Here is a 53572-nt window from a genome sequence, read left to right on the forward strand (position 1 = left end):
CCGGTAACCTGAATGACCTTAATCATTCTCGCACCGGAATTGTCGGCGACCTTCAGGTAAGATTCAGACTGAATCATTTCTGGTCACCTCCGGAACCTTCAACGGTCTCGGGAGTTTCGGGAATTTCTCCCGTGTAGATATCCTTCTTGAGAACCTTAACGAGTTTGAACTTCTTCATCTTGCTAAGGGGTCTGCACTCTTCAATTTCAACTGTATCGCCCATTCCAGCAAGACCTTCTGGATCATCTGCGTGATACTTCTTAGTAGTTTTCATCGTCTTCCCATAGAAGGGATGTATATGCGTTCTTGTTACACTTACTACAATCGTTTTATCCATCTTGTCACTTACTACCGTTCCTACTAGTGTCTTTCTTGGCATGGCGGACTACCTCCTTATCCCCAGCTCACGACCGCGAAGGATAGTCTTTATCCTGGCTATGTCGCGCTTTACTACAGTTATCTGGGAATGGTTCTTCAACCTGTTCATTTCCAGCTGGAACCTGAGGTCCATCAGCTTTCTTTTTGAATCTTCGAGCATCTGAGTGAGTTCTTCATCTGTGAACTTTTGAAGTTCGACTGCTTTCATCAGAGCTCACCTCCTATCTGATACCTCGGTACTATCTTTGTTCTGATAGGTAACTTCGAAGCAGCTTTTTCGAGAGCCTCTTTCGCAAGCTGGTCAGGCACTCCTCCTATTTCGAACATGATCTTCCCTGGCTTGACGACAGCTACCCAGCCTTCGACATCTCCCTTTCCCTTCCCCATTCTCACGCCAATACCTTTTGATGTAATAGGTTTGTCAGGAAAGATTCGAATCCAGAGATTACCATTCCTCTTAAGTGTTCTCGTAATCGCAATTCGGCAGGACTCGATCTGCTGAGCAGTTATCCAGTGTGGTTCGAGAGCCTTTATTCCCCATTCACCAAAGTGAACGATAGTCCCGCCTTTTGCCTTGCCGTTCATCTTACCTCTTTGTTGCTTCCTGTATTTTACCCTTTTGGGCATTAACATTATGAACTACCTCCCCTCTTGCAATTACACCTGTACGTCGCCTTTGTAGATCCATACCTTCACTCCGATTATTCCCATCTTAGTAAAGGCTGTGGTGTAACCGTAGTCCAGATCAGCTCTGAGGGTCTGGAGAGGAAGTCTTCCTTCCAGGTACCACTCTGTCCTGGCAATATCAGCTCCGTTCAGTCTTCCGGAAACCATTATCTTGATACCTTTAGCTCCCTTTCTCATTGCAGTGAATATCGCTCTCTTCATGGCTCTCTTATAAGAAGCTCTCTTCTCAATTCTTGACGCAATATCCTCAGCAACAAGAATCGCATCGGTCTCGGGTGTTTTCACTTCTTCGATATTCAGCTGGAACTGCCTGGTTATAAGCTTCTCCAGCCGCTGCCTTAGCAGCTTCACTTCACTGCCTTTCTTTCCAATCATCACACCAGGTCTGGCGCACTTGATGGTAATAACCACCTTACCTGGCTCCGGCCTTTCGATGTAAATGTCGGAAACTCCGGCAGCCATGTAATTCTTCTTAAGAAAGTCCCTTATCTTAAGATCTTCGAGTAGATATTCTTTGTAGTTCCTCTCGTTAATCCATCGGGCTTTCCAATCTTTACTTACACCAAGCCTGAATCCATAAGGATGTACCTTCTGACCCACTTATGTCACCTCACTCCTGAGGATTGCTAGTTTCTTCGCGGTTTGCTACAACAACGGTTATGTGGCTAAATCTTTTCTGCTGAATATCTGCTCTTCCTCTACCTCGCGGCCACAATCGCTTCATTCTCGGACCGTCATCAACTACAGCTTTTTCAACATAGAGACTATCAATATTCAGTCCGAAATTGTTCTCTGCATTTGCTACTGCAGAGCGCAGAACTTTGTAAACCAAACGGGAGGCCTTTTTTGGTGAGAACTCTAGAATCTGAAAAGCCTCGCCCACTTCCTTATTTCTTATTGCGTTGACAACTGATCTCGCCTTTCTAGGGGAGATTCTGACAAACTTCGCAACTGCCTTTGCCTGAGTGACAGGAGTTGCTGCTGCTGCTTCTTTGCGCTTCCTATGGAAAACGGAACGCTTATCTCTCTGCGTAGCCTGCGCCATCTCAGCACCCTCCCTCATCTTACTTCACCCTTCTTGCTTTTCTTATCGGCATGCCCACCGAACCTCCTGGTGGGAGAGAACTCACCCAGTCTGTGACCAATCATATTCTCTGAAATGTAAACAGGTATATGCTTCATCCCGTTGTAGACAGCTATTGTGTGTCCGATCATTTCAGGAAGAATCATGGACGCCCTGCTCCAAGTCTTTATGGGTTTCTTTTCTCCCTTTTCATTCAGCTCTCTAATCTTTTTCAAGAGACTCGGGTGTACGTATGGGCCTTTCTTCTTAGATCTCGACATCTTCAACTACACCCCCTGATCAATTCTGGTTCCTGCGCTTCACTATGAGGTTATCTGAAGGCTTCTTGTTCTTCCTCGTTTTGTAACCTCTGGCTGGCTGTCCCCAGGGGCTCTGGGGAAGGTGTCCCTTAGAACGCCCTTCTCCTCCACCCATCGGGTGATCGACCGGGTTCATCGTCATGCCTCTGACCGACGGTCTAACTCCAAGCCATCTCTTTCTACCTGCTTTCCCATGGACCTCATTCGAGTGTTCTTCATTTCCGACCATGCCGATAGTTGCCATGCATTTCACAACTACTCTTCTCAACTCACCAGACGGCATCCTAAGAAGAGCGTATCTTCCCTCTTTTGCCATTAGCTGTGCGTAGGTACCCGCAGCTCTCGCAATCTGGCCGCCCTTGCCTGGTACAAACTCAACGTTATGCACGATTGTGCCGACCGGTATTCGCTCCAGTGGCATTGAATTTCCAACTGAAATCTCAGCCTGGTCGCCGTTCTGAATACCATCTCCGACCTTCAAACCCTTCGGTGCCAGCATGTATCTCTTCTCACCGTCGATGTATTGGAGAAGAGCAATCCTCGCCGTTCTGTTCGGGTCATACTCTATCGATACGACTTTCGCAGGAATACCTATCTTGTCTCTCTTGAAATCGATAACCCTGTAACGTTTTTTGGTTCCGCCACCCTGATGTCTAACAGTTATCCTTCCATGATGGTTTCTACCCGCGTTCTTGTTGATTGGCTCCAGAAGAGACTTTTCCGGTTCAGTCTTTGTAACTTCCTTGAAGTCTGGAAGAAGCATAGACCTTCTGCTTTTGGTGACGGGATTAAACTTTCTCAATGCCATGTCATATCACCTCGCCTTAGTGTTGGCCTTCGAGTTCTTTAATCCTGTATCCAGTCACAAGCGTAACGATTGCTTTCTTCCAGGACCTCGACTTGCCAACAAAGACACCGCGCTTCTTTGGTTTTCCCTTAATGTTCATGATATTTACCTGTTTAACCTTCACATTGAAAAGCTTCTCAACGGCGTCTTTGACTGTCTGCTTATTGGCATCTCTATGTACCTCAAAAATGTACTTGTTCAATTCACCAGAAGCAACTGTCTTTTCGGTGATCAACGGTCTGAGGAGAACGTCTCCGTAATACTTCATTTCAGTCATTACCCGAGCACCTCCTCGATCTTACGAACAAGATCAGTAGTGATCACAAGCTTTTCATGATTTACTATGTCGTAGACGTTAAGCCCGTCGATATTCGCCTTACTGGTGACGGCTGTATTTCCGGGATTGTCTGCGATTATTACCTTCACGCCATAGATGTTTTTCCCGGAGAGTCTAACGTTCTGATACTCATCCTTCTGCCACGGCAGAACGAAGAGCGTCTTCTGCGACTTATCGAGTCCAAGGTTACTCAAGACCTCCCTGAGCTGCTTCGTCTTTGGTTTGTCGAATTTGAGATCATCCAACACAATTAAATTGCCTTCATTGAGTCTGATACTTAGAACTGATCGTAGCGCAACCTTCTTCATTTTCTTGGTCATATTGAACGACCAGTCTTTTGGCTTCGGTCCATGAATCACTCCACCGTGCCTCCAGAGTGGACTTCTGGTTGAACCGACTCTTGCTCTTCCTGTGTGTTTCTGGGCCCAGGGTTTTCTTCCCCCGCCCCTAACCTCTGATCTTGTCTTCGCCGAAGCCAGTCCGGCACGTCTGCCTGAAAGCTGCATATTAACGTATCTGTACATCAGATCCTTGTTAGGTTCAACGTTAAAAACGCTTTCACTCAGTTCTACTGTGCCAACTTTCTGGCCGGCCACATTCACAACGTCGGCTTGAGCCATTGTTGCGTCCTCCTTCCAACACATTTTCGGGGCTATCTGTTTGCGCTCTTGATTATTAAGAGGCCGCCCCTCGCTCCTGGAACTGCGCCATAAATGGCTAAGAGTCCATTCTCTGCATCGACTTTTACTACGGTTAGATTCTTTACTGTCTTCTTTTCGTTACCGTACTGACCGGGCATCTTCTTGCCCTTCCAGATCTTCGCCGGATCAGTGTGGTTACCTACTGAACCTAGCTCTCTGTGGAATTTCGAACCATGAGAAGCCTCTCCGCCTCTGAAGTTCCATCTCTTCATCGCGCCGGAAAAACCTCTCCCCTTCGAAAATCCAGTCACATCTACCTTCTCGCCTTCAGAAAAGACGCCAACTTCTATGATATCACCAACATTGAAGTCATTGACGTTACCAAACTTGAACTCTTTGAGAACTCTATGTGGTTTGACCTTTGCTGCTTCAAACTTTTTCACCAGCGGCTTTGTCAGTATTTTCTTTGCTCTTTCCGGTGTAAGCTCCTCGAATCCAACTTGAACGGCGTCGTATTCGCCACCTTCACTCGTCTTTTTCTGTACTACTGTACATGGACCGGCTTTCACTACGGTAACTCCGAAGGCTTTTCCATCTTTGTATATAGTTGTCATACCGAGTTTTCTACCCAATATACCTTTCATCTATCACACCTCCGAAGTCTCTTTACAGTTTAATCTCCACGTCTACACCCGCGGGGAGGTCGACTTTCATAAGAGAATCTATCGTCTTTGGTGTAGGATCTAGTATCTCAATCAACCTCTTATGAACTAGCTTCTCAAACTGCTCTCTTGCATCCTTAAACTTGTGTGGCGAAGTTAGAACAGTGTAGAGCGTCCTCTCCGTTGGCAATGGCACCGGACCCGATACCTTGGCATTGGTGAGCTTTACAGCTTCGACAATTTTCTTGGCCGACAAGTCAAGCAGTTTATGATCGTAAGCCTTCAAGCGAATCCTGATTTTTTGCTTGGCCATGCCTAAATGTTCCCTCCTTCTGTTAACAGGGAAGGGAGATTACTCCCCCTTCTCCTGAAAAGACCGTTAATCACTCAATTATTGAGCTGACGACTCCGGCGCCAACTGTCCTGCCACCCTCACGGATTGCAAATCTCAAACCCTTTTCAATCGCAACGGGGTAGATAAGCTGGATAGTCATTTCAACGTTATCGCCAGGAATAACCATTTCGACACCCTCGGGAAGATCCGCGATTTCTCCAGTAACGTCTGCTGTCTTAATGAAGAACTGAGGCCTGTAACCCTTTGTGAACGGAGAATGGCGTCCGCCTTCTTCCTTCTTCAGAACATAGACGTTTGCCGTGAATTTCTTGTGAGGTGTTATTGATCCTGGTTTTGCAAGTACCTGCCCTCTCTTGACTTCTTCCTTTGCCACACCTCTCAGAAGTGCCCCGATATTGTCGCCGGCCTGCCCTTCGTCAAGGAGTTTTCTGAACATTTCCACACCGGTACATACTGTCTTCTTCGTCTCATAAGAGAGTCCAATTATCTCAACTTCATCGCCGACATGAACAGCTCCGCGCTCAATTCTTCCAGTAACTACCGTTCCTCTTCCTGTAATGGTAAAGATATCCTCCACCGGCATAAGGAAGGGCTTGTCAGTTTCTCTGACAGGGTCCGGGAAGTAATCGTCGCAGGCATTCATCAGCTCGTATATGCTCTCTGTCCATTCATTTGGACTTTCTGCTTCAAGTGCCTTCAGCGCAGAGCCCTTGATCACGGGAAGCTCGTCGCCAGGGAACTCGTAGGAAGATAGAAGCTCTCTTACTTCTTCCTCAACCAATTCGACCAATTCTTCGTCGTCGACCGCGTCAACCTTGTTTATGTACACCACCATTGCGGGAACGTTGACCTGTCTCGCAAGGAGAACGTGTTCTCTTGTCTGAGGCATGACACCGTCAGTAGCAGCGACAACAAGAATAGCCCCATCCATCTGAGCGGCTCCGGTGATCATGTTCTTGATATAGTCAGCGTGACCTGGACAGTCGATGTGGGCGTAATGCCTTTTGTCAGTCTGGTACTCGATATGAGCAACGTTGATTGTGATTCCTCTTGCTTTTTCCTCCGGCGCCTTGTCAATTGAGTCAAACGGGGAGAAGTCAGCAAGACCCTTAAATGCCAGACTCTTTGTAATTGCCGCAGTAAGAGTAGTCTTACCGTGGTCAATGTGTCCAATCGTACCGATGTTAAGATGTGGTTTTGAACGTTCAAATTTTTCCTTAGCCATGGTTTCCCTCCTCCAAAAACTTATTTGGGATCTCTATCTTCCAAGAATCTTATCTGCAATTTTCACTGGAACTTCCGAATAGTGGGAGAACTGAATAATGTGGATTGCTCTTCCCTGCGAGAGGGATCTGCAAACCGTCGCATAACCGAAAAGCTCGGAAAGAGGAACGTGAGCCTTAATAATCTTGAGACCAGCCCTGGTCTCGAAACCCTCAATCTTGGCTCGCCTGGAATTCAGATCAGCAATCAAGTCTCCCATATATTCTTCAGGCGTATTAATCTCTACAGCCATTATCGGTTCAAGCAAAGAAGGACTCGCTTTGCGTACAGCTTCTTTGAAGGCCATCGATCCAGCAATACTAAAAGCAATCTCCGAAGAATCCACTTCGTGGTAAGAACCGTCCAGCAAACAAACTTTCACGTTGACCATAGGGTAACCAGCAAGAAATCCCGAATTCATCGCTTCTCTGACTCCACGCTCAACAGGCTTTATGAACTCCCTCGGAATTGTTCCGCCGACCGTACTGTCTTCAAAAACGAAGTTGGAATTCTTGTCAGTGATGGGCTCAACACTTAAGATCACATGCCCGTATTGACCCTTGCCACCGGTCTGTCTTATATACTTCGCTTCACCAATGGCTTTCGCTCTTATTGTCTCTCGATAAGCGACCTGTGGGTTTCCAACCCTTAGGCCAACGTTAAACTCTCTCTTGATTCTCTCAACAATTACCTCAAGATGAAGTTCCCCCATTCCCGACAAGATCGTCTCTCCCGTCTCCGTGTCAACATAACTCCTAAGGGAAGGATCCTCCTCTACGAGAGCAAAAAGCGCTTTACTCAGCTTAGAAGCATCATCTTTAGTCTGTGGTTCTATCGCAATCGAGATTACAGGTTCCGGAAACTCGATCTTCTCCAGGATAATCTTTTCATTAGCATGACCCACTGTTTCTCCGGTCATGGTATTCTTTAAACCAACGACTGCAACTATATCCCCGGCACGTATATAGTCAACCTCTTCTCTCTTATCTGCATGCATGAATAGTAGTCTGGAAATCCTCTCCTTGACGTTCTTGTTTGCGTTAATTACGTATGATCCCTTCTCTAGAGAACCTGAATACACCCTTAAAAAGGTCAATTTTCCAACAAATGGATCAACCATTATCTTGAAAGCCAATGCAACAAAGGGTCCGCTCTCGTCCGGGTGAACCTCAATTTCATTTCCACTGTCAATTAACTCTCCTATTACGGGGGGTAGATCCTTCGGCGATGGCAGGTAATCGACAACAGCATCGAGCAGCAGCTGAATCCCCTTGTTCTTAAAGGCAGATCCACAGAGAACCGGAGTCAATAGTCCCGCAAGAGTAGCTTTCCTTATTGCCGCTTTCATTCTATCTGACGGAAGATCCTTACCCTCTATATATAACTCCATGAGTTCTTCGTCAAACTCAGCGACGTGAGTAACCAGATCTTCGCGAGCCTCTTCCACCTCGTTCAGCATACTCTCTGGTATTACTGAGACTTCGTATTCCGTCCCGTCTTGGTTAGTCCATCGAAACGCTTTCATCTCGACAAGGTCAATAACGCCTTCGAAGTTTGACTCAGAACCAATTGGGAGCTGAATTGCCACGGGGTTGGCCTTCAATTTAGCAATCATGGAATCAACTGCTGCCTTAAAATCAGCTCCGATTTTATCCATCTTGTTCATGAAGGCAATTCTAGGAACATGATATTTGTCTGCCTGTCTCCAAACTGTCTCGGACTGCGGCTCAACTCCAGCCTGAGCGTCAAACACGGCAACGGCGCCGTCAAGAACCCTCAACGATCTTTCAACCTCAACCGTAAAGTCAACGTGCCCGGGTGTATCAATAATATTAATCCGATAATCCTTCCAAAATGCTGTAGTTGCTGCAGAAGTGATAGTGATGCCTCTTTCCTTCTCCTGGTCCATCCAATCCATTGTTGCGGTACCTTCGTCAACACTACCGAGTTTGTAATTTTTCCCAGTATAGAAGAGAATACGCTCGGTGGTAGTTGTCTTACCCGCGTCTATATGGGCCATTATTCCTATGTTTCGGGTCTTTTCTAGGGTCGTGACTCTCTCTTTCACTATCCTTCCTCCTGCCGAACTGCCTCTACCATCTGAAATGAGCGTAAGCCTTTCCAGCCTCCGCCATTCTGTGCACGTCTTCTCTCTTCTTAACGGCGTTTCCCTGTCCATTGTATGCGTCAACAAGTTCCAAAGCGAGCTTCTCTTTGAGTGGTTTGCCCGACTTCGACCTAGCGGATGTTACTATCCATCTTATCGCAAGCGCAACTGCACGTCTTTCAGGAACTTCGAAAGGTATCTGATATGTAGACCCCCCAACTCTTCTTGGCCTTACTTCCAAAAGAGGTTTCACGTTGTTGAGAGCTTTCTTAAATGCCTCCATCGGGGGCTGCTTAGTTCTCTCGGAGAGAGCTTCGAGTGCTCCATATACCGCTGCTTCTGCCTTGCTCTTCTTTCCACCAATCATTATCTTGTTGATTAATCTTGTTACTACTGCGTCATTGTAGATTGGATCAAGTACTACTTCTCTCTTCTCAGACTGACGTCTTCTCATCTAGAACTGCCTCCTTATTTCTTCGGCCTCTTGGCGCCATATCGACTTCTCGACTGCTTCCTGTTCGCTACACCTTCAGCGTCTAAAGTACCTCTCACTATCTTGTATCTTACGCCAGGAAGGTCCTTCACTCTTCCACCTCTTACAAGAACTACGGAATGCTCCTGCAGGTTGTGACCTTCACCAGGAATGTAGGCCGTTACTTCTGTCCCATTTGAGAGACGTACTCTCGCGATTTTCCTCAGAGCTGAGTTCGGCTTCTTAGGTGTCATTGTAGAGACCCTTACACAGACTCCTCGCTTCTGAGGATTGTTTTCAAGAGCCGGAGAAGCAGACTTCTGCTTCAACTGTTTCCTTCCGTGTCTTATCAATTGATTTATAGTGGGCATCTGGTTGCGATTCGCCTCCTTATAAGCATTTTGCCGAAAGCAATTGTACAATGCGCTGGTGGTACTGTCAATTGAAGCTAGCTGAACGGGATGTTTCAGGTAGAAAATGTTACCTAAGAGTTACTTCAAGTTTGAAGATTCTCCGACTAACTGAAAAAACGAAAGTTGCTGATTTGATTGCCCATTCTTTATTGATTCATCGAGCTCTTGAAGAAAGACGATTAGATTCTTCAGAAACAACTTAGAATGCAAAAGGCTGAGATTTACTCTCTTCTCTCTCATGTTTGAAAAACTGTACCCCAGAAGTTTTGCAACTCTTGCACTAGCTATACCAGTCGAACTAGAGATATCTTTTATCTCCGTCCAAGTCACACCTGTTCGTCCTTTTCTCTTCTCCAGTATCGTGCCCAAATCAATAGCAAGCTTAGCCAGTACCGAGGAGAAGTAAGTAAATGGAACCGATGATTCCTTGGCGAAGCTAAGAAAACTCTCATCATTACTCAGGAAGCAAACCGCAAGGAATTCAACCTCTGTAGCGATATCGAAATCGATAAACTTCTCAACAGTTTTCTCATCTATTTCGGGAGAGAGTACGGATAATTTTTCGAGTTCACGGAGGATTCTGAATTCTTTCTTTCCCACTCTGCTTAAAATGGCCTCAGCCGCAGCCCTAGAGATCGTTTTTCCGGTAAGTTTGGCAATTTTCATAGTGTGCAACTGCCACTTGTCGTCTTCCCACGGCTTAGGAAGAACGAAGATGTGCTTTTCTGACTCAACATCTATGTCCAAACGTCCCTCGATGAAAACATCGATCTCCTCGCCTAAGGAAGAAATCAACGCCTCAACGGCCTTCCTCTCCTCTTTCTTCCAAACATCGAATTTGGAGAGCTTCACAGGTTTCGGTCCGAACATCCCCACGGTTGAAACCGCCGTCCTGAACTTAACGTTCTTGTCAGGCATATCTTCGCTTATGTGGAAAAAACCCGTTGCTCTCTCTCGAATGAAGAAGTCTTTCAGAACCTCACTGTCCCCCGTTATCTCGTATATCATAGCTTAATTCTCCTAACCAAACTTCAAATCTATCTTCAACAGGCTGGCCTATCTCCGGGTACTGGCTTATGACACAACCCGAGCCGTGAATTACTATCTTGTCGACCCCATAGATCTCCGCAATTTCTCTTACATCTAGTAGTGAGTATCCTCCTAGATCGGGCATCTTCCAGCTGTAAACACCTTCGTAGATCTCTTTTTCAACACCTATCCCGTATAGATTTCTCACAATTGAAGCAAACATCGGAGCCGCTACGAATCCTCCGTAGTAAGCGCCTGCCTTTGGTGTATCTATCATTATATATAAAGTGTATGTCGGATTTTCAACAGGAAAGAAACCGTAGAAAAGCGAATAATAAGTCTCTTCGTTATACCCTCCCGGTCCAGCCTTTTGAGCAGTTCCGGTCTTCCCGGCTATTCTGATTCCATCAACTCTGGCCATTGTGCCGGTTCCCTCGATCACTACGCTCTCAAGTATTGGAAGCATGGTTGAAACTAGTTCTGGGGAAAACAGAGTCCCATCAACTTTCTTAGGAATGTTTGTCAGCCCCTCGCCGCTCCTTATGGCTCTGACAAACGTTGGAGTAATGAATTGCCCCCCTGAAGGAAAGACATTGAGAGCTTTTACCATCTGGAATATGTTAACCCCGAGACCCTGACCTATTGGGAACTGGTAGGGAGAAATCAGCGACCAATCCTTTGCCCTGGGTAGAATTCCGGGAGTCTCGCCAGGAAGATCTACTCCTGAGAGCCTACCAAACCCAATATTTCTTAACTGATTGTACATTTCCTCCTTACCAAGAGTATTAAGTATCTTCCCACCCACCTGAACCGTAGCAACGTTGCATGAATTGATGATTGCCTCCCTGAAAGTCTGAACACCGTGTCGTTCGCCCTCTACATCTCTGATAACTATGTCGAGTCCAGGAACAGGCTGGATCCTTCCAGTGCATTGAAAAGTCATGGTTTCTGTAATGGATCCGCTTTGCAACGCCAATGAGTAGATCAACGGTTTTATTGTTGAACCTGGTTCAAAGATTCCCATCAATCCAACGTCCCAGTCGTAGGCACCTGCATAAGCCAGTATCTTTCCCGTCTTGCTCTCTATGAGGAGCGCAACTCCACCGTCTGCCATGTTCTTCTCGACGGTTGTCATTAGTTCTTCGTATACCATTTTCTGAATGTCTATGTCAATCGAGAGATATATGTCATCGCCATTTGTTGGTTCTTCTCTCCAAGCACTTGTGAGCGTCCTCCTTATCAAACCGTCCTCTTTGCCTGAAAGATGCTCGTTGTAGCTTAGCTCTATACCATTAAGCGGAACCCCGCCCTTGTCAAGCTTACCGATTATCCTATCTAAACCATATTCTCCAAAACTCAATCTCTCCCTCTGCATTTCCAGGGAGATATACCGTCTTGTTATTGGTGTAATTCTTCGTTGCATCTCATCGTTAGTCGGCGCAGTGCCAAGAAGGAGAAAACTCTTTGTGCTCTGAAGATTTTCCTGAAGTTTCTCATAAGAAATGCCGAAAGAAAGCTCAACATTCTTGAGAACACGATCCACTTGATCGGACGAAGTCGCAAGTCGTAGATACCCAAGATCAAGCCATGCTTCATAGATCAGTGAATCACTAGCTAGAAGTCTGCCTCTTGAATCGTAGATAGAGCCTCTCAGAGCAGGAATCTTGTTTACTCCGAGCACCACCGGCAAATCCGGTTCAGTAAACAGGGAGATATACCCCGCTCTTACCGCGAAGACTCCCACACAAAGTATAAGAAGAACATACAACAGTGTAACTCTGCTAGCCAGTCTCTTGATTTAAGATCCACCTCGACAAAGTTCTACTTTTCTGCTCTCACCCCAACAACCGTCTGTAAATATGAAATTTCCCTAGAGACATCTCCTAGTCGAGACTTCATGACTGTGATGCTCTGCTCTCTATTCGTCGCCACCTCTGTAATTTTATCAACTTCATTGCCAAAATAGAACGGGAGAGCAATTGAAACTGCCAGTGAAAGAAAAATCACAAGAACTTGCAGAAAACCAAACAAACCCCATACTTCACTGTTCGCTAAGGCTTTGCCGCCTTCACGCGCCAGCGATTTCCGCTTCGCTGTTATGGATTGCACGAGATGTTCCTCCCTTCAAATCCGCTCCGCTGCCCTCAACCTTGCACTTCTTGCTCTTAGATTGAGTTCTACTTCTTCTTGTGACGGCTGTATGGGTTTCTTCGTAAGGATCTTCAACTCTGAGTCCGATTTCTCCCTGAATACCCTTTTTGCTATGCCGTCTTCCAAAGAATGAAATGAAATAAAAACGATCCTACCGCCTTGCTTAAGAAAACCGGGAATGCTTCTCAGGACACCTTCGATGTTCTCTAATTCCTTGTTAACTACAATTCTTATCGCTTGAAACGTCTTTGTCGCGAAATGTCTTTTCCTCTTGTACCTTTCGGCCGGTGGCATTGCTGCTTTCACTGCATCGTGCAACTCTCTAGTAGTAGATAAAGGTCTTCTGTTAACTATGCATTTCGCTATTCTTCTGGCGAATCTCTTCTCGTCACCATACTCAAAGATGATCCTCGACAGTTCACTTTCGCTGTAGCTGTTCACAACATCTGCTGCTGTAATCTTAGTTGAGAGATCCATACGCATATCGAGCGGTTCGTCCAGTTCGTACGAAAACCCTCTTCCTTTAGACTTCAGCTGAAAAGTGGAAGTACCAACATCCAACAAAACTCCGTCTACCCTTTCAACGCCTGCCTGCCTTAATACTGCTTCGAAATCAACGTAAGAAGAATTGAATAGTCTGAACTTGCCCCGGTATTCTTCGAGATTCTGCTCCGCTAAATCCAGAACCTCACGGTCTACATCCAGTCCAATGACTCTTGCCTGACCGTTGGTGGCCTTCAGTATTGCCTTTATGTGACCACCCTCTCCAGCGGTACAATCAAGATAGGTACCCTCAATACGTCCACCAAGCAAATAATGGAGCGCTTCGTGAACCATAACGCTCCTGTGGTGTTCATCATATTGCCTGGACACTGAATTCACTCCGCTCAAAAGAATAATAACATTTTTCTATAGCCAAAGTCAAACTCATAGCGATATTCATTCGAGAGATTTTTCAATTGATGAGAAGAAAAGCAGTTCCTTCTCAATGAATTCGTCTATCTCACCATTCATGACAGATTGAATGTCGCCGGTCTCCGCATCTGTTCTGTGGTCTTTAACCATTGTGTAAGGCTGGAATACGTATGATCTTATCTGATTTCCCCATGAAATATCTTTTTGATCACCCATTAGCTTGAGTTTCTCGTTACGCTTTTTCTCTATCTCGATTTCAAATAACTTTGCGTAGAGCATCTTCATTGCATTTGCCTTGTTTTGGTGCTGAGACCTTTCCGTCTGACATGCAACAACTATTCCTGTTGGAAGATGAGTAATTCTAACGGCAGAGTCTGTTTTGTTCACATGTTGGCCACCGGCACCACCGGATCTGTATGTATCGACCTTGAGGTCTTCAGGCTTTATCTCGATTTCCGGTACTTCATCCATCTCGGGAAAGACACTAACAGAAGCAAAAGAAGTGTGTCTTCTATGATTTGCATCAAATGGAGAAATCCTTACTAGCCTGTGGACACCCGCCTCAAACTTGAGTTTTCCATAGGCATATGGACCAGCTAAATTCAGGGTTACACTCTTGATTCCTGCCTCATCTCCAGGCAGTTCATCGACTATAGTTATTCTGTATCCATTTCCTTCGGCCCATCTCATGTACATTCTCATTAGCATTGACGCCCAGTCCTGAGACTCGGTTCCTCCGGCACCTGGGTGAATTGACATAAAACAGTTGTTATTATCGTACTTTCCGCTTAGGAGGATCGTTAGCTCAAACTCCCTGACCTTCTTTTCTGCCGATCTTACGAGCTCTTCAACGTTCTTGACGAAGCTTTCGTCTTCTCCCGATAGCTCAATAGCAATGTCAATGCTTTCAAACTCCTCTTCCACATCCCTTAGAAGACCAAGGATTCCGCGGAACGACTGCGCATCTATTCCCAGCTTGGAAGCCTCTTTTTGGTCGTTCCATATTGAGGGATCACTCATCCTTTTTTCGATATCCTTCAGTTTCTCATCTATCTTCTCGAGATCAAGAGTCTCTCTTATTGAATCGAATTTCTCCCTCAGCTCTTGAATTCTCAAGTTTGTTTCATAGCTAATCAAGTTACACCTCCGGACTAACGTTTAACCTTGAACCTTTTTGTACCCTTCTTCTTGCCGCCAGTGTCTGCCTTTTTTTCTCCTCCAACTCCACTGAAATCGGAGTGCATAGCTTGAAGACTTCTGAATTCCTTGTCGGCGTTTTGCTTGGCCTTATCACTATCGACTCTAACTATTCTGACTATGGCACTGGCAATGTCATCATAAAGAGAATCGGTCAACTGCTGAAAAAGAATGAAAGACTCTTTCTTGAATTCTATCACAGGATCTTTCTGACCGTAAGCTCTTAAACCCACCGAGTCTTTGAGGTGCTCAATAGATTCTAGGTGTCTTCTCCATCTCTCATCGATCATCCTTAGCATAATGTACTTCATCACCTGAGGGAACTCATCTCCAAATGAAGCCTTCTTTTCGGCATAAATCTCCTGCAGTAGCGACAAGGTTACGTTTCTAAGCTCCTCGACGTTCTTAATACCCTTGAGCCGCTCAATGTCCCCCGCAGGCAGGAAACTGAAGGAGACTTTAATATCTTCAAAAGAAGGAAGCTGCTCAAGTCCCGACAGTCTTCTATCAACTACATCTTCAATAATCTCAAAGACATTCGAATCGATCTCTTCACCCTTCAATACCCAGTTGCGGTGAGCATATATGGCGCTCCTCTGCTGATCAATAACCGAATCTAGCTCGTAAAGGCGTCTCCTGATCTCGAAATGCATTCCCTCAATCTTTTTTTGAGCAGACGAAATAATCCTGCTTAGAAGCGAATGCTCTATTGGTTGACCTTTTTCGATCTTGAGGGTATTCATAATCGATTGCATTCGTTCACCACCGAACAGTCGAAGAAGATCATCTTCAGTAGAGAGGAAGAATCTTGACTCTCCTGGGTCGCCCTGTCTACCTGATCTGCCAACTAGCTGATTGTCAATTCTTCTGCTCTCGTGCCGCTCCGTTCCAAGAACGTACAGTCCTCCAAGTTCCACAACCCCATCACCAAGTTTTATGTCAGTTCCTCTCCCGGCCATATTAGTGGCTATAGTAACGGTTTTTCGCTCACCTGCATTAGCCACGATTTCTGCTTCTCTCTCATGGTATTTTGCATTTAAGACTTCATGAGGAACTCCCTTTTTCTGCAGCATTTTGCTCAGGAGCTCACTCTTTTCTATTGAAGTAGTACCAACAAGCACTGGCTGTCCCTTCTCATATCGTTGAGCGATCTCATCAATGATCGCTTCGTTTTTCTCTTCCCTTGTCTTATAGATTGCATCTTCTTTATCCAGCCTAATTACTCTCTTGTTCGTCGGAATAACGGCGACCGGAGTATTATACATAGAAATGAACTCGGATTCTTCAGTCGCGGCCGTACCGGTCATTCCCGATACCTTTTCATAGAGCTTGAAGTAATTCTGAAAGGTAATAGTTGCGAAAGTGACTGATTCCTGTCTTATCTGCACGTTTTCTTTGGCTTCTATGGCCTGATGAAGACCCTCAGAGTACCTTCTTCCAGGGAGTAACCTGCCGGTGAACTCGTCAACAATGACAACTTCACCTTCATTAGTAACAAGATAATCAACTTCTCGTCTGTAGAAAATCATAGCCTTCAAAGCATTCAAAAGATGGAAGATGTAGTCATAATTACTGGGGTCGTAAAGATTTTCTATTTGAAGAAGCTTCTCAGCCTTTTCTATTCCTTCATCTGTAAGGGTCACCGTTCTGTCCTTTTCGTCAACAACAAAATCTTTTTCGGCCTGAAATCGCTTTGCAAAGAAGGCGAACTGTCTATACAGACTTGACGAGTCCTGAGCGGGACCAGAGATGATCAGTGGCGTTCTCGCCTCATCTATGAGGATTGAATCGGCCTCATCTACAATCACGTAGTTGTGGCCTCTCTGAACTTTGTTCTCGAGAGAGTAGACAAGATTGTCTCTCAAGTAGTCAAAACCAAACTCATTTGCAGTTCCATAAGTTATATCGCAATCATAGGCTTTTTTTCTCTCCATAGGCTCCATTGCTGCTTGGATGAACCCGGCTTGCAACCCAAGATACTCATAAACCGGCCCCATCCATCCCGCATCCCTTTTTGCAAGGTAATCGTTCACAGTTGCGAGATGACAACCCTTACCTGACAGAGCATTTAGATACAGGGGCATCGTTGCCACAAGAGTTTTTCCTTCACCGGTTTTCATTTCTGCGATCTTGCCTTCGTTTAGAGAAAGAGCACCCATAAGCTGCACGTCAAAGGGTCTCATCTTCACTGTCCTCTTGGCAGCTTCTCTTGCAAGCGCAAAGGCCTCCGGCAGAACAGACTCAAGCGACTGGCCCTCGTCAATCCTGGCTTTGAATTCCTCAGTTTTCTTCATGAAATCTAGTCGATCGTACTTACTGACCTCTCGCTCTAATTCATTTATCTTTTCAACTGTTTTTGAATACTTCTTGAGAAGCATTTTGTTTTTGTCGAATATCTTCGAGAAAATCCCCATCAAATCACCTCAATAGAAACGTAGCGCGTGAATCATATTACCGTTTTCAACGAAGGTTTGCTGGTAGAGGAGAGCGCTATCTACTGAAATCCCCATGAGAGACCTAAAAACCTTCTTCATGTCAATAAATGCATGCACGAGATCGTTGCCCATGCCCAATCTTCTGACAAATTCGTAACTTGTGTTACTACTCAAAATCTCTGCATTAGAAAGCAATCTGTAGTATTCGTCGGGTGTAAGCGAAGTGAGCACGGTTGTCTCGGCTGAGAAAATGAAATATATAGTATCGAAATCATTCTCAAGTTCGTAGATACGGTTGCCCCTGTACGAGGACTGAACCGCACCCCACTCTTTGAGCGGTCCTTCGAGTCTTTCGGTATCCGAGCTTCTGTTAGTAAACACTGCTGTTACTCTCGGAGTCTCAGAGACCAAATCACCATATATCCTTGTATTTCCTGTGCTTTCTCTCGAGAGAAGGACGACAAAATCCGCAAGTTCTCTGTAAGGTTCGAGATCAAGCTCAAACCAGTGAGCGAGCTCCTTCCTCAAGGTCTCTACAGATGAGCAAGGAAAGAAAACCGTGTAGTCACCAAGAGTTGCCTTTGATGCCTCTACCTCCTTGGCATCAGACAAGGAAATCATCTTCTGAAGCTCTTCACTGTCCACAAACATCGTATCCTGAACGATCGTAGCTGTAAGTGTATGTCCTTCCGGACGAGCAAAAACCACTGTATTCTCGATTGAAAAGGTAGACTCAAGTCCCAGATCAAGCTGGAATCGGTCTCCATCAATATAACCGGCAAGAGTGAAGTCATAACTCTTCTCCGCAACCTCTCTGCCTTTACCGTTTGACTCCAGTAACCTACCACCTTCTCCAGCATAAGTCTTCAAAGCCAGAGTAACAGCCTCTTTATTACCGCCGATTATTAGGTAGTCATCTGCGGCATTGTAGAAGAGAGTTCCTGTACTGCTCCTCAACTCGTTAACTGTCTCTCCAGGTTGAACGAATATTGCCATATCCAGAAGGGCCGCCGTAGCTTTCAATAACTGAAAGGAATTAGAGGTTCGCCAAGCTATGAAAACTCTGTTCCTGGTGAGCTTCAGTTTCTCAAGGAGATAAAACGGATCAAACATCAGCAGATCATCAAGAGAGAGATCGATACCTTCGCCAACGAGAAGAATGTCATTATTCAAAGCGTTCTTAAGAAAACTCGTATCGACCTCCGCATTGTATCCGGCAGCATCGATTATCCCATAAAAGGCTCGTTCAGCACCGAACCCATCATCCCCGAGATAGGCACCGAAAAAATTGGTGCTGTCCCTGAGAACTTCCATAGTTGATCTCAACCCACGAAGAATGAGAAAATAGCCGACATCTTCAGGAACGAAATCGAAAATATCTTGTGCCATTAATGCGGAAAAAGAAACAAGCACCAGCATAAAAACGAGTAAGGATTTCAAGCTCTCCCGGATCACTCATGTGAACCGGGGTTTTCCCTCCCTTCAAACCAATTGGTTGCTATCCCGATCGAAAAACGCGAAAGCCTTCTCAATCAAATAGTCATAGTCTAACTCAACAAATGTCTCCCCAGCAACCGAATAGAGAAGATACTCGATGTTACCTCTCTTGCCTTTGATTGGAGAAAACGTTATTCCTACGGGAAACATGCCGCTACTAACAAAAGCCTTTACAAATACTTCTATAACTTCGCGATGAGCCGTACGTGAGCGCACCAATCCCTTCTTAACAACACCCGGACCAACTTCAAATTGTGGCTTTATTAGGACCACCGCTTCTCCGTTGTCTTTCAGAAACATCCTAAAGAGCTCTGCCAAACCTGCTGTAGAGATAAATGATAAGTCCGCGGTCAATAGATCAACTTCGCCCCCAACTACACAATAGAGAAATCTCTTTTGTCAGTTGACTCAACTGACAAGATTCTGCTGTCCTCTCTAAGTTTGTTACTGATCTGGTCTTTCCCAACATCTACACAAATCACACTGGCTGCACCCTTATCCAGCAGAAGTTGTGCAAAGCCACCGGTTGATGCACCAACATCAATTACTCTCTTACCTTCGGGTTTTATTCTGAACTCATCGATAGCTTTCTTCAGTTTGTAATACCCTCGCCCTACCGGCATGAAGGAATTCGAGGCAACTATTTCTCTGTCAGAATCCACCTTGTAACCCGGCTTAAGAACAATCATACCATCTACAGTAACTTTTCCGCTCCTGATCAGTTCTGCTGCTTTCGTTCTACTCTCAGACAGCCCAAGCCCAAACAATAGTTCATCAAGTCTACGTTTCAAACTCATCAAACACCGCTTTGTAGAATACAAGTCCCTGAGGAGGGGCAGTTCCTGGAAGCATTGATCTATCCTGTGAAGAAAGGAATTCAGAAACGGCTTCTTCAGAAGTGCTCCCGGTGCCAACTTTCACAAGCGTACCGACGATATTCCTTACCATTCTCTTGAGAAAGGAGACTCCCTCGACCCTAATGAGTATAAGACGAGGGCTCGTCCTGACAATTCTAATGGCTGAAACGGTCCTTATTGGATTTCTGTCATCTCTGCCAGTCCTGAAAGCAGTAAAGTTGTGTTCTCCAAGAAGTCGACTCCCTGCTCTCCGCATCGATTCAATATCCAGAGTATACGGGAACCACCAGACAAACCTTCTTCTGAAGATGTCCGGTTCGCTTGAATTGAGAATGTAATAGTGATAGATCCTCTTCTTCGCAGCAAACCTTGGGCTGAAATTCTCCGCTACTTCATACACTTTTCTAACATACACGTCCGCCGGAAGATTCGCGTTGAGCGCAGCTTTCATTGTTGGAGCATCCAATCTATCAAGGTTAGAATCAAAAGCGATTACCTGACCATAGCCGTGAACTCCCGTGTCTGTTCGACCGGCTCCCTGACTCGAGACTCTGAACTTGTGAATTCTTTCCAGAGCTTCTTCGAAGATACCCTGTACAGTTCGCATATCCGGCTGATTCTGAAAACCGAAGAAATCGGTCCCGTCATACGACACTACTGCAGCGAATCTCTTCACAGTTATTTTGAACCCGTGAGATCTAGCATCTCGGTGTAGAGATAAACCATTGAAGAGAGGTCCTTTCCCATTCTCTGTAAATCTCCATTATAAACAGTCCACAAAACCCTTCCAACTATGGTTTCGACATACTTTATCAGGGAGTTTTCAAGCTCCTTCTTCTCGCCATCACTTAGCAGAAGGCCTCCAACTTTTCCTGCAAGCCATGAGGAAAAGCCCTGATCATTGAATCTCAGAGTTCCCTCTTCATAATCCTTAAGCATTTTGTAGACTTCCTCAGTTGTCTCCCTTACGGAAAGATTATTAGAAAGCACTTCGAGTATCGTTGGATCGAAGTAACCTTCAAGCGCTTCAGGAACTTCCAGCTCGTACTTGAAATAAAGAAGGTTCGCATCACTGTGCTTTCTTTCGAAAGAGATCTTGCGTCTAGTAGCACTTTCAAGGCCATAAGCGCTAAGACAACTCCAGTATTTGTGTTTGAGTAAATCGCTTGAATGCTCAGTCGACCACGTGGTCATAAAGCCTGTCTTAGTTCTGTGATCAAATGTTGCTCTCTTTGGAGAGAGAAAATCATCCCCACGGTACAAAATGTGAGCGTACCTGTAATTCATAGGCCTACAATCCCTTCGATCAGTTCTTTTAGTTCATCGATTTTTCTTCTTGCTTCATCATTGGTTTCTCCCTTTGCCATGAGATAGAATTTGACCTTTGGTTCTGTCCCCGAAGGTCTTACAATAATCTTAGAACCATCCTCCATCTCCATTGAAATCACATCGGCCATGGGGAGATCACCCGAGTCTTCCATATAGTCTTTGAATTTTCTTACCCTAAAACCCCCAATTGCAGATGGCCTGCTTTCCCTAAGCCCTTTCATGATTGCTTCTATTCTATCCTTTCCCTCTATGCCTTCGTAATCCTTGTTAACGAGTGCCTCGAGATAATAACCGAACTCCTTATAGATCTCTTCAAGATACTCAATCAATGAAAGTCCTGACCGCTTCAAGAAGCCCGCGATTGTACAGGCAAGAGCAGCAGCGCTAACAGCATCTTTGTCTCTCGCATGCCTTCCGTAGAGAGAGCCGTAGCTCTCCTCGAAACCGAAAAGATACTTTCCTCTTCCTTCAATTTCTGATTTCTCAATGATCTCTCCAATGTACTTGAACCCGGTTAGGGTCTCTCTTACTTTTACACCGCTTCGGGCAGCGATACTCTTCACCAGATCCGTCGAAACTATCGTCTTCACAATAAACGCATCGTCAGGAAGGGACCCTTTCAATCTCTCAAGAATGAAATGGGTCATTATCACGCCTGTTTGATTTCCATTGATCGCGATGTACTTTCCATCTTGCCTTACCATTATGCCCAACCTATCGCAATCCGGATCCGTCGCAATCAGAAGATCGGCATCGGTTTCACCTGCGACATCAAGAGCCATAGAAAATGCTTTCGGATCTTCCGGGTTTGGACTCTTGACGGTTGGGAAGCTACCATCAGGTATAGCCTGCTCCTCGACACGTTTCACTCTGTGGCCAAGATCGGAAAGTGTCTTGTAGACAGGGTAGTTGCCGGTTCCATGGAGAGGGGAATAAACAACGCTAATTGATTCAAAATCGTTACAAAGGTGGAGAACGTTTTCCTTCACAGTCTCCAAAAATCCATCAAGAACAGAGTTTGGTATGTTATAAATTATCTCTCTCTTCGGCGAGTAGTTTTCGAAAAAGTCTGATCCATTAACGCTTTGAATTATCTCTTCAGCGTAACGGGGAACCGCTTGAGTTCCATCTGAAGTGTAGACCTTGAAGCCATTGTACTGAGGTGGATTGTGACTGGCAGTAATTACAATTCCTCCGCTTGCCTTAAGCTCCCTAACCGCAAAACTTAGGACTGGAACAGGCATTGGCTCAACAAAAAGGTGAACCTTGATACCTATTGACGAGAGGACCTCGGCCGACACTTCAGCAAAACAAGAAGATTTGTGCCTTGTATCAAAGGCTATTACTACTGACGGATCTATGTACTTATCAGAAATCCAGCGACCGAAGCCAAGAGAAGCTCTTCTTATTGTGAAAATGTTCATACGATTTGTTCCGGCACCAAGAACTCCTCGCATTCCACCGGTACCGAACTCGAGATCCAGAGCAAACCTATCCCTAACTTCTTCCGGCGAAAGCATCTTGAGCTCTTCCTTCATCTCTTCCGTAGAATTCTTAAGCCATCTTTCGTACTCTTCAAAGATTCTCTGGCTATTTCTAAGCACGCTACCACCTTCCAACTGCTTTTAAATGATTTACTTCCCCATCATTCAAAACCTCAATAACGTCAAGCCTTGTTTCACTAAAGGTTGGCTTTTCAGTCGATATGTATCTCTGGGCAGCCAACTCGAGTCGCCTTAGCTTTCTTTCGTCAACTCTGTATCTCGGCAATCTGAAAGAACTCCCTCCTTTGACTTCAACAAAGACCATCGTCCTTCCTTCAAATGCAACAATATCTATCTCACCAAATCTATACGAGATATTTCTCGCAATTATCTTGTATCCCGACTTCTTAAGATACCTGCAAGCAATATCTTCATATCTTTTACCAGAAGCGTTGCTCATTTCTCCCCTTTGTATATCCTTGGAACTTTGAGATAGTCTCCTTCCCGCTCAGGAAAAAGATCACGAATTAGCTTTGCACCTTCAAATTCCATCGGAGCGTCTTCTCTTGGCTCAAGACTCTTCTCGACTGGAGATATCATTTCATCGGCACTGGGATCAACTTGATCTAGAAGCGTCATGTACTGCAGAATCTCTTCGATATCCTTCTTAAGACTCACGCGCTCCTGTTCTCTCAGTTCGAATTTTGCAAGTTCTTCAAGATGCTTCAGCAGTTCATCACTTATTCTGGTTTCCATTCTACTCCTCCTCAATCCTGACCTCTCGAAGATACATCGCAGCATGCTCGGGAGGCATAGGGTTTATGTAGAAGCCTGAACCCCACTCAAAACCAGCGACCCTTGTGAGTCTTGGAACTATCTCCAGATGCCAGTGATAGTGAGCTGATTGCTCCATACCCTTGATTCCCGTATGCAACATGAAATTGTAGGGCGGATTATCGAGAGCCTTGTGAATCCTCAGCAACATATTCTTAAGTATCACAGAAAAACTATCGATCTGAGAAGCAGAGATCTCTCCGAAATTGTCTTTATGAACCTTCGGAACGATCCAGGTCTCAAAAGGAAACCTTGCAGCAAATGGTTCGAAAGCAACAAAATCATTATTCTCCTCAACCACTCTCGTCCCTTCCAGTCCTTCCTGGTTAACCATATCGCAGTAAACGCATCTTTCTCTGAAACGGTAGTAGTCTGCAGCACCAGTGATCTCTTCATCAACTCTCTTAGGCACAATTGGAGTAGCTATCAACTGACTGTGGGAGTGCACCAGGGATGCCCCGGCTTCTCTTCCATGGTTCTTGAATATCAACACGTATTTGATCCTATTATCCTTTTCAAGCACCTGATGACGTTCTTTGTATGCCCAGATCACTTCCCTAACCTGCTCATACGATAGAGTAGCCATAGATGCGTTATGATCAGGTGTCTCGATAATCACTTCATGCGTTCCAAAACCCTTTATAACATCGTACATTCCATGGCCAAAGCGATCCGGTTCTGTACTTGAATCAAGAGCTGGAAACTTGTTCTGAACTACCCTAACCCACCATCCCGGGCTGTCTTTTGTAGTATCTGCAGGTCTGAAAGCCATGACTTCAGGTGGTGTGGTGTGCTCATTTCCGTAATCAAACGGACAGAAAGCCGATTCCACTTTCTCTTTGGCATTTATGAAATCATGAGGCCTTCTAGCTCTTTCAGTAGCTATTATTACCCATCTCTTTATTATCGGATCCTTTCTTAATTCAGGCATTACCTTTGACCTCCAGCATCTCGCTGTATAGAGATATGTAGTTCTTCGCCGAAGCGTTCCAAGAAAAGTCCTCACTCATGGCATTGTACACTACTTTCCTCCAGCAGTCCGGCCGACTGTATACTTCGAGAGCTCTATCAATTGCTTCAAGAAGTCCACTAGCTTTGTAATCAGAAAAACCAAAACCATTTCCGGAATCCAAACCGTCAAATTCCTTCACTGTATCTGCCAATCCACCGGTGAATCTAACTACAGGGATCGTCCCATACCGCATGGCAAACATCTGACCCAAGCCGCAAGGTTCATATCTGGAAGGCATCAAGAACATATCTGCGCCCCCGTAAATCTTCTGGGCAAGATCCAAATCGAAGGTTAGCTTTGCAGCTACCCTATCTGGATAAGCTTCTTCAAGCTCCTTAAACATGAGTTCGTATCTCCTCTCACCAGTCCCCAGAACTATTAGTTGGACGGGAAGCTTCATCAGATCATCCTTAATCTCCTCTATTAGGTCGAGCCCTTTCTGATCAACAAGTCTTGAGATCAATCCAATAACTGCCGTATTGTTTCCGGGAAGACCTACCAATTTCTGCAGATTGCATTTGTTTATCTTCTTGTTCTTAAGGTTATCAAGACCGAAGTTAGCCCACAAACGCCTGTCGTTTTCGGGATCGTATTCGGAATAATCGATTCCATTCAATATTCCAACCAGATCATTGTTCCTTCTGGAAAGGATTGCCTCCAGCCCCGCACCGTACTCAGGAGTCTGGATTTCCTTTGCGTAGGTAGGGGAGACCGTACTAAGCTTATCGGAGAATTCAATGCCCGCCTTAAGGAAATTGAGGCCTTCTTGCACTGAAATATCTTTTTGATAAGCTTTCTTAATCCCCGAGAGTTCAAAATACCTGTCTTCATAGACACCTTGATAAGCTAAGTTATGAATTGAGAGGACTGTCTTGATTCCGGCTTCGGCTTGCTTAAGATAGACTGCCATGAGACCGGTATGCCAGTCGTTGAGATGAACGATATCATAACCTTGCTCAATCGCAAAGGACGTGGCTGCATCGGAAAAGCTCATTGCTTGAAGAGCTAAATCGGATGAGCCATAGACCTCCTTGGAGTCCATAAGATCTTCATTTCTCAGCAGAAAGACACTCACTTCACTTTGAGGCAATTTAGTCTTATAGATATCAAAGAAGCGAGGTCTTCTTAAGAATCTTGTCTTCTGGACCCTTCCCGTCTTTGATAAAACGCTTCTATCTATCGATCCATGAAGAGGCATTAATATATCAACATCCACTCCCAGTTGTTTCAAGTACTTCGGAAGGGATCCAGCTACATCAGCAAGACCTCCTACTTTTGCTAACGGATACACTTCGTAAGAAACAAACAGCACTCTCATGTAATCACCTCTTGAATATCGGCAGGTCATGAGAAAAGATCACAGTATCTGCCCTGTCGAAGTACTTCATTACGAAAGCAGCGGCCTCGTCTGTCCGCATACCTTTTCGCATTTCGTGATACTGTATTTGCCTTGTGCATATATCTCCACAAATAAAGACATTGCCACAATTACTTGTTTCAAGAAAAAATGAAACATGATCTCTCGAGTGAAAAGGAGACTCCAGAACTTCTACTGAATCTAGAAGCCTGTCTCCATTCCTGAACGGCTCGACTCTATTCCAGGAGAGAACTATCTTCTGGTACATGGCTCCAACTATTGGACCAAACGAACCGTAGTCTCTGCTACTGTAACTCTCATGCAGATGAACTTTTGCGTTCGGGAAAAACATGCTGTTGAAGGCGTGGTCTAGATGAAAGTGAGTCAGAAATATGTCAGTAATTTCATCTGGGGAAAGATCCAGAGAAGTCAGTTTATCTTCAAGAATCTCTAGAGAAGGGAACCCGCCCGGATCGACGAGAATCCTTTTTTCATCTTCCACAAGAAGAACGCAGCTACTCGTTGGAGAATCCAGCATTCCCGGCACATATACCAAACTGCCGGGAAAGAGGAGATTCAAGTCCAAGTTACATCACTCCTCGAAAAATCAAACCTACTGTCCCTATAATTATACAGTAAACGGCAAACAAACTCAGACGTCGCTTCAGAACAAGTTTCTTGAGAAGCCACAGTCCCATTACTCCGGTCAGGAAAGCAAGAATGGAAGACAATAGAACCGTACTGACAGGAAGATTAACTCTTGAAAGCTCCAGAAGACCTGCTCCTAGAGTAACCGGGAGGCTCAAGAGGAACGAGAATCTAACGGCGTCTCTTCTAACCATACCGACAAGTAAGGCTCCGAAGATGGTGAAACCACTCCTGGATATCCCCGGAACTATAGCCACCGCCTGAAAGATACCGATTGAAAGAGCCCCTGCAATAGAGAGATCCAGTATCTTGCGATCACCCTTAAGCCTATCCGATATGAACAACATAGTCGCGGTCACAAATAACATGGTAGATGCAAAGGCTACATCTGAAAACAGTAGCTTTATCTCGTCCTCCAGCAGAAAACCAGCTATAACTGCCGGAATGGTCGCAATTAGAAGCAACAATATATACCTGATTGAAGAGTCCCTCTTTTCTGGCTTACCCAATCCAGAGAATATGGTCCATACATCCTTAAATGTGAACAACAAAACGGCAAAAAATGTTGCAAGATGCAATACAGCAAAAAACGCCGCCTTAGATTCAACATCGAGCGGAACATTAAGAAAACTTGAAAAAATAGTCAGATGTCCAGAAGACGAAACTGGAAGAAATTCAGTTGCTCCCTGAACCGCACCTAGAATGAGGTAACTTGCAAAATCAGACACCAAAACCCTCCTCTTCACTTATACTCTCAAAAGAAACTCCCTTTTCTTGAAGTATTTCAGCGATCATTCCTATGTCCGACTCATCTGTTCTGATAACGACCCGTCTTTCATCCTCTGATTCTGCCGCTGACGTGATTATCGAAAGAATATTTACCTCTCTTTCGGCAAGGTAATCTACAACATCTCGCAACGCTCCTGGCTTGTCCTCCAGAATCACGGAGACTCTTGTTCCTGGCTTGTCCATTGCAGTGAACTCCATCAGGCCTTCAAGAATCTCAAAGACTCCGATAGCTCCCACCACCAAAAAATCGTCGTCAACTACAGGAAGAACATAGTCATGACTCTCGATAAGCATAAGTGCGGCATCTTCAATGAAATCAGAGTCTCGACAGTAGAAGACCGGTTCTGTAATAACCTCTGAAACGGGCGTTGCAGGATCAACATCTTTGATATCATCCACTCTTGCAACGCCTGCCAGTCGCCCGTCACTATCCACCGAGATTACATACGTGAGCCCAGCCGACTTTCTGTCGCTCAAGATCTCACCTACAGTACAGTCATCACTAAACAGTGGATAAGTCCTGTTTGTCCATTTGCAAATGTTCATAAAACCGCCTCTTTCCCTGCTAAAGACTTTATTTTACTCAACACAACAATTATAATTGTATCAGTGTGATCTTTGACCCTGCTGGGGAGGTGTCTCCGTGTTTCAAGGATACGTGAAGCTACTAGAACTCGCAACAAATCTCTTCACAATGTATAGGTGGAACAACACACCCACTCTTCTAAGGACTAACGAAGCAGAGAATGCCTTCATCTCAGCCCAATACAGTTTACTGATGTCAGAGATGGCCAGGCTGAGTGGTCTCGATATCAACCAGAAGGAACTCTTTCAGAGACTGGTTTTGAAGGAACTGCCAAAATGCCTTCTTTCCGACATCTCTGTTGACACCAAGGTTCTGATAAAATCTCTTTCACCAGATAAATGGAACGATGTTTTTTCGAGAACCGTTGAGGAAATCGTTCAATACTTGCCCGAAGAACGGCACAACCCATTCTATCTGTCTATGGTCAATTCAAAAGATGATTCTGTCGAGGGCAAAATAATCCAGACGGGAGATCTCTTGTCTGCCAGACTAGAGGCGGGCCTACATGCAAGGAGTTTCCCGGACTTCTTCAGCCGACCATTGAAAGGTCTCGAGAAACGAATCGAAATCTTCAGAGACTTCGAACCTTACCGCCTTATCATGGATACCCCATGGCTTGAACGCTACACTAACGCTTTGATCGTTCTGTTAAGAGCTGTCCGCTGGAATCGGCTGAATAGAAACGTTCCAACCACTGTAGCAGCCCATTCATCCTATGTTACAATAACTGCATACATTCTTTCCTGTATTGAGGAGGAGAAAGGCACTGCAATAAACCCCGTTGAATCTGTAAAACGCGCCCTTCTGCACGACATTCCAGAAAGCATGACCGGTGACATAATCACACCAACAAAGAAGAAAGTCCCTGGATTTGATGAGGTGATCGCTCAAGTTGAAGAGCAGATGGTTACCGAGAACCTGCTGGTCGGAATGCCCGATGAACTTATCAAAGAGCTTAAACTCAGAATGCTGGATCCATTTGAATCATTGGAAGGCAGAATCGTGTGGGCAGCCGATCAGTTCGCAGCTACTGTAGAATGTCTCATGGAGATCCGTTCAGGAAACACACAATACGCCTTTAGAGATGCTATGAACAGAATGCTGGACGACCTTTCAAAATCCGATCTAGAAAGTGTCCAGCTTCTAACTCAATCGTTTAAATGGAGCCTGGACTGGACTGGCCGCTAGTCAAATCGCCTTGAGAAATCTCCCAAATCTGTCAATTCCCTTCTTCAGTTCTTCAACCGAACTGGAGTAAGACATTCTTATGAAGCCTTCGCAACTGAACGCACTTCCCGGAACCATTCCCACTTTCTGCTCCTCGAGAAGCCCAAGAGCAAATTCGTTGGAATTCACATACCTTCGGCCAAGGTATGGTCTGATATCTATGAATACATAAAAAGCCCCCGCAGGCTTGCTGAATTTGAGTCCAATCTCAGATAGCCTTGATACAACCAAATCTCTTCTCTTCCGAAACTCCTCAACCATGGAAGAGGTATCGACCTCAAACGCCTTCAAGGCTGCATACTGAGCCATAGTATTAACATTTGATGCAAGGTGGCTCTGGATTTTAGATATCTCTTTTGCCAGCTTAGTGGATGTGGCGGAATAGCCTACTCTCCAGCCCGTCATTGCGTATGTCTTGGAGAAAGCGTTTATGACCGCTGAACGTTCCTTCATTCCATCCATCGAGGCTATTGATAAGTGAGAAGCATCGAATACAAGCTTTTCATACACTTCATCAGAGATGACAAAGAGATCTTCCTTTATGCAAAGGTCTGCCAGTTCCTCTAGGAAACTCTCTGGATAGATTGCCCCGGTCGGGTTGTTCGGAGAATTTATCATAATCGCTTTCGTTTTGTCGGTAATAGAACTCTCGATTTCGTTGATCTCAGGAATGAAGTCTCTCTCAACATCAGCCTGCACAATGACCGGTACACCACCGCAGAGAAGAATCTGCGCCTCATAGCTTACCCATGCAGGCGAAATGATTATCACCTCATCGCCAACGTTGAGCAAAGCCTTCAGAACGTTGTAGATAGCTTGTTTTCCACCGTTCGCAACAACAATCTCTTCGGGTGAGTAAGTCATGTTGTTTTCCTTCTGAAGTTTCAGAGCTATCGCCTTTCTCAACTCATCTATTCCAGCGGCGTTCGTATACTTCGTTTTTCCCTCATTGAGAGCTCTTATTGCTGCATCGACAATTGGGCGGGGAGTAGGAAAATCCGGTTCACCTGCAGTGAACTTTACAACATCCTCTCCTGATCGAGCGAGTTCCAACGCCTTCTTGTTGAATTCCAAGGTCGCCGAAGGCGTTACAGAAGAGACAAAGTGCGACAAATCCATTGGAGCACCTCCAAAGTTATAGTCAGTATCCTCATTTAGATCCTATTGATTATCTCGAGAACCACTAGCGCGAAATCGCTAAGACTGTCCTTCTTGCACAGTCTAGCGCCGGCTTCTCTCTTTCTCTTTCCATTTACCAATGCAGAACCTACCGCCATTACAATCTCAGTCATCCCGTACTCCAGTTTTTCGATGAACTCTATTCTGAAACTTGGAATGACATCCCTTATTGCTGCAACCGTTGATTCCACGATTGCCATGTACTTCTCGTCGTCACCAATGTCTACAATTGACGAACCCTCAAGTTCTCTTCCCTCATAATCTAGCATTACCGTTATGTCTAGTTTTCGCATCGTTGCGCGCGTCTCGAGGCTTTTAAGTTGGAAGTTGTAACCTTGGACTTCTTCCTTCTGGTAAGGTCTTACAACCGAAGCTTCCTCTTCATCGTCTGAATCCAGGGATATCTGTGCAATAGAGACGATCTTCCTATCGATCTTGACACCCGTTGAAGCGTATATTGCCGTTTCAATATCTCTTACCAACTGCTTTGCCGGTTTGGAAATGTCCGCCAAAACGTGAATCTCGACCATTTCGCCGTTTTCGTCATAAACTATTCTGGCGCTGTGCACCCCCGGCAGTTTCGAGATGATGCTGTCAACTGCTAGCTTGCTAGGCATTCAATCAACCCCCTCGACCTTCAGAAAATCAATGCAAACAACAAAGATAGACCTAGAAACCCTCCTGCTGCCAACAGAGAATACCAGCCTTTCCTATCGTAAGGTTTGTAATCTTCAGGCTTCACTTCGCTCTTCGGCCTACGCACCTTCTTAGTTCCAATTTCGAAGAAAATCAGTGACAGAAAGAGCGCTCCCATCGCGATAACAAAAAAGAAATTTGAAACAAACTCCATTAAACTACCCCCGTACGAACCCACCGTCCCGCCACAACGGGAGAAGATTGTACATGTTGATTCTAGCACAAAAGCTTATATCATCACCAAACCCTAGAGAGAGAAGTCTTCTCGCGTGAAAGCCATTCTTAATGAAAAAGCTCTCCAAATCACTCTTGGCCGATTCATACAGGAGCGAAGCTAACGAGCAACCATCATCGGTACAACCCATTCCCAATCCGGATACAATTGCACCCGCAAGCAAGACATCCTCAAGTGAAACTCTTCCACTAGAGCCGGCGCACTGGAGCTCAATCCTGCCGCCTTCACTCTCAAGAAACCCGTTTATACTTTCAAGATTCAAAAAGGAGGCAGCAACAAGCCTTCCCGCACGTTTCGACAAAAGTGCAGCGTTTGTCCCATTCGTTGTCGTCATAACCAACTCTTTTCCAAAGATCATCTTCTTGCAGAGAGCAACTGGGGAGTTTGCCAGATCGAATCCCTCTATCTGCATCGATCCTCTCTCTCCTCCAAGAAGCACCTCGCGATTCCGCTTTCTGCACTCCAAAGCCTCCTCGACCGATTCCACAGGAATCACCTTTTTTGCGCCAAGATGAAGCGCCGTCGTGATAGTACTGGTCGCCCGCAAGACATCAATTACAACTGCGATATCGGTTTGTTCGTCAAGGACACGGGGAACGAAGTTCACTCTCAAATTCATAATACCTACTCTTCTTCCAGATGACGCCAGAGATTCAGTTCATGAACCCTTGTTTCCCCACTCTCAACAATGATCGAAGACACTGAACAGTTGTGCATTGAGAGTCTATAATGGTTCTCCAGAGGCAGGCCCATTGAGTAGCAGATGACAGTCCTTATAAGCAAAGCATGAGAGACGGCAACTACCTGTTTTCCCGCGAAAGCGGTTGATGCGAACTTAAGAAAGCTCACCGCTCTTCTCTGTACTTCGCCAAGGGACTCTGTTTTTGCAATGTTAGCCCACGGATCCTTTCGCCAATGTTCAATTAGATTGCCGTGACTTCTGAAAGCCTCGCTAATTTCCAGGCCATTCCACAAACCAACATCGGCTTCGCGGAGGACCGGATTGACGATTGGCTTGATCCTGAGAATTTGACCAATAATCTCTGCCGTCTCTCTTGCTCTCTTCAAGTCACTGGCATAGAGCGCCGCTGGTCTTAGACCGATCTTCCTGAGAAACTCTCCAGTCTGTATAGCCTGGTTCCTGCCCCTTTCTGAAAGTGGAATATCCGATCTTCCCTGCCAGCGATTGCTGTTATTCCACTCAGTTTCTCCGTGCCTGACGAAATAGATCTCCATTATCTCCTCCATGTACTACTTCCAGATTATCTCATCTGAGTCAATTTCCGAAGGCTTTGCATTGCGGACCACTGTCTGAGAATCTTTAGATTTGATTATGACTTTTTCGCAATCGGAGCCTGCAGCAAGAAACCTCCTATCAATTTGACCGTGGAAAACTCTGTTCACCTCTGTAACGCGCTCTTTCATTTCCATTGGTCTCCCGCTCTTGAACAGCGCATAACCCTGAAGAGGGGCTTGCCCGGCTATCTCCACAAAGGACCTCCCATCAGTTACAAAGCTTCTGCCGAGGTAGTCTATCCTTTTGAACGCAGCGATTCCCGTTCTCAAACGTGCAAGAGCCGTTGTTAGTTCGAAATCAGTCGGTCTTCGGGAAATGTCCGGCGGCTGTATCTCCGTCAAATTGAAACCAAGAACTTCAACTTCCATCATCGCTCTATCAATATCTGTATCGCTCTCCCTTGCTTCTTGTTCATCTTCCTTGTACCCGAACACCGAACGAATCGATTTCAGTTCTGGATTAACTCCGGCCAGTGCATCATTCATTCTCTTCAACAACTCGTTTCTTGGACCAAAGCGATCGAGGTAGCCACTCTTTATCAGTTTTTCCAGGTCCCTCGCCTGACAACGAGACCTATTGTTTCTGACAAAAGTGAAAAAGGAATTCTCGTCTGGAACCGGTTTTAAGTAGTCGATATTTAGCAGTCTGGGAATCGAAACTGTCACATAATCTCGACTTTGCACTGATCTATCTTCTGTACGTAATGAAAATCCCCTGTCTCTTATCTCAGCAGCAATGCGTGTGAGGGAGTTTCTGGGTAATTCAACTAAGATAAGCGGATAGAAGACTTCGGGGTGATTCGCTTTGAAGTATGCCAACCAATAAGAGATCATTGCATAACTTAGACTGTGAGACTTGTTGAATGCATATCCAGCGAAGTCCATAAGGAAGGACAGCAGTTTCTCTCTTCTTTCAGGAGTGAGTTTGCTGTACCCTGGTGAAGCCCTGAACAAGCTATTCACAACCTCTTTGTCTTTCTTGGAAAGAGCTCTTCTCAAAAGCTCTCCATCGTCTGCTTCAAGAGAAAGCAAACTGGAAGCGATTTTGAGAACCTGTTCCTGATAAACTAGAAGACCACCGGTCTCCGCAAGCACTGGAACCTTTCTTTTAATTCTTTCCAGATCAGAGGGATTTCTGGATAGTCTGAGGAAGCGTTCCGTGACTCCCGATTTGATTGGCCCAGGTCTATTGAGGGCGATCGATATCGACAAGTCTTTCAACGAGATAGGTTTGACTGATCTAACAACCTTCGTGGCGTACGGGGCCTCGAGCTGAAACACGCCGGCAGTGTAGCCTTTTTCCAGTATTTCGTACGTTCTAGCATCGTTCGTAGGAGAATGCCAGGGCTCCTTGCCCTTCGCCATCTTCTTAAGAAGCGAAAGGTTCCTGAGTCCCAGAAGATCGATCTTCTGCAAACCCATGATGCTGAGAGAATTCATATCCCATAGAGAGACAGGAAGATCACCGCTTGAATCGAGTGGAATCAATCCGGAAATAGGGTAATCAGACAGAATTAGGCCCGCTGCATGAATTGAAAAACCTGAGTACAGACCTACAATGCTTCTTGACATATCAAAGAGCTGTTTCATGTCAACATCCCCTTCAAACGCGTAGGGAAATCTTTGCCCTTCTTTGCTCCACTCGATTAGCCTCGATATTCTTTGACCATCAATACCGAGCTTTCTGCCAATTTCCCGAGCCGCCCCCTTGAATCCGTAAGTAGATGCCGTCCTAATGAGGCATAGATGATCGCTTCCAAAGTGGTCTTTCAAACTCCTTAGAAGTGCTTGCCTCGATTCATCATCAACGTCAAGATCAATATCTGGTGGATCTTCGCGCTTCAAACTCAAGAACCTTTCAAAAAAGAGTTCTTCTTCAACGGGATCAATACGTGTTATCCCAAGCAGATAACTTACAAGTGAACCAACGGCCGATCCCCTTCCAGGGCCAATCCAACAACCACCGGTCTTTGCTATCTCAACGATCTTTGAGACAGTCATGAAATAATCTTGAATTCCCTTTGCCAGAATCACCGAAAGTTCCCTTTCAAGTCTTATAGCGTAACTAGCACCAAGTTTCTTTGATCCGATTATTTTCTCGAGCAACGCGGAGAAATCCTCAGGCTTTGATCTAACCGGAAAAACGTGATTCAGCTTCCGTATAGCAAACTCCTGAGGTAATTCAGAAAGGAGTTTGCCAAGGTCTTTCTCCATATCCAGATAGCGTCTTTCATCCGGCAAAGAGTAGTCGGACGTTTCGAGGACATCCCCCAAGGATGTGTATGTTCTGAACCTTTCGCTATTTTGATCAAGATAACGGCACTCCCAGATTGGGTTCTTTGACGAGGGATCCAGATTGCGAGGTTTTCCCAAAACATGCACCAAGTCATCGGATTCGATAATCTCGCTTTTCATAAGTTCTCTGAACCCTGTTTCGCTTCTGGCAATCCAATAATCATTTCCTTTGTGTAAACCCGGTACAGTTACTATACCTGCTCGGGAAAGCGCTGTATGCCATTTCACAAAAGACGACAATGAAGAGTCGACTATGACACATCTTTCATATCCGTTTTTTTTCAACTCAGCAATCGTCTCGCCCAGCTCGAGGATAGAACCGAATAACTCGTACTTTGTGACTAGAAAAGCAGTCTTCATGCCTTCTTCTCCACCAATTCGCTTAGATTAACTATTGCTTCCTTCATGTCTTCAGGAAGTGTTGCCAAGAAAGTCATTCTTCTCCCGGAACGAGGGTGTAAGACGGTTAGTCTTAGTGCATGGAGCATCTGCCTTCTCACTCCAAATATCTCGTCATCTCTTGCCTTTCCGTAGACTGCATCACCCAGAAGAGGGAAGCCCTTTTCTTTCATATGAACTCTTATTTGATGAGTTCTGCCAGTTTTTGGACTCACAAGAACTAAAGAGGCAAGTTCAGAAAAGTTCCTTAGTGTCCGAAAATTCGTAAGAGATTCCTTACCGTTGCAATTTATTGACATCTTAAGTCTGTTTACGGGATGACGTGCAATGGAGTAATCTATCTTGCCAGATGCGGGTGTCTTACCCTTAACGAGAGCAAGATAATCTTTTGAGGTCAGCCTGTTCTTGAACTGTGAGGAGAGGGAGACATGAGCAAGATCATTCTTTGCAACGATTATTACGCCGCTAGTGTCTTTGTCAAGCCTGTGAACTATCCCGGGTCTTGTTACACCACCAATACCTTGAAGATCTCCGCAATGATAAAGCAAAGCGTTTACAAGTGTGCCGGTTTGCTTTCTTGGAAGAGGGTGAACAATAATACCTGGCTTTTTATTGACAACGATTATGTCTCTATCTTCGAATATTATGTCTAGAGGGATATCTTCTGGTTCTACTGATAGTATTTGGGGCTTGTCCGGCAGTTCGAAAGTTATTATTTCTCCGGACTTCACCTTGTACGCCGGCTTTCTAGCTCTTCCGTCAACAAAAACTTTAGACTCTATAATCTGCCGCTGCACAAAAGTACGTGAAATCCACGGAGGGGCTTTCTCAACTACTATCTTGTCAAGCCTCCAGCCGTCTTCACGCCTGGAGACTGTTATCTCTTGAAGCACTTTTCTCCCTTCGGTATACTGAAAGAGTTAGCAATGCTGCACCGAACACTATACACATGTCTGCGAAGTTGAAGATCGCGGGGAACCCTCTCAGCTCGAAGAAGTCAACTACATGGCCGAGTCTCAGTCTGTCCATCAGGTTATTTCCGAGCGCACCTCCAGCAATCAGACCAATGAAGAAGGACTCCCATTTTGACAACTTCGATGAGTTTGCATTAGAAAGGATCACAATCGTTACGACAATTGCAACAGCAATAAGAGCCAGAAGCCAAGGTTCTTGGTTCTTGAATAGACCGAACGCAACACCCGTATTTCTGACATATCTCAAGCCGAAGAAGTCGCCGACCAAATCTATTCGCTGAAAATACGTCATTTCATTCTCAACAAAGTACTTACTTACCTGATCAAGAATCAGAGCTAGCGTAATTCCTAGAAGAGAAAGCAATTGTTATCACTCCAAGTGTCTCCTAAACGGGCAGTTCATATCAGCCCATCTGATCGGCAAGCGCCTCCATTTCGGCTTCATCAATATCCGAGTTGTCATAAACCTCCTGAACATCATCGTTGTCCTCAAGAATGTCAAGGAGCTTAAAAAGCTTACTCGCTTCTGAACCCTCAACCTTCAGACTATTGCTTGGTATATAGCTCATCTCGTAAGAAAGAGAATACCCGTTTTCTTCGAGCGCCGTTTTGACATCAGATACCGAATCAGGAAAGGTTATAATCTCTATTGGATCGGTGTCGTCTTTTATGTCCTCGGCTCCTGCCTCGATTGCAAGAAGCTGGAACTCATCAAGGTCGGAAATCTGCTCTTTAGAGACAGTAATGATTCCCTTTCTTTCAAACATCCAACTAACCGCGCCACTCTCTGCCATAGAGCCACCGTACTTCGAAAGGGTATGCCTGATCTCTTGAGCGGTCCTATTCTTGTTATCAGTAAGACATCTTATAAGAAGTGCTACCCCTCCAGGAGCATACCCTTCATAAAGAGCTTCGGAGAACGTTTGCCCCTCAAGTTCTCCGGCGCCTTTCTTGATTGCCTTCTCCATTGTGTCTTTAGGCATATTCGCGCCTCTAGCCCTTTCTATAGCAGCCCTCAGAGAAGTGTTCGTATTAGGATCTGATCCTCCTTCCCTTGCCGCAACCATTAGTTCTCTGATGATTTTCGTGAAAACCTTGGATCTCTTGGCATCCTGAGCGCCTTTCCTGTGCTTGATATTCGCCCACTTATTGTGACCAGACATTTCGAATCCCTCCTATTTCATCCAGAATATCTGAAGTTCGCTTCCCTTTTACGAGAGCTTCCTCCACAAAAACAAACACCCCTTCGTAAGAAGCGGTACCATCTTTCGAAAAAATCTTGAGTATTTCCTCCGCTGAAACCATTGAGTCTATTGGCTGGGAATATTTTACCATATAGACGGTTCTCAAGGGAGTCACTGTGAGGTCCTTAAATACATCTCCTGCTCTGAATTCTTTGTAACCTCCCTTAGTCTTCTTAGAAACTTTGAGCTCGCTGTCATATGAATCTGGAATATAGCGCTCTTTCGGAAGTGTAAGCGATAATCTGTAGGAATCAATCAGATTATCTATTCTTGTGTAATTCGAAGGAATATACCATGCTTTCTGAGCCTTTAAAGTGAAACAAGAGGAAAAGTTTAGGGCTTTCACTGGGTCAGAGACTTCTGTCTCTGTCTCGAGGAAAACATAATGCGCAAAACTTGCCACACCTGTTGGAACTGCCTGAGAGTAACCTATTTTGACCCGAGGGTGGAATCCCTGAGTGTAAGTAACGGGCAATTTCGATCTTCTGATTGTCCTTTCTATTGCCGTAACCGTCTCCTGATGCGAAAGAAATCTTAGAAGACCTCCACAGCAGAAGCGAATTACCAATCTCTTCTTAATCAATCAAACCTCCGAAGGCACATGATGCATATCAGACCCTTTGTCCCATGGGCCCTGTGCAGTTATAATTGTATTCGATTAACCTTAAGTTTTCAACGATACAAGATGCCAAGAGGTGTGGGGAATGGCATGGATGATAATGTCGGATTCTCATGACAACATTACAAGAATTTCCGAGGCTGTACGCGTGGCAATAGACCGCGAGGTAGATGTTCTTATTCACTGCGGAGATCTTATTTCGCCGTTTGCTGCAGAAGAGCTGTTGAGGTTCAGCGGGGAGCTTCACGTAGTAGTTGGAAATAACGACGGAGAGTTGATTGGCTTAAAAAGGGTGCTTGGTGATTCATTAGTGAAGGGCCCCAATGAAACCGAGATCCAGGGTTATCGCGTGGTTGTGATGCATGAACCTTTTGGGCTTAAAGATACTGTTAGAGCAGATTTCTTGCTTTACGGGCATACTCATAATCTTGACATAAGACTTGATTCCAAACCAGTTATAATCAATCCTGGGGAATGCTGCGGCTACCTCACAGGAAGACCAACAGTGGTAATAATCGAACCGGAAAGCCTGAAGTATGAGCTAATAGAACTCCAGTAATCACAGCCTTTAATATAACATCACTTTAACCCCGAACAGCAGGCAGATACGTATAATTGGACAGCAAAAACACAGGTTGCGACTGAATGGAGGTAATTACCGGTGGAAAAGAATTTCGTTAAGAAGGAAAAGAATGTTGAGACATTTCTCTTTTCCTTTGATTCAGAAGAAGTAAGGCAGGCAGAGAAGGATGTAGCCAAATATGTGAACCAACAATATTCAATACCAGGATTCAGAAAGGGAAAGGTACCGCTGAACATAGTGAGGAACTTTTTGGCAGAGAGCTTTGAAGAAATGGTCCTCGAAGTCCTTTCAGACAAGATTGAAGATGCGATCAAGGATGAGAATCTTCTTATACCTGCAGTGATAAACGATCAAAAGATGGAGGGAGAGGGAGCAACCATCGAAGTCATGCTTCACAGAGATCCGGAGATCAAGATTCTCGATTATGCAAACCTCGAGCTGAAAATACCAAAGAAAGACGAAGTTGTTCTAAATTATGTGAACAACAGACTGGAAGAACTTAGGAATGAGCACGCAATTGTAGAACCTAAGGAAGGCCCAGTCGAGAATGGAGACATAATCAAAATCGAGTATACTATTGAAAAAGACGGAAAGAAGATAGCTGACAAGAAGGTCCAGGAGCTGAATATCACCCCAGAAGACGATAGACCTATAGTGAAAAATGTGATCGGAAAGAAAAAGGAAGAATCGGTGGAGTTTACGAGAACATTTGAAGACTCTGATAACGAGTACTTCTATTCTGTAAGAATTTTGGAAGTGCTTAAGAAGAACCCTCTGGATCTAGATGACGAATTTGCGAAGACAGTGAATGCTGAAGCAAACTCTCTTGAGGAACTCAGAGAAATCGTTGAAAAGGAGGGAATGGAGTCTTTCATCAATTGGCAGAAAGACTTCCTCAGGCAACAGGCAATGGATAAGATCAACGACCTCGTAGAGATAGAGATCTCAGATTCGACACTTGATTATTTCGTTCAGAGAACAATAGAGAATTCGAAAAAGGATAAGAGTTATGAGAACTACTTGAATCAAGCCGGAAGCGAAGATAAGCTTGTCGAAAACTTCAGAAAGGGTGTATTCGATGAGATAAAGAAGACGAGGTTCATTCATGAGATAGCATCCAAAGAAGGGTTTGAGGCAGAAGAAGAGGAAATTGAAGCCATTGCTGAAGAGATGGCTCCTTATTGGGGGATTTCTGCCGACAGAGCAAGAGAAATGGTGAGCACTCGTGAAGACGTTAGAAGTGATATCGTTTCCACGATCATCAGAAACAAGGTTCTGGATGCTGTTGTAGAAAAGGCTTCTATTAGTGAAATGGAACCCCAATCTGAAGAAGAGCAACAGGAGGCCGTTGATTTGCACGAGGACTCCTCTCAAGATTAGCATGCTCAAGTTTTTCTTAAGTGAAATACGTCCTGAAGTCAAAGCCTTTCGAAAACTGGAAACAGGGGGTTTACATGAAGAAGAAAGTAGTTCTGATATCGGTAGCTGTTGTTTCCGTAGTTGCGTTGTTTTTTCTTTTGAAAGCGGTATTCAGCGGGGAGTTAATACTTAATCCAGTAATAGTCGAGAATCTCGGCCCCTTTTCAATCAGATGGTACGGAGTGATGATCGCGGCAGGGATCATCGTTGCTTACCTTATAGGAAGACACCAGGGTCTCAAAGAAGGAATAGAGGAAGACTACATGATAGAAGCAGTCTTTATCGGGATTATTTTCGGAGTTTTGGGCGCAAGAGTCTACTACGTGGCGTTCAATTTCGATCTCTACAGGGGCGACTTCTGGAGTATCTTGAGAACATGGGATGGTGGTCTTGCCATCCACGGAGCTTTCTTTGCAGCTCTGATTGTGGTTTTTTTGTATGTCACTTTAAGAAAAAAGGCTAAGCTATCCTTTCTGCAGGCGACGGATATCTTCACTGCCGTTTTGCCACTGGCTCAGGCTATCGGACGTTGGGGAAACTTCTTCAATTATGAAGCTTACGGCGCACCTACCGAGCTCCCATGGAAGATGTTTGTTCCGTTAAGATACCGGATGCCAGGGTATTCTGGAGATGAGTTTTTCCATCCGACTTTTCTTTACGAGAGCCTCGCAAATGTCGCCATCTTTTCCTTTCTTTATTGGTATCTTGGTAAGAGGAAGAACTACGGTGAAGTCACTGCGCTGTACATGATCTTTTATTCTATCGTTAGATTCTTTATTGAAGGACTGAGACTCGACAGCCTTTACATAGGTCAAACAGACATAAGAACGGCCAAGGTAGTTTCAGTTGCTTTGCTGTTTGCTGGAGTCATTCTGCTCATTGTCTCTCGTTATAAAGGGAGACCAGTGAAAACAGCTTCCTAAATGCATCGGATCTGTGTGAAAGTTCATTTTTGACTGAATCGCCTAGGATACCAAATGTTTCGGAGAAACCAGAAGGGATAAATATCGGATCGTAGCCAAAACCATCTTCTCCCGAAATCTCTAGGGCAATGGAACCTTCAACCTTGCCTTCTACACCAAGCAACATCTCTCTTGAAGGATCATAGAAGAGGGCTGCACAGATGAATCTGGCAGTCCTTTCTTCTTTGCCTTTCATTCGGTTCAGAATTGCCTCCATCTTTCGTGGATAATCTCTACCCTCCATGAATCTGGCTGAGCTAATCCCGGGAAAGCCTCCCAAAGAATCAATTACTAGGCCCGAATCATCTGCAAGCAAAGGGACACCCAATTCCTTGTATGCTTCGATCTTCTTAAGAGAATTACCCATGAAGGTCTCCGCATTCTCTATAACCTCTCTAACCGTTACAATAGTTGCAATAGAATCAATCACGATATTCTCCGGCGAAAGTAACCGCACCTCCCTAAGCTTGTTCTCATTTGAAGTCACAAGATACAGCTTCACCGTCTAATCTCCCTAATCCTTTCTACAACAATCGATGGATCTTTCGCTCTAAATACGGCTGCCCCCATAACAAGAATGTCCGCTCCCAGATCAACCAAATCCTTCGCGTTTCCCAGACTCACGCCCCCATCTACTGCAATAACGAATGAGAAACCTTTTTCAGAACGAATTCGGTCGAGAGCTCCGATCTTTGCGGCAGCTTCGGGAATGAATTTCTGGCCTGTATAGCCCGGGTTGACTGTCATAACCAGAATACCATCCACAAAGGGAAACACTTCTTCGAGCGAAGAAACAGGCGTTGAAGGGTTCAGCACAACGAATGCGTTAGCCCCATTCTCCCTTATCTCTCCAAGCAGTCTGTGAAGATGATAGTTTCCCTCGACATGTACGTGGAGGTTTTTGGCACCGAGTAATGCGTAATCCTTAACATACTTTGAGGGCTCCTCTATCATCAAATGTACATCCAATGGAGGATGATCAAGTCTTCCAAGTGCCTCCATAATAGGCACTCCGAAAGTAATATTGGGGACAAACATTCCATCCATAACATCTATGTGAAGAAAATCTGCTTCGCGTACTTTTTTTACTTCGCAGGCCAGATTTGTAAGATCTGCAGCTAGAATAGAGGGAGATATCTTAGCCATGTTTTCTTCCTCCCTTCTCTCTTTCTCTTTCCTTCAGTTCATTATACATATTCAGGTAACTGTTGTAGCGACTCTTATGAATACTCCCAGCTTCGACCAGCTCCTTGACATAACAACCGGGCTCATCAATATGATTGCAATCGGAAAATGCGCACATTTCATTTTCCTGAGTAATCTCCAAGAAATAGCTCTTTAGGTTTTCCGGAGTTATCTCGGGCATTTCAAGATTAGCAAAACCCGGAGTGTCAGCAATCAGTCCTCCAAATTCGAATTGAAGCAGTTCAACATACGATGTTGTGTGTCTCCCTCTCTCAAGACCTCGAGATATTTCTGACACCCTCAACTTTAGACCGGGATTCAACGTGTTAAGCAAACTGCTCTTACCAACGCCAGACATTCCCGCCATAACGCTTACCTTACCCTTCAGAATCTCTCGTAACCTATCAATGTTGATCTGCTCTTTTGAAGAGACGTGGCAGATATCGTAGTATTCTCCATAGATTTCACAGAAACTCTCTATTTCGTCTCCGTGCAGCAGATCGACTTTGTTTACAACTATTACTACCGGAAGTTTTGCGAACTCTGCCAGAACTAGAAAACGGTCAGTAACTGTATTCTGAACAGCCGGTTCCTTCAACGATAGTACAAGAAGTATCTGCTCAATATTGGAGATTCGCGGTCTTAATAGTTCAGTCTCTCTGGGAAGAATGTTCTCTATTCGACCCTGACCGTTGCCGCTCAATGTATACTCAACCCTATCTCCTACAATAGGTCTTATCCCCTGCATTCTAAAACGCCCAGGCATGGTGCAAACAAGTCTTCCTCCTGTTTCGCTATCGACTACTTCCATATTTCTGCTTCCGAATCTAACGACTACTCCTTTTCTTCTATCCAAGCCCTACCTCCTTCTTTGCCTGAGCTGACCGCAAGCTGCATCGATATCATTTCCCTTTTCATGCCTCAGGGCACTTTCAAACCCTGCTTTTCTTAGAGTTTCAACAAAAGAAACTACTACATTTTCTGAAGGTTTGTCGTAGATCTTATTGACGGGATTCACCGGAATTATGTTTATGAATGACTTCAACCCTCGTAGATATTCCACAAGGCGCTGCGCCTCTTCTTTGGAATCATTCACTCCCTTTATCATTGCATATTCAACGGTTATCCTGTTACCGGTGATGTGCTGATAGTATTCTAGAGCCTCTCTAAGAGTTGATAACGGGTACTTCCTGTTAACAGGCATCAACTTGCTCCTTAGTTCGTCTCTTGCACTATGAAGCGATACTGACAGTCTAACATCCATTTTCGAATCGGCCAACTTCCTTATCGATTCTGGAATACCGGATGTTGATATAGTGAATCGCCGCGTTCCAAGGTCTCTCCCTACGGGGTCGTGGAGAATGCTTATCGCTTTAAATACATTGTCCTCATTCAGAAAAGGCTCTCCCATACCCATGAAAACTATGTTGTCAACAGGTTTATCACTGATCTTTTCCATGAATACAACCTGGCCGACAATTTCGCCTGCGGACAGGTCTCGAGCGAAACCTCCGGCTCCCGTAGCACAGAAGGAGCAGTTCAGCGCACAACCAACCTGTGAAGAGATGCAGAACGTAGTATGAGTTGGATGCCTCAGAAGCACTGATTCGATGTGATTGCGATCTTCCAGCTTCCACAAGAACTTCTCAGTGCCATCACCGGCCACCTGTCTTTCCTCCATTTCCATAACCGGAAAGGGAAGAAGCCCGAAGAGTCTTTCCCGAAGACTAATGGGAAGATTTGTCATCTCCGAATAGTCCACCGCCTTCTTCCTGTAAATCCAGTCAAAGATCTGCTTTGCTCGAAATGTTGCTTCTTCTAAGGAAAGCATTTCCTCTCTTAGTTCGTCCAAACTAAAAGAAAGTACGTCCTTCACTTCTTCCTCCTAAGTCTTGCCACATAACACACAAGGGGAGCTTTCCATGGCTGCAACCAGTACCCTCTTCCATCGAATCTGGCAACTATATTCCTTTCCGAGAAGAAGTGGCCCATTTTGCTTGATTCGAATTCACCGAGAACCCCAATAGCCATATCATTTTCTTCTCTGGTGATCGCCTGACTATAGTAGATGAAATCGTTATGTTCTTTTGAGAAGCTCTTCAGAAGAGTCTTGGCCTTATGGGACGCAATATCAAGCGAGTCCCGAGTCAACGTATGAAGAAGCCACGGCATTGCGTTGATTCTGCCGGTTAGGCTGCCACTGTGCTTGACCACAGGAACTCCCACTTCTGTAAGTATATACTCGACCTCATCCAGAGTCTCTAGGTTCTCAATTGAGCTTCCCTTCTGAAAGACAGTGCAAAGCTCAGAATACTCACTCTTGTCAAAGATGAAACCCTTCTCTATCAGCTCATCCTCTTTGCCTGAAGCCAGGACTGTTTGAGTCGGAGGTGTCTGATTGTACTCGAGAAGCTCCTCGACATCGTCTATCCATTCTACTTCTCTCCAGTATTCTACTAGCCACTCAGGATGGGAGTAAAAAACATTCAGCGGCTGATTATTCGAATAGCCGGTATCGGAAATCTTTCTCAAAACTGCGTTGACAAGGTCCCTGAACTCCCTTACTCCCACCAAATTCACAGAAGAATTTACAGCAGCATATTCAGGTACGGTATCCAGAAACATGATTTGAAATATACCAATCCTCAAGGCGTTCCTTACTGCCACAGGAAGTTTGCTGGGTTTTCTCAGAAACCGCGAGAGCTCGTAGTCTATTCGAATCCTCTTTCTAAGAACTCCGTAGATCAGGTTCACACAAAAGGACCTATCACTCGAAGAAAGGGTGGAGAGTGCCATCTCCACCTTCTTAAAAGAAATATACCCGTTAGTATCAAAAAAGGATAGTGTCTGGAGGGCTATGGAACGTGCCCCCTGCATTAATCTCTTCCTGATCCAGATAGGATAAGCATTCTCAACAACTGAAAAATAGCAGTGGCCGCAGAAGCCACATACGTCATTGCAGCAGCTCCCAGAACAGAACTCACGCCTTTAAGCTCATTCGAAGGCATCCCCATGGACGAAAGCAGCTTCTTTGCTCTTGAACTTGCGTTGAACTCCACCGGCAACGTAACCAGTGTAAAGAACACGAACGCAGAGAATACAACTATCCCAATTCTTATCAGGATCTGAGAAACCATGAGGAGACCTATGATGAAAATTATCCAGGAAAGAGAAGAACCTAACTGGGCAACAGGAACAACAGCATTTCGGACAACAAGAGGTGCATACTTTTCTTTGTCCTGAATTGCATGGCCTATTTCGTGCGCAACCACACCCAGCGCAGCTATCGATGTGCTGTTGTGGGTAGTATCAGACAGACGCACCACCTTTTTCCTCGGATCAAAGTGATCGGTAAGATTGCCTCTGATTCTCTCTATCTTGACGTCATGTAGACCGGCGTTGTCCAATAGCTGCCTAGCAAGCTGAGTGCCGTTGAATCCAAAGCTCGACTTGATCTTCGAATACTGTGAAAAGCGAGAACTGACGGTGAACTGGGCGTAAGCTGCCAGGATGATTGCAGGAATAAGTATGATGAATGTTGGATCCCAAAACAACTCAACCACCTCCTTACTCAATTATATAACCAGTGTATCGGGTGGTCAACGTAACACAATCTCTACCTGGATTCATAATTGACTCGCAAGCCGCAGCTCTGAAGAGTGACAGTGATCTTGATGCTTCTTAACCTGAGACGTGAATGAAGATCTTCACTCGAACTTCCAGTTCAAGCTTCTTTGGCGAATCGAGAAAACTCAGTAGAATCTCAGTTGCTTCAAGGAGCTGAAAGAAAAGCAGGCTCACGTTCAACTAAGACACTCACCAAGGAAGTACGCAGAGTTATCGATCAGTCTTCAGGCCATGACCGGAGAAGACTGAAACAATCAAATCGTGAGAACTACTAGACGTGACATACTTCTTAAGGCCTGCAATCGTTGCTGCCGCAGTTGGTTCAATAAAGAACCCACGTCCTGCCATTTCGATTCCCGCCTCAACAATCTCGTCTTCAGCAACACCAATAAATGTTCCATTGCTTCTGGTAACGGCCTTTAGTATTTGCGCTCCCCTAACTGGCCTTTCAATTGCGATTCCTTCAGCAATGGTCTTCTCGATCTTCAGGGGCAACGGCAGATCAGACTTCTTATTGAACGCTTGCAAAAGAGGAGAGCAATTCTTCGATTGAACCGCAATGATTTTTGGAACTCTGTTGACTACGCCTTCAGAACGCAATTCGTCAAATCCTATAGCCACTCCGAGGAGAAGTGTCCCATTGCCCACGGGAACGACTACTGCATCTGGACTCTTCCAACCAAGCTGCTCGCATACTTCGAAGGCAAATGTCTTTGTTCCGTGAAGAAAGAATGGATTGTATACATGGCTAGCATAGAACTCCATACTTGCAGTTTCGAGAATCTCCCTCGCCACATCATCTCTAGACCCCTTGACCAACTTCACTCTCGAATTGTAGGCCGCGATCTGGTTCAACTTGCTCTGAGATGTGCTATCGGGGACGAATATCTCACAACGCATACCAGCTCTGGACGCATAAGCAGCGATTGAGCAACCAGCATTACCCGACGAATCTTCGACTACCGATTTCACTGAATGTTCGCGCGCATAGCTTATAAGAACACTTGCTCCCCTATCCTTGAATGAGCCCGTCGGAAACAGTGTGTCATTCTTGATAAAAACGCTTCTTCCTCCAATTACCTCTTCGACTAACGCAGTGCACCCTTCCGACATAGAGACAATAGAGCAATCAAACTCGACTGGTAAAGCTTCACGATAGCGCCACATATTGTGAGAGCGTTTCTCAATCTCATGCACTGGAAACCGAGCTCTAAAATCCAGATCGAATGTCCCTCCGCATGAGCACCTGAATTGCCTCGTATCTGCAGGATACCTCCGGCCGCACTTAGAACAGAGAAAGTGACTCATTTTCCGCCGCTCATAGCAGACGAAAAGAAACATGAACCAACAGCTACGACCAGAGTATTAATCGCCGTCTTCCTCACAACAATACCTCCATCTGTTAACTGCTTCTTTCTCTGCCATCGAAGCTTGTTGAAAATATCGTTGGAAGATCGAAGTCTCTCTTCGCTACTTTGATACCCCAAATCTGAGTATAAGCCTTTCTTCCCATCACAAGTCCTTTGTTCATGTCCGCTTCAAGTTTCTTCATTCCCTCTCTGAAACCTCTTTCGGATAACAATCTCAATGCCGAATAGGCCTTGCTTCTGTATTGGTCATAGTGCTGCTTCTTGAACTCAAAGGTGGTCTTCACTTTTGTAGTATAGATGCCTTCGAATCCAGCCTTCTTCATAGCCGACATTATAGCTGAGTTTCCAGGATATCTTTCCCTGTCTATCTCCAATGTCTCAGGGAAATACTGAGTCAAAGTTCTCTCTCCTATGTCCTGGCATGAATCAGTTACCGTGAGAACACTTCCATCGATTTGCATTACTCTGTAGCTCTCCATGAAGAGGTTTTCAAGATCGGAAATGTAGTGGACAAGATTTATGTTAAAAACAAAATCAAACTGAGAATCCTCGTAAGGAAAAGCTTTATTGGCATCAGCTACTTTCAGATCGACGGTGTGATTCTTCTTTTCGGCCTCGGAAATCATTGATGGACTAATATCGAATCCAAAACCATCCGCATAGAGTAGTTCTGATAGGACGCTCACGTAATCAGCAGTCCCACATCCGGCTTCCAGTATTCTGTCGGCGTAGTGCACTCTGTTGAAAATGTGCTCCACCAACTTCTCGTTGGGATATCTGTGCTGAGAGTATATTGTGGCAAACTCATTGAAGTCAAAGCCCTTTCTCGAATTCATATAACCTCACCTCTTGAATAGTCTAACAAATGAGTTTGACAAAGCAGCGCGAATATCCGCAGTCTGTTTCACTTGTAAACTGCTATGTTAAATTATATCGATAGTGAACCGGCAAGTTTGTGTATATTTGTGTATAAGTGTATAATGTGAACAAAATGACAATTTGCGGAGGCCTTTGATGACTCTAAAGAACGTCCTTAGAATTCTTGGAGCATACGCGTGGAGTTTTGGGGAGACTCTAATCGACAAACCAACTTTAAACAAGTCCATGCTGTCAACCAACATAAAGTTCTATAACACACTTAAATGGATCAATATACTTTCCTCGTTTCTACTTTTCGTACCGGTATTTGGATCTCTTGGCAATTTCCATCTACCTCATATGCTAGGTTACCTCATCATGGCGTTTTTGGGCTACTCTACCTGGATATTCCAGGGTATTACAGGAGTTCCGATTTACGAGGAGACGCGGTTTCTCATATTGATGCACCTCACTCTTCATAGTTTCTTTGGCTTGTGGCGTGAATTCTACAACAAATTCTCCCTTTTCGACGATTTCCTTCACATTTTCGGTGGATTCTGGGGGGCTTTTTTTCTTTTTCCGTTTATTTTCGGCTCGGCGATCGCCTGGTCGAACCTTCCCCAAAAGGCAGTTAGGTGGAAGGTCTGGCTCTCCGGAATATCAATTGTGAATATGATAGGTGTATTTTGGGAAATAGGTGAGTTCATTTCCGACAAGATCTTTGGCGGTTATCCCGGTTACCGTATGGCTCAGGAAAATAGTCTCGACGACACAATGCTTGATCTCATATATAACAATATCGGCGCAACGATCGGAATACTGGTCTTCTGGTGGTACCTAAAAAGGTCGAAGGACATAAACACATTCGTGAAGGATATGGGAAAGAAGCTTGGAGAGTTTTTCAGGGAAGAGAGTACGATTCTAGGTCCCTAAGACAAGCTCAATTTCGATAGCAAGAACACCAAATCTCCGTTCGTCGTTATCTGAAAATATAGATCTGATTCTCTTCGGTAAGCTATCAACACCCTCGCCTGGTCTTTCAACGTCATACGAATCAAACAATTTTTCAAAAGTCGCAAATGATCTTACCCCCAAGACCTGCACTTACAAAGTCTCTCCGCTACTGATTTTTGTAAAGACAATTACATCTCCGGCCGAAATCTTCTTTCTCTTATCATCGTTGAGTCTCACTTCAAAAGTCTTCCTGCTGGTCCTAATGAGTTCAAATGGTTCTTCGAGAAGTTTCATGGGGATCTTCACAGATCGCACTTCCTCTTATGGGTCAACAAACTTCTGAATCCCAGGTAAGTATGTATTATACTATAGTTAATTGCTCATTTGCCGTAATTCTTCTTGTGAGGTGCGCCGGTTTGAGGGATTCATGGGAATACTATAACGAAATTGCAGGTAGATATGATTGTTTGTACGAAGAACCCTACTGGAGGCTTTTCCACGCCACTGTTGAAAGACTTCTGGCCGACCACGTAGAGACCTTGGGAGAGGTACTTGATATCGGTACTGGAACAGGAAGATGGGCATTGTATCTTGCAAAAGAAGGCCATAGAGTAACAGGAGTGGATCTCGCCGAAGAGATGTTGAAGGTCGCGTCCATGAAGGCCGAGATAGCCGAACTCAACGTGAGGTTTCTCAGGTCGAACGCAGATAACCTTCCATTTGAAGGGGAGAGTTTTGACTACGTTCTTGCAATGGGCGATCTTCTTTCTTATGTCAAAGACTCGACGAAAGTACTCAAAGAAGCGTGCAGGGTACTTAAGAAAGATGGGGTACTTATAGCTACCGTTGATAATGCTTGGGCCTTCTTGCAGGATTTCCTCTCAAGGGGAGAGTATTCAATGGCCAAAGCTCTCATTGAAGGTGGAGAGATCCCCATAGGAGATAGTTCACTCAGCAGAAAGGTCTTTGTGACCAGACCTTTCTTTCCGGGCGAAGTAGAATTTCGTCTGAGCGAGAATGGGTTCGATCTAATTGACACAGCATCGGTAGTTGCCTTCTATCCGTATGATGAGAGGGCACTGGCCTCAAGAATAAGCGCGGCGGTAGACTGGGAATACAAATACTGCGGAAACCGCGAGACTTTTGCCCGTTCCGAGCATCTCTTCTTTTGCGGGAGAAAGAGGTGAAGAATGGCAAAGAGACGAAGGACTTCCCCTGCGCTCGCTATCGGTCTTTTCCTGATAATGGCTGCGATAATCGGTTTCATATTCTCGCTAATTGCTATCAACAAAGTTGGACAGATGGAAGCCGAGCTTACTCAAATGCGCAAGCAGTATGATCAGGAGTTGCTGTCAATAGAAGATGATTTCAAGGCAAAGCTCGCAAGTGTTGAAAGACTTCTTGGATCGGGAGGGACACTGGAGCAGTATATAGTTGCAAAGAACTTTCTCTCGAACACAACGGTAGATCTGGAAGCCATAATCACAGAGGCTCAGAAAGCGAGCGATAGACCGTATTTCAGGGTTTTCGTAACGGGCACCAAAGATATCTGGGTTGGAATAAAAAAAGCTTCTACTGACTCTGGGTATTTCTTTCAGAAGAATTTCAAACCCGGCCTTTCTCAAGAGAAGTTCTACTACTTCAAGAATCCAGAGGTAGAGACCAAGTACACAATCATGGTCGGAAAAGACGCCTACCTAAGGACAGGTGCACCGGAATCAGTCTATCTCATTTTTTTCGGATTTGATTCGGGCAAGCTTGTTAGGATGCCCTCAGTCGAGATCACAAATCTTTCAAAGGACCTGAATCTGTATATACCCGGATCATGATCATTCAACTCTCGTTCAAGCCATTCTGAAGGAAGTCTTAGGCGAAGTGAAACAGCAAACGTTTTCCACGAAGAGCCCTTGAAACCACTCCAAACAAATGGAGAAGACCATCCGCAAATGACTAAGACTCAACCGCAGAGTCCTATTCAGTACGCAAAGCTTCCACAGGATCTTTGCTGGCAGCTATCCTTGAGGGTATCAACCCTCCAATAACTGTCAGCAGAATGGTTGCTCCACTGAGCCCCAAAAAATGAATCAGATCGGGGCAAGCCACATTGGCAAGACCCGTTAAACTTTCGATTACCGAATTCATCGCCGGCACCAGCAATGAGCCGATAGCTACTCCAATCACGCCCGAAAATGACCCTATAACGAAATTCTCTGCGTTGAATACAGCACCGATGTCCTTCTTCCTTGCTCCAAGTGCCCTGAGAATGCCTATCTCCTTTGTTCTCTCTGTCACAGAGATGAACGTTATGATTCCGACCATTATTAACGAGACTACCAGTGAAATCGCAGCAAACGAAAGGAGTACTAGTGTCGAGGCGTTCAACACACCGTCCAGCAATCTTGAAATTGTTGATGCGAGATCAATATAGACAGCTCTTTCATTTTCCACTTTGCCTTCGTTCCAGGCATCAAGATGCTGGAGAATCTTTTCCTTGGATTTGAAGTCCTTCGGATAAAGTACCACGGAAACCGGTGTCTCAAATGCTCCGAGCTTCTGAAGAGTATTCCTCTTTGTCACAGGCAATGAAATCCCCCCGACAAGACGGGCCGTGATATCGGGCGGGATAACCGAAAGAACGTTGAAGAGATCTGAAGCGAATTGCTCTCCAGTGAAAACATTGATGTAGAGATCCTTCTGAGTTCGTACTATTTCAGACTGCCGTGCATTCTCAATAAACATCTGAGCCAGTCGATCGGAATAAGTAATTCCTTCATCAAGAACCGAGAACTCAATGTGCTTCTTTGGCCTAATAATTCCTACAATCCTTAAAGTGATTCCATAGTCACCGTAGTACAGTTCAATCAGATCGCTCAAAGACGTCTTGGGAGAAAAACGCATTCCATTCCTCACGTAGAAGTCATCGTTGTAGATTGCCTTAATCTCGAGTCCAAGAATATCTCCAAAATCGATTCTCTCTCTTTCATAGTCAATTCCTATGGCCTGAAGGACCTCCTTAGACAACCTGTTGTTTCGGCCTACTATTAGCAGCAGATCAGTTGGCTCTACTGGAAGTGAGCCGGCTACCAGATCGAAATTGCTTTCCAGATACCCAGGGGTGTCGGGATCCCGGTTCTCCGGATATGCGGTGAAGTTCACCTGTGTTTGATCTACCGTCTTCGCCATATCTCCGAATCTCGCAACCAGATTCATGTTAACGTGCCGCGTGTAAGTGAACCCCGAAAGAAGCTTTGGATCTATGCTCTCAACGTAGTTCAAATACTCTTCGGACAGATCGTTGTTGTGAATCAAGATCTCATCGCTCGGATCATACGGATAGACGAACCGACCGTCATACTCTAGCAATTGGGGCTTCTGGGACTCAATGTCAATAGTTGTCTGACTAATCATTATTGGAAACGTAGATAGAGTCTGAGCTTCAAAACCCGATAGCTGTTTTCCAAAACCGCTTGAAAGCGAAAGAACAAGAAAAATTCCGATAATGCCAATGCTTGAAGCTAGAACCGTGAGTCCCGTTCGCCACTTTTTAGTGAGAATATTGGTTGCGGAAAGCTTGAGAGCAGTCGAGAAACCCATACTCGTCTTCTTAAGTTTGAGTTCTGACTTGGGATCATCTTCCGAGCATGGTCTTGTGTCTGAAACAATTCGACCATCCTGAAGCGCGATGATTCTGTCAGCAAAATCCTCTGCAATCTTTTCGTTATGAGTAACCATGATTACCAACTTGTCACTGGCTACTTCCTTTATTAGCCTAATCGTCCGTTCGCCAGTCAGAGAATCTAGAGATCCAGTAGGTTCGTCGGCCAGGATGATCTCAGGGTCGTTTGCCAGAGCCCTTGCAATAGCCACTCTCTGCATCTGCCCATTCGAGAGCTGACTTGGCTTCTTGTGAACCTGATCGTTCAAGCCTACTCTTTCAAGCAAACCGAGAGCCCTCTTCTTTCGCTCTGAAGACGACACTCCACCGAGAGTCATAGCCAACTCAACATTGTCAAGGATGGAAAGGTGAGGAATCAAGCCAAAACTCTGAAAAATGAACCCAACGCTTTTGTTTCTATATGAATCAAGTTCCCAATCCTTGAACTCCTTGGTTGATCTGCCTTCTACAACCAGATCACCCGAGTCACATCTATCTAAACCTCCAATAATATTCAGTAATGTAGTTTTGCCTGAACCGCTGGGACCGAGTATGGCAACGAACTCACTTTTTGGGAAACAAACTGAGACTTCACTCAGTGCTTCTTGTTTGAGTTCACCGGTTTCGTAGATTTTTGATACTTCCTTCAGCTGAAGCATTGAGAATCACCCTCTCAAAATGGAATCAACAGGCTATAGACCCATTATATTACTCATTAACCCAATCCAAGAAACTCTTTACCAAAGACCTGAAATTCTCGCTACCGGCTCCAGATATCTTCTTTTTTGCGAACCAAACTCCACCTTTGATGCATAAGCGAGAGCCGCTTCTAGGTCGCTTCCATACTGGTTTTTCCCACTGCAAACGAGAAGTCATCACAATCCGATAATGAGGCTGTTCTTTACTACCTCTAGATAGAAAGAGTCGTGTGGCATGAAATCTATCTTTGATGAGAGGCGAAAGATGAGAATACTCGCTTTGCTTATGTACGCAACAGCAGTTGTTTGCACAACTCTCGCTTTTTCGGGAAGTTTTGAGACGGCAAGAACCGAAGAAATCGACGGTGTTATCAGAGTATCTGATGGATTAGTCATGATCGGTCTTTCCAAGAAATACGATGAGCCATATAT

Annotated in this window: 61 protein-coding genes and 1 pseudogene; 7 read left to right on the forward strand and 55 right to left on the reverse strand. The window is 45.0% G+C overall.

What is annotated here, in order from left to right; genetic code table 11:
- The 35 genes and pseudogenes from B3K91_RS01970 to B3K91_RS02140 form a co-directional block, all read right to left on the reverse strand.
- The coding region (locus B3K91_RS01970) for an uL14 family ribosomal protein (protein ID WP_292593921.1) at positions 1-77 on the reverse strand (77 nt) is incomplete at its 3' end.
- Positions 74-379, reverse strand: coding sequence for a 30S ribosomal protein S17 (gene rpsQ, locus B3K91_RS01975; RefSeq protein ID WP_099772029.1), 306 nt, complete (start codon positions 377-379; stop codon positions 74-76). The genes rpsQ and B3K91_RS01970, both read right to left, overlap by 4 nt.
- Before the next feature lie 6 nt (positions 380-385).
- Positions 386-586, reverse strand: a complete 201-nt coding sequence (gene rpmC, locus B3K91_RS01980) for a 50S ribosomal protein L29 (protein WP_099772028.1) — start codon at positions 584-586, stop codon at positions 386-388.
- The gene (gene rplP / locus B3K91_RS01985; RefSeq protein ID WP_006492352.1) at positions 586-1011 is read right to left on the reverse strand and encodes a 50S ribosomal protein L16; all 426 of its coding nucleotides are present in this window, start codon (positions 1009-1011) and stop codon (positions 586-588) included. The genes rpmC and rplP overlap by 1 nt, the downstream gene beginning before the upstream one ends.
- 24 nt (positions 1012-1035) lie before the next feature.
- Positions 1036-1665, reverse strand: a complete 630-nt coding sequence (rpsC, locus tag B3K91_RS01990; protein WP_099828912.1) for a 30S ribosomal protein S3 — start codon at positions 1663-1665, stop codon at positions 1036-1038.
- 10 nt (positions 1666-1675) lie between these two features.
- Positions 1676-2110, reverse strand: a complete 435-nt coding sequence (rplV, locus tag B3K91_RS01995) for a 50S ribosomal protein L22 (protein WP_292589200.1) — start codon at positions 2108-2110, stop codon at positions 1676-1678.
- 14 nt (positions 2111-2124) lie between these two features.
- Positions 2125-2409, reverse strand: coding sequence for a 30S ribosomal protein S19 (gene rpsS / locus B3K91_RS02000; RefSeq protein ID WP_039882973.1), 285 nt, complete (start codon positions 2407-2409; stop codon positions 2125-2127).
- 19 nt (positions 2410-2428) lie between these two features.
- Positions 2429-3256 (reverse strand): 50S ribosomal protein L2, encoded by an 828-nt coding sequence (gene rplB / locus B3K91_RS02005; protein ID WP_214060616.1) that lies wholly within the window; start codon positions 3254-3256, stop codon positions 2429-2431.
- A gap of 16 nt (positions 3257-3272) precedes the next feature.
- Positions 3273-3572: a 50S ribosomal protein L23 gene (rplW, locus tag B3K91_RS02010; protein ID WP_214060617.1), complete on the reverse strand. Its 300-nt coding sequence runs from the start codon at positions 3570-3572 to the stop codon at positions 3273-3275.
- Positions 3572-4252 carry a 50S ribosomal protein L4 gene (rplD, locus tag B3K91_RS02015; RefSeq protein ID WP_292592619.1) on the reverse strand — a complete coding sequence of 227 codons (681 nt, stop codon included), beginning with the start codon at positions 4250-4252 and terminating at the stop codon, positions 3572-3574. The genes rplW and rplD overlap by 1 nt, the downstream gene beginning before the upstream one ends.
- Before the next feature lie 32 nt (positions 4253-4284).
- Entirely contained in the window at positions 4285-4917 is a 633-nt protein-coding gene (gene rplC, locus B3K91_RS02020) for a 50S ribosomal protein L3 (RefSeq protein WP_099828908.1), read from the reverse strand.
- 22 nt (positions 4918-4939) lie between these two features.
- Complete coding sequence (gene rpsJ / locus B3K91_RS02025; RefSeq protein WP_006492343.1) at positions 4940-5248, reverse strand: 30S ribosomal protein S10; 309 nt, start codon at positions 5246-5248, stop codon at positions 4940-4942.
- A 70-nt stretch (positions 5249-5318) separates the two neighbouring features.
- Positions 5319-6515, reverse strand: coding sequence for an elongation factor Tu (tuf, locus tag B3K91_RS02030; RefSeq protein ID WP_214078148.1), 1197 nt, complete (start codon positions 6513-6515; stop codon positions 5319-5321).
- A gap of 33 nt (positions 6516-6548) precedes the next feature.
- Entirely contained in the window at positions 6549-8621 is a 2073-nt protein-coding gene (gene fusA, locus B3K91_RS02035) for an elongation factor G (protein ID WP_292593912.1), read from the reverse strand.
- A 25-nt stretch (positions 8622-8646) separates the two neighbouring features.
- Entirely contained in the window at positions 8647-9114 is a 468-nt protein-coding gene (gene rpsG, locus B3K91_RS02040; RefSeq protein WP_214061067.1) for a 30S ribosomal protein S7, read from the reverse strand.
- 14 nt (positions 9115-9128) lie between these two features.
- Positions 9129-9503, reverse strand: a complete 375-nt coding sequence (gene rpsL, locus B3K91_RS02045) for a 30S ribosomal protein S12 (protein ID WP_006492338.1) — start codon at positions 9501-9503, stop codon at positions 9129-9131.
- Positions 9504-9623: 120 nt separating this feature from the next.
- On the reverse strand, positions 9624-10553 hold the full coding sequence (locus tag B3K91_RS02050; RefSeq protein WP_214078145.1) for a DNA polymerase III subunit delta: 930 nt from the start codon (positions 10551-10553) through the stop codon (positions 9624-9626).
- The gene (locus B3K91_RS02055; protein ID WP_292587898.1) at positions 10525-12342 is read right to left on the reverse strand and encodes a penicillin-binding transpeptidase domain-containing protein; all 1818 of its coding nucleotides are present in this window, start codon (positions 12340-12342) and stop codon (positions 10525-10527) included. The genes B3K91_RS02050 and B3K91_RS02055 overlap by 29 nt, the downstream gene beginning before the upstream one ends.
- Positions 12343-12395: 53 nt before the next feature.
- The gene (locus B3K91_RS02060) at positions 12396-12683 is read right to left on the reverse strand and encodes a hypothetical protein (protein WP_214078144.1); all 288 of its coding nucleotides are present in this window, start codon (positions 12681-12683) and stop codon (positions 12396-12398) included.
- Positions 12684-12698: 15 nt separating this feature from the next.
- Positions 12699-13598 (reverse strand): 16S rRNA (cytosine(1402)-N(4))-methyltransferase RsmH, encoded by a 900-nt coding sequence (rsmH, locus tag B3K91_RS02065; RefSeq protein WP_292592630.1) that lies wholly within the window; start codon positions 13596-13598, stop codon positions 12699-12701.
- Positions 13599-13664: 66 nt separating this feature from the next.
- Complete coding sequence (prfB, locus tag B3K91_RS02070; RefSeq protein WP_214061070.1) at positions 13665-14777, reverse strand: peptide chain release factor 2; 1113 nt, start codon at positions 14775-14777, stop codon at positions 13665-13667.
- Between the two features lie 14 nt (positions 14778-14791).
- Positions 14792-17251, reverse strand: a complete 2460-nt coding sequence (secA, locus tag B3K91_RS02075; protein ID WP_292592633.1) for a preprotein translocase subunit SecA — start codon at positions 17249-17251, stop codon at positions 14792-14794.
- Positions 17252-17260: 9 nt separating this feature from the next.
- Positions 17261-18712, reverse strand: a complete 1452-nt coding sequence (locus B3K91_RS02080) for a hypothetical protein (protein WP_292592635.1) — start codon at positions 18710-18712, stop codon at positions 17261-17263.
- A gap of 42 nt (positions 18713-18754) precedes the next feature.
- Positions 18755-19129 (reverse strand): annotated as a pseudogene (locus B3K91_RS02085) (SAM-dependent methyltransferase); the annotation flags it as partial.
- Between the two features lie 14 nt (positions 19130-19143).
- Positions 19144-19560 carry an SAM-dependent methyltransferase gene (locus tag B3K91_RS02090; RefSeq protein WP_292593914.1) on the reverse strand — a complete coding sequence of 139 codons (417 nt, stop codon included), beginning with the start codon at positions 19558-19560 and terminating at the stop codon, positions 19144-19146.
- Positions 19550-20302 carry a tRNA pseudouridine(38-40) synthase TruA gene (truA, locus tag B3K91_RS02095; RefSeq protein ID WP_292592641.1) on the reverse strand — a complete coding sequence of 251 codons (753 nt, stop codon included), beginning with the start codon at positions 20300-20302 and terminating at the stop codon, positions 19550-19552. The genes B3K91_RS02090 and truA overlap by 11 nt, the downstream gene beginning before the upstream one ends.
- 2 nt (positions 20303-20304) lie before the next feature.
- On the reverse strand, positions 20305-20913 hold the full coding sequence (locus B3K91_RS02100; protein WP_214078139.1) for a hypothetical protein: 609 nt from the start codon (positions 20911-20913) through the stop codon (positions 20305-20307).
- Entirely contained in the window at positions 20910-22559 is a 1650-nt protein-coding gene (locus tag B3K91_RS02105; protein WP_292592645.1) for a phospho-sugar mutase, read from the reverse strand. Before B3K91_RS02105 ends, B3K91_RS02100 begins: the two co-directional genes overlap by 4 nt.
- 1 nt (position 22560) lies before the next feature.
- Positions 22561-22899 (reverse strand): YraN family protein, encoded by a 339-nt coding sequence (locus tag B3K91_RS02110; protein ID WP_214061290.1) that lies wholly within the window; start codon positions 22897-22899, stop codon positions 22561-22563.
- Positions 22896-23195, reverse strand: coding sequence for an Asp-tRNA(Asn)/Glu-tRNA(Gln) amidotransferase subunit GatC (gene gatC / locus B3K91_RS02115; RefSeq protein ID WP_214061289.1), 300 nt, complete (start codon positions 23193-23195; stop codon positions 22896-22898). The genes B3K91_RS02110 and gatC overlap by 4 nt, the downstream gene beginning before the upstream one ends.
- A 1-nt stretch (position 23196) precedes the next feature.
- Positions 23197-24204, reverse strand: coding sequence for a galactose-1-phosphate uridylyltransferase (gene galT / locus B3K91_RS02120; RefSeq protein WP_214061288.1), 1008 nt, complete (start codon positions 24202-24204; stop codon positions 23197-23199).
- Positions 24197-25603, reverse strand: coding sequence for a glycogen synthase (locus B3K91_RS02125; protein ID WP_292592647.1), 1407 nt, complete (start codon positions 25601-25603; stop codon positions 24197-24199). Before B3K91_RS02125 ends, galT begins: the two co-directional genes overlap by 8 nt.
- A 4-nt stretch (positions 25604-25607) precedes the next feature.
- Complete coding sequence (locus B3K91_RS02130) at positions 25608-26228, reverse strand: MBL fold metallo-hydrolase (protein WP_292592649.1); 621 nt, start codon at positions 26226-26228, stop codon at positions 25608-25610.
- Between the two features lies 1 nt (position 26229).
- Positions 26230-27018, reverse strand: coding sequence for an undecaprenyl-diphosphate phosphatase (locus B3K91_RS02135; protein ID WP_292592651.1), 789 nt, complete (start codon positions 27016-27018; stop codon positions 26230-26232).
- Entirely contained in the window at positions 27011-27625 is a 615-nt protein-coding gene (locus B3K91_RS02140) for an ACT domain-containing protein (RefSeq protein WP_214061285.1), read from the reverse strand. The genes B3K91_RS02135 and B3K91_RS02140 overlap by 8 nt, the downstream gene beginning before the upstream one ends.
- Before the next feature lie 97 nt (positions 27626-27722).
- Here B3K91_RS02140 and B3K91_RS02145 point away from each other — a divergent pair, with 97 nt between their 5' ends.
- A complete protein-coding gene (locus B3K91_RS02145; protein ID WP_214061284.1) occupies positions 27723-28853 on the forward strand; it encodes an HD domain-containing protein in 1131 nt (376 codons plus the stop codon).
- Here the strand turns inward: B3K91_RS02145 and aspC are convergent, their stop codons facing one another.
- From aspC to B3K91_RS02195, 10 genes are read right to left on the reverse strand one after another with little or no spacing between them, the layout of a single operon-like run.
- Positions 28854-30011: an aspartate aminotransferase gene (aspC, locus tag B3K91_RS02150; RefSeq protein WP_292592653.1), complete on the reverse strand. Its 1158-nt coding sequence runs from the start codon at positions 30009-30011 to the stop codon at positions 28854-28856.
- A gap of 35 nt (positions 30012-30046) precedes the next feature.
- Positions 30047-30688: a hypothetical protein gene (locus B3K91_RS02155; protein WP_214060466.1), complete on the reverse strand. Its 642-nt coding sequence runs from the start codon at positions 30686-30688 to the stop codon at positions 30047-30049.
- 20 nt (positions 30689-30708) lie between these two features.
- A complete protein-coding gene (locus tag B3K91_RS02160; RefSeq protein ID WP_099828883.1) occupies positions 30709-30921 on the reverse strand; it encodes a hypothetical protein in 213 nt (70 codons plus the stop codon).
- A gap of 4 nt (positions 30922-30925) precedes the next feature.
- The gene (locus B3K91_RS02165) at positions 30926-31621 is read right to left on the reverse strand and encodes a 2-phosphosulfolactate phosphatase (protein WP_214060465.1); all 696 of its coding nucleotides are present in this window, start codon (positions 31619-31621) and stop codon (positions 30926-30928) included.
- 5 nt (positions 31622-31626) lie between these two features.
- Complete coding sequence (locus tag B3K91_RS02170) at positions 31627-32238, reverse strand: histidine phosphatase family protein (protein WP_292587933.1); 612 nt, start codon at positions 32236-32238, stop codon at positions 31627-31629.
- Between the two features lie 15 nt (positions 32239-32253).
- A complete protein-coding gene (locus tag B3K91_RS02175) occupies positions 32254-34953 on the reverse strand; it encodes a DNA polymerase III subunit alpha (protein ID WP_292592655.1) in 2700 nt (899 codons plus the stop codon).
- Positions 34950-35885, reverse strand: coding sequence for an RluA family pseudouridine synthase (locus tag B3K91_RS02180; RefSeq protein ID WP_292592657.1), 936 nt, complete (start codon positions 35883-35885; stop codon positions 34950-34952). Before B3K91_RS02180 ends, B3K91_RS02175 begins: the two co-directional genes overlap by 4 nt.
- Positions 35854-36330, reverse strand: a complete 477-nt coding sequence (lspA, locus tag B3K91_RS02185; protein ID WP_214059754.1) for a signal peptidase II — start codon at positions 36328-36330, stop codon at positions 35854-35856. Before lspA ends, B3K91_RS02180 begins: the two co-directional genes overlap by 32 nt.
- A 40-nt stretch (positions 36331-36370) precedes the next feature.
- The gene (locus B3K91_RS02190) at positions 36371-37129 is read right to left on the reverse strand and encodes a YebC/PmpR family DNA-binding transcriptional regulator (protein WP_292592660.1); all 759 of its coding nucleotides are present in this window, start codon (positions 37127-37129) and stop codon (positions 36371-36373) included.
- Positions 37113-37793 carry a TIGR03936 family radical SAM-associated protein gene (locus B3K91_RS02195; protein WP_214078131.1) on the reverse strand — a complete coding sequence of 227 codons (681 nt, stop codon included), beginning with the start codon at positions 37791-37793 and terminating at the stop codon, positions 37113-37115. The genes B3K91_RS02190 and B3K91_RS02195 overlap by 17 nt, the downstream gene beginning before the upstream one ends.
- A 121-nt stretch (positions 37794-37914) precedes the next feature.
- Here B3K91_RS02195 and B3K91_RS02200 point away from each other — a divergent pair, with 121 nt between their 5' ends.
- The 3 genes from B3K91_RS02200 (at position 37915) to lgt (ending at position 40754) form a co-directional block, all read left to right on the forward strand.
- A complete protein-coding gene (locus B3K91_RS02200; RefSeq protein ID WP_292592662.1) occupies positions 37915-38388 on the forward strand; it encodes a metallophosphoesterase in 474 nt (157 codons plus the stop codon).
- Between the two features lie 102 nt (positions 38389-38490).
- Positions 38491-39792, forward strand: a complete 1302-nt coding sequence (gene tig, locus B3K91_RS02205; RefSeq protein ID WP_292592665.1) for a trigger factor — start codon at positions 38491-38493, stop codon at positions 39790-39792.
- A 74-nt stretch (positions 39793-39866) separates the two neighbouring features.
- Entirely contained in the window at positions 39867-40754 is an 888-nt protein-coding gene (gene lgt / locus B3K91_RS02210; protein ID WP_292592667.1) for a prolipoprotein diacylglyceryl transferase, read from the forward strand.
- Here the strand turns inward: lgt and rdgB are convergent.
- The 8 genes from rdgB to B3K91_RS02250 all read right to left on the reverse strand — a co-directional run bounded on the left by rdgB (position 40708) and on the right by B3K91_RS02250 (position 47811).
- Positions 40708-41295 (reverse strand): RdgB/HAM1 family non-canonical purine NTP pyrophosphatase, encoded by a 588-nt coding sequence (rdgB, locus tag B3K91_RS02215; RefSeq protein ID WP_214078128.1) that lies wholly within the window; start codon positions 41293-41295, stop codon positions 40708-40710. The genes lgt and rdgB overlap by 47 nt on opposite strands.
- Entirely contained in the window at positions 41292-41939 is a 648-nt protein-coding gene (rpe, locus tag B3K91_RS02220) for a ribulose-phosphate 3-epimerase (protein WP_214059748.1), read from the reverse strand. Before rpe ends, rdgB begins: the two co-directional genes overlap by 4 nt.
- Complete coding sequence (gene rsgA, locus B3K91_RS02225) at positions 41932-42834, reverse strand: ribosome small subunit-dependent GTPase A (RefSeq protein WP_292592670.1); 903 nt, start codon at positions 42832-42834, stop codon at positions 41932-41934. The genes rpe and rsgA overlap by 8 nt, the downstream gene beginning before the upstream one ends.
- Before the next feature lie 3 nt (positions 42835-42837).
- Positions 42838-43854: a 23S rRNA (adenine(2503)-C(2))-methyltransferase RlmN gene (gene rlmN, locus B3K91_RS02230; protein ID WP_214078127.1), complete on the reverse strand. Its 1017-nt coding sequence runs from the start codon at positions 43852-43854 to the stop codon at positions 42838-42840.
- Positions 43851-44855: a transcription antitermination factor NusB gene (locus B3K91_RS02235; RefSeq protein ID WP_292593916.1), complete on the reverse strand. Its 1005-nt coding sequence runs from the start codon at positions 44853-44855 to the stop codon at positions 43851-43853. Before B3K91_RS02235 ends, rlmN begins: the two co-directional genes overlap by 4 nt.
- A complete protein-coding gene (locus B3K91_RS02240) occupies positions 44855-45532 on the reverse strand; it encodes a zinc metallopeptidase (protein ID WP_214059745.1) in 678 nt (225 codons plus the stop codon). Before B3K91_RS02240 ends, B3K91_RS02235 begins: the two co-directional genes overlap by 1 nt.
- A gap of 283 nt (positions 45533-45815) precedes the next feature.
- On the reverse strand, positions 45816-46802 hold the full coding sequence (thrC, locus tag B3K91_RS02245) for a threonine synthase (RefSeq protein WP_292592675.1): 987 nt from the start codon (positions 46800-46802) through the stop codon (positions 45816-45818).
- Between the two features lie 205 nt (positions 46803-47007).
- Positions 47008-47811, reverse strand: a complete 804-nt coding sequence (locus B3K91_RS02250; protein WP_292592677.1) for a class I SAM-dependent methyltransferase — start codon at positions 47809-47811, stop codon at positions 47008-47010.
- Between the two features lie 178 nt (positions 47812-47989).
- On the opposite strand from B3K91_RS02250, the gene B3K91_RS02255 reads away from it, so the two are divergent.
- Entirely contained in the window at positions 47990-48766 is a 777-nt protein-coding gene (locus tag B3K91_RS02255; protein ID WP_292593918.1) for a hypothetical protein, read from the forward strand.
- Positions 48767-48937: 171 nt separating this feature from the next.
- Here B3K91_RS02255 and B3K91_RS02260 read toward each other — a convergent pair whose 3' ends face one another.
- Positions 48938-49093, reverse strand: coding sequence for a DUF3850 domain-containing protein (locus B3K91_RS02260; RefSeq protein ID WP_214060839.1), 156 nt, complete (start codon positions 49091-49093; stop codon positions 48938-48940).
- Positions 49094-49143: 50 nt separating this feature from the next.
- Between B3K91_RS02260 and B3K91_RS02265 the strand changes: the two genes are divergently transcribed.
- Both B3K91_RS02265 and B3K91_RS02270 read left to right on the forward strand, forming a co-directional pair.
- Positions 49144-49974 (forward strand): class I SAM-dependent methyltransferase, encoded by an 831-nt coding sequence (locus B3K91_RS02265; protein ID WP_292592681.1) that lies wholly within the window; start codon positions 49144-49146, stop codon positions 49972-49974.
- A gap of 3 nt (positions 49975-49977) precedes the next feature.
- Positions 49978-50616, forward strand: coding sequence for a hypothetical protein (locus B3K91_RS02270; RefSeq protein ID WP_292592683.1), 639 nt, complete (start codon positions 49978-49980; stop codon positions 50614-50616).
- Between the two features lie 142 nt (positions 50617-50758).
- Here the strand turns inward: B3K91_RS02270 and B3K91_RS02275 are convergent, their stop codons facing one another.
- The gene (locus B3K91_RS02275) at positions 50759-53101 is read right to left on the reverse strand and encodes an ATP-binding cassette domain-containing protein (protein ID WP_214060837.1); all 2343 of its coding nucleotides are present in this window, start codon (positions 53099-53101) and stop codon (positions 50759-50761) included.
- Between the last annotated feature and the right edge of the window lie 471 nt (positions 53102-53572).

The organism is Mesotoga sp. UBA5847 (assembly GCF_002432735.1).
Taxonomy (GTDB): domain Bacteria; phylum Thermotogota; class Thermotogae; order Petrotogales; family Kosmotogaceae; genus Mesotoga.

Bases quoted from the DNA above. Each gene is read 5' to 3' on its own strand.
- rpsQ (WP_099772029.1), bottom strand. From the start codon at position 379: ATGCCAAGAAAGACACTAGTAGGAACGGTAGTAAGTGACAAGATGGAT.
- rpmC (WP_099772028.1), bottom strand. From the start codon at position 586: ATGAAAGCAGTCGAACTTCAAAAGTTCACAGATGAAGAACTCACTCAG.
- rplP (WP_006492352.1), bottom strand. From the start codon at position 1,011: ATGTTAATGCCCAAAAGGGTAAAATACAGGAAGCAACAAAGAGGTAAG.
- rplV (WP_292589200.1), bottom strand. From the start codon at position 2,110: ATGGCGCAGGCTACGCAGAGAGATAAGCGTTCCGTTTTCCATAGGAAG.
- rpsS (WP_039882973.1), bottom strand. From the start codon at position 2,409: ATGTCGAGATCTAAGAAGAAAGGCCCATACGTACACCCGAGTCTCTTG.
- rplB (WP_214060616.1), bottom strand. From the start codon at position 3,256: ATGGCATTGAGAAAGTTTAATCCCGTCACCAAAAGCAGAAGGTCTATG.
- rplW (WP_214060617.1), bottom strand. From the start codon at position 3,572: ATGACTGAAATGAAGTATTACGGAGACGTTCTCCTCAGACCGTTGATC.
- rplD (WP_292592619.1), bottom strand. From the start codon at position 4,252: ATGGCTCAAGCCGACGTTGTGAATGTGGCCGGCCAGAAAGTTGGCACA.
- rplC (WP_099828908.1), bottom strand. From the start codon at position 4,917: ATGAAAGGTATATTGGGTAGAAAACTCGGTATGACAACTATATACAAA.
- rpsJ (WP_006492343.1), bottom strand. From the start codon at position 5,248: ATGGCCAAGCAAAAAATCAGGATTCGCTTGAAGGCTTACGATCATAAA.
- tuf (WP_214078148.1), bottom strand. From the start codon at position 6,515: ATGGCTAAGGAAAAATTTGAACGTTCAAAACCACATCTTAACATCGGT.
- rpsG (WP_214061067.1), bottom strand. From the start codon at position 9,114: ATGAGAAGACGTCAGTCTGAGAAGAGAGAAGTAGTACTTGATCCAATC.
- rpsL (WP_006492338.1), bottom strand. From the start codon at position 9,503: ATGCCCACTATAAATCAATTGATAAGACACGGAAGGAAACAGTTGAAG.
- B3K91_RS02050 (WP_214078145.1), bottom strand. From the start codon at position 10,553: ATGATATACGAGATAACGGGGGACAGTGAGGTTCTGAAAGACTTCTTC.
- secA (WP_292592633.1), bottom strand. From the start codon at position 17,251: ATGGGGATTTTCTCGAAGATATTCGACAAAAACAAAATGCTTCTCAAG.
- B3K91_RS02100 (WP_214078139.1), bottom strand. From the start codon at position 20,913: ATGAATTACAGGTACGCTCACATTTTGTACCGTGGGGATGATTTTCTC.
- B3K91_RS02110 (WP_214061290.1), bottom strand. From the start codon at position 22,899: ATGAGCAACGCTTCTGGTAAAAGATATGAAGATATTGCTTGCAGGTAT.
- gatC (WP_214061289.1), bottom strand. From the start codon at position 23,195: ATGGAAACCAGAATAAGTGATGAACTGCTGAAGCATCTTGAAGAACTT.
- galT (WP_214061288.1), bottom strand. From the start codon at position 24,204: ATGCCTGAATTAAGAAAGGATCCGATAATAAAGAGATGGGTAATAATA.
- B3K91_RS02125 (WP_292592647.1), bottom strand. From the start codon at position 25,603: ATGAGAGTGCTGTTTGTTTCTTACGAAGTGTATCCGTTAGCAAAAGTA.
- B3K91_RS02140 (WP_214061285.1), bottom strand. From the start codon at position 27,625: ATGAACATTTGCAAATGGACAAACAGGACTTATCCACTGTTTAGTGAT.
- aspC (WP_292592653.1), bottom strand. From the start codon at position 30,011: ATGGATTTGTCGCACTTTGTCTCTTCTGTAACGCCTTCGGCGACCTTG.
- B3K91_RS02155 (WP_214060466.1), bottom strand. From the start codon at position 30,688: ATGCCTAGCAAGCTAGCAGTTGACAGCATCATCTCGAAACTGCCGGGG.
- B3K91_RS02160 (WP_099828883.1), bottom strand. From the start codon at position 30,921: ATGGAGTTTGTTTCAAATTTCTTTTTTGTTATCGCGATGGGAGCGCTC.
- B3K91_RS02165 (WP_214060465.1), bottom strand. From the start codon at position 31,621: ATGAATTTGAGAGTGAACTTCGTTCCCCGTGTCCTTGACGAACAAACC.
- B3K91_RS02170 (WP_292587933.1), bottom strand. From the start codon at position 32,238: ATGGAGATCTATTTCGTCAGGCACGGAGAAACTGAGTGGAATAACAGC.
- B3K91_RS02175 (WP_292592655.1), bottom strand. From the start codon at position 34,953: ATGAAGACTGCTTTTCTAGTCACAAAGTACGAGTTATTCGGTTCTATC.
- B3K91_RS02190 (WP_292592660.1), bottom strand. From the start codon at position 37,129: ATGTCTGGTCACAATAAGTGGGCGAATATCAAGCACAGGAAAGGCGCT.
- B3K91_RS02200 (WP_292592662.1), top strand. From the start codon at position 37,915: ATGGCATGGATGATAATGTCGGATTCTCATGACAACATTACAAGAATT.
- lgt (WP_292592667.1), top strand. From the start codon at position 39,867: ATGAAGAAGAAAGTAGTTCTGATATCGGTAGCTGTTGTTTCCGTAGTT.
- rpe (WP_214059748.1), bottom strand. From the start codon at position 41,939: ATGGCTAAGATATCTCCCTCTATTCTAGCTGCAGATCTTACAAATCTG.
- B3K91_RS02235 (WP_292593916.1), bottom strand. From the start codon at position 44,855: ATGCAGGGGGCACGTTCCATAGCCCTCCAGACACTATCCTTTTTTGAT.
- B3K91_RS02250 (WP_292592677.1), bottom strand. From the start codon at position 47,811: ATGAATTCGAGAAAGGGCTTTGACTTCAATGAGTTTGCCACAATATAC.
- B3K91_RS02255 (WP_292593918.1), top strand. From the start codon at position 47,990: ATGACTCTAAAGAACGTCCTTAGAATTCTTGGAGCATACGCGTGGAGT.
- B3K91_RS02265 (WP_292592681.1), top strand. From the start codon at position 49,144: ATGTATTATACTATAGTTAATTGCTCATTTGCCGTAATTCTTCTTGTG.
- B3K91_RS02270 (WP_292592683.1), top strand. From the start codon at position 49,978: ATGGCAAAGAGACGAAGGACTTCCCCTGCGCTCGCTATCGGTCTTTTC.
- B3K91_RS02275 (WP_214060837.1), bottom strand. From the start codon at position 53,101: ATGCTTCAGCTGAAGGAAGTATCAAAAATCTACGAAACCGGTGAACTC.